This window comes from Listeria grandensis FSL F6-0971 (assembly GCF_000525835.1).
GTDB classification, from domain to species: domain Bacteria; phylum Bacillota; class Bacilli; order Lactobacillales; family Listeriaceae; genus Listeria_A; species Listeria_A grandensis.
Window position 1 is genome coordinate 56,518 of record NZ_AODD01000005.1, and the last position, 57,671, is coordinate 114,188.

52 protein-coding genes and 4 pseudogenes (2 of these 56 only partly in view) are annotated in these 57,671 nt (G+C 42.1%); 41 read left to right on the plus strand and 15 right to left on the minus strand.

The features are described from left to right. Positions 1 to 971, minus strand: the 5' portion of a protein-coding gene (locus PGRAN_RS04645; protein ID WP_036065556.1) for an LPXTG cell wall anchor domain-containing protein. The gene continues 577 nt to the left of window position 1, outside the view; the window shows 971 of its 1,548 coding nt (coding positions 1-971); the start codon lies at positions 969 to 971; the stop codon falls past the left edge of the window. A gap of 560 nt (positions 972 to 1,531) precedes the next feature. Between PGRAN_RS04645 and PGRAN_RS04650 the strand changes: the two genes are divergently transcribed. Together PGRAN_RS04650 and PGRAN_RS04655 are read left to right on the plus strand one after the other, a co-directional pair. Beyond that, positions 1,532 to 2,347, plus strand: a complete 816-nt coding sequence (locus PGRAN_RS04650) for a Cof-type HAD-IIB family hydrolase (protein ID WP_036065559.1) — start codon at positions 1,532 to 1,534, stop codon at positions 2,345 to 2,347. A gap of 49 nt (positions 2,348 to 2,396) precedes the next feature. Continuing rightward, complete coding sequence (locus PGRAN_RS04655) at positions 2,397 to 2,654, plus strand: hypothetical protein (RefSeq protein ID WP_036065561.1); 258 nt, start codon at positions 2,397 to 2,399, stop codon at positions 2,652 to 2,654. Between the two features lie 65 nt (positions 2,655 to 2,719). Here PGRAN_RS04655 and PGRAN_RS04660 read toward each other — a convergent pair whose 3' ends face one another. After that, positions 2,720 to 3,613 (minus strand): tyrosine-protein phosphatase, encoded by an 894-nt coding sequence (locus PGRAN_RS04660; protein WP_036065562.1) that lies wholly within the window; start codon positions 3,611 to 3,613, stop codon positions 2,720 to 2,722. Between the two features lie 118 nt (positions 3,614 to 3,731). Between PGRAN_RS04660 and PGRAN_RS04665 the strand changes: the two genes are divergently transcribed. Next, complete coding sequence (locus tag PGRAN_RS04665; protein WP_036065564.1) at positions 3,732 to 4,565, plus strand: class I SAM-dependent methyltransferase; 834 nt, start codon at positions 3,732 to 3,734, stop codon at positions 4,563 to 4,565. Positions 4,566 to 4,570: 5 nt separating this feature from the next. On the opposite strand, the gene PGRAN_RS04670 is transcribed toward PGRAN_RS04665, so the two are convergent. Further along, on the minus strand, positions 4,571 to 5,329 hold the full coding sequence (locus tag PGRAN_RS04670; RefSeq protein ID WP_036065566.1) for a MurR/RpiR family transcriptional regulator: 759 nt from the start codon (positions 5,327 to 5,329) through the stop codon (positions 4,571 to 4,573). Between the two features lie 182 nt (positions 5,330 to 5,511). On the opposite strand from PGRAN_RS04670, the gene PGRAN_RS04675 reads away from it, so the two are divergent. The 4 genes from PGRAN_RS04675 to PGRAN_RS17715 all read left to right on the plus strand — a co-directional run bounded on the left by PGRAN_RS04675 (position 5,512) and on the right by PGRAN_RS17715 (position 12,412). Further along, a complete protein-coding gene (locus PGRAN_RS04675; RefSeq protein ID WP_036065569.1) occupies positions 5,512 to 7,515 on the plus strand; it encodes a fructose-specific PTS transporter subunit EIIC in 2,004 nt (667 codons plus the stop codon). A 69-nt stretch (positions 7,516 to 7,584) separates the two neighbouring features. Continuing rightward, a complete protein-coding gene (locus tag PGRAN_RS04680) occupies positions 7,585 to 10,161 on the plus strand; it encodes a glycoside hydrolase family 38 N-terminal domain-containing protein (protein ID WP_036065571.1) in 2,577 nt (858 codons plus the stop codon). Between the two features lie 4 nt (positions 10,162 to 10,165). Next, positions 10,166 to 11,824 carry a sugar phosphorylase gene (locus PGRAN_RS04685; RefSeq protein ID WP_036065713.1) on the plus strand — a complete coding sequence of 553 codons (1,659 nt, stop codon included), beginning with the start codon at positions 10,166 to 10,168 and terminating at the stop codon, positions 11,822 to 11,824. A 132-nt stretch (positions 11,825 to 11,956) separates the two neighbouring features. After that, a complete protein-coding gene (locus tag PGRAN_RS17715) occupies positions 11,957 to 12,412 on the plus strand; it encodes a VanZ family protein (protein WP_036065573.1) in 456 nt (151 codons plus the stop codon). Positions 12,413 to 12,516: 104 nt separating this feature from the next. Here PGRAN_RS17715 and PGRAN_RS04695 read toward each other — a convergent pair whose 3' ends face one another. Continuing rightward, positions 12,517 to 13,050 (minus strand): Rgg family transcriptional regulator, encoded by a 534-nt coding sequence (locus PGRAN_RS04695; protein ID WP_036065574.1) that lies wholly within the window; start codon positions 13,048 to 13,050, stop codon positions 12,517 to 12,519. After that, on the minus strand, positions 13,037 to 13,390 hold the full coding sequence (locus PGRAN_RS04700) for a helix-turn-helix domain-containing protein (RefSeq protein WP_036065575.1): 354 nt from the start codon (positions 13,388 to 13,390) through the stop codon (positions 13,037 to 13,039). The genes PGRAN_RS04695 and PGRAN_RS04700 overlap by 14 nt, the downstream gene beginning before the upstream one ends. Positions 13,391 to 14,010: 620 nt before the next feature. Between PGRAN_RS04700 and PGRAN_RS04705 the strand changes: the two genes are divergently transcribed. From PGRAN_RS04705 to msrA, 11 genes and pseudogenes are all read left to right on the plus strand, one after another. Next, a complete protein-coding gene (locus PGRAN_RS04705) occupies positions 14,011 to 14,445 on the plus strand; it encodes a hypothetical protein (RefSeq protein WP_036065576.1) in 435 nt (144 codons plus the stop codon). 210 nt (positions 14,446 to 14,655) lie between these two features. After that, positions 14,656 to 15,768, plus strand: a complete 1,113-nt coding sequence (locus PGRAN_RS04710) for an MDR/zinc-dependent alcohol dehydrogenase-like family protein (RefSeq protein WP_036065577.1) — start codon at positions 14,656 to 14,658, stop codon at positions 15,766 to 15,768. A gap of 18 nt (positions 15,769 to 15,786) precedes the next feature. Next, a complete protein-coding gene (locus PGRAN_RS04715; RefSeq protein WP_036065578.1) occupies positions 15,787 to 17,034 on the plus strand; it encodes an MFS transporter in 1,248 nt (415 codons plus the stop codon). Positions 17,035 to 17,054: 20 nt separating this feature from the next. Continuing rightward, positions 17,055 to 17,468, plus strand: coding sequence for an RpiB/LacA/LacB family sugar-phosphate isomerase (locus PGRAN_RS04720; protein WP_338151702.1), 414 nt, complete (start codon positions 17,055 to 17,057; stop codon positions 17,466 to 17,468). Positions 17,469 to 17,519: 51 nt separating this feature from the next. Then, positions 17,520 to 18,518 (plus strand): dihydroxyacetone kinase subunit DhaK, encoded by a 999-nt coding sequence (locus tag PGRAN_RS04725; RefSeq protein WP_036065579.1) that lies wholly within the window; start codon positions 17,520 to 17,522, stop codon positions 18,516 to 18,518. Between the two features lie 9 nt (positions 18,519 to 18,527). After that, positions 18,528 to 19,175, plus strand: coding sequence for a dihydroxyacetone kinase subunit DhaL (dhaL, locus tag PGRAN_RS04730; RefSeq protein WP_036065580.1), 648 nt, complete (start codon positions 18,528 to 18,530; stop codon positions 19,173 to 19,175). A 24-nt stretch (positions 19,176 to 19,199) separates the two neighbouring features. Then, positions 19,200 to 19,955 carry an SDR family oxidoreductase gene (locus PGRAN_RS04735; RefSeq protein WP_036065581.1) on the plus strand — a complete coding sequence of 252 codons (756 nt, stop codon included), beginning with the start codon at positions 19,200 to 19,202 and terminating at the stop codon, positions 19,953 to 19,955. Positions 19,956 to 19,968: 13 nt separating this feature from the next. Then, positions 19,969 to 21,972 (plus strand): transketolase, encoded by a 2,004-nt coding sequence (gene tkt, locus PGRAN_RS04740; RefSeq protein WP_036065582.1) that lies wholly within the window; start codon positions 19,969 to 19,971, stop codon positions 21,970 to 21,972. Positions 21,973 to 22,158: 186 nt separating this feature from the next. After that, positions 22,159 to 22,905, plus strand: a complete 747-nt coding sequence (locus tag PGRAN_RS04745) for a DeoR/GlpR family DNA-binding transcription regulator (protein WP_241433281.1) — start codon at positions 22,159 to 22,161, stop codon at positions 22,903 to 22,905. Positions 22,906 to 22,985: 80 nt separating this feature from the next. Then, positions 22,986 to 23,204, plus strand: a pseudogene (locus PGRAN_RS17610) (bacteriocin immunity family protein); the annotation flags it as partial. Positions 23,205 to 23,282: 78 nt separating this feature from the next. Continuing rightward, entirely contained in the window at positions 23,283 to 23,822 is a 540-nt protein-coding gene (gene msrA, locus PGRAN_RS17615) for a peptide-methionine (S)-S-oxide reductase MsrA (protein WP_338151706.1), read from the plus strand. 132 nt (positions 23,823 to 23,954) lie between these two features. Here msrA and PGRAN_RS16560 read toward each other — a convergent pair whose 3' ends face one another. Together PGRAN_RS16560 and PGRAN_RS17720 are read right to left on the minus strand one after the other, a co-directional pair. Further along, a complete protein-coding gene (locus tag PGRAN_RS16560) occupies positions 23,955 to 24,983 on the minus strand; it encodes a hypothetical protein (RefSeq protein ID WP_149023985.1) in 1,029 nt (342 codons plus the stop codon). Next, the gene (locus PGRAN_RS17720) at positions 24,883 to 25,308 is read right to left on the minus strand and encodes a helix-turn-helix domain-containing protein (RefSeq protein ID WP_420911968.1); all 426 of its coding nucleotides are present in this window, start codon (positions 25,306 to 25,308) and stop codon (positions 24,883 to 24,885) included. The genes PGRAN_RS16560 and PGRAN_RS17720 overlap by 101 nt, the downstream gene beginning before the upstream one ends. A 419-nt stretch (positions 25,309 to 25,727) precedes the next feature. On the opposite strand from PGRAN_RS17720, the gene PGRAN_RS04760 reads away from it, so the two are divergent. From PGRAN_RS04760 to PGRAN_RS17725, 3 genes and pseudogenes are all read left to right on the plus strand, one after another. Then, positions 25,728 to 27,365 carry a MucBP domain-containing protein gene (locus PGRAN_RS04760; protein WP_077914588.1) on the plus strand — a complete coding sequence of 546 codons (1,638 nt, stop codon included), beginning with the start codon at positions 25,728 to 25,730 and terminating at the stop codon, positions 27,363 to 27,365. A 98-nt stretch (positions 27,366 to 27,463) separates the two neighbouring features. Further along, positions 27,464 to 28,531: pseudogene (locus PGRAN_RS04765) on the plus strand (MucBP domain-containing protein); the annotation flags it as partial. Between the two features lie 180 nt (positions 28,532 to 28,711). Continuing rightward, complete coding sequence (locus PGRAN_RS17725; protein ID WP_420911969.1) at positions 28,712 to 28,861, plus strand: LPXTG cell wall anchor domain-containing protein; 150 nt, start codon at positions 28,712 to 28,714, stop codon at positions 28,859 to 28,861. Between the two features lie 146 nt (positions 28,862 to 29,007). Here PGRAN_RS17725 and PGRAN_RS15520 read toward each other — a convergent pair whose 3' ends face one another. The 4 genes and pseudogenes from PGRAN_RS15520 to PGRAN_RS04780 form a co-directional block, all read right to left on the minus strand. Further along, the gene (locus PGRAN_RS15520) at positions 29,008 to 29,433 is read right to left on the minus strand and encodes an alpha/beta hydrolase (RefSeq protein WP_051998419.1); all 426 of its coding nucleotides are present in this window, start codon (positions 29,431 to 29,433) and stop codon (positions 29,008 to 29,010) included. After that, a complete protein-coding gene (locus PGRAN_RS15525; protein WP_051998420.1) occupies positions 29,430 to 30,062 on the minus strand; it encodes an alpha/beta hydrolase in 633 nt (210 codons plus the stop codon). The genes PGRAN_RS15520 and PGRAN_RS15525 overlap by 4 nt, the downstream gene beginning before the upstream one ends. A 287-nt stretch (positions 30,063 to 30,349) precedes the next feature. Then, positions 30,350 to 32,710, minus strand: coding sequence for an alpha-glucosidase (ygjK, locus tag PGRAN_RS04775; protein WP_036065591.1), 2,361 nt, complete (start codon positions 32,708 to 32,710; stop codon positions 30,350 to 30,352). 217 nt (positions 32,711 to 32,927) lie between these two features. Further along, a pseudogene (locus PGRAN_RS04780) lies at positions 32,928 to 34,400 on the minus strand (aldehyde dehydrogenase family protein). A gap of 387 nt (positions 34,401 to 34,787) precedes the next feature. Here PGRAN_RS04780 and PGRAN_RS04785 point away from each other — a divergent pair. The 7 genes and pseudogenes from PGRAN_RS04785 to PGRAN_RS04815 all read left to right on the plus strand — a co-directional run bounded on the left by PGRAN_RS04785 (position 34,788) and on the right by PGRAN_RS04815 (position 43,355). Further along, positions 34,788 to 35,801, plus strand: a complete 1,014-nt coding sequence (locus PGRAN_RS04785) for a zinc-binding alcohol dehydrogenase family protein (protein WP_036065592.1) — start codon at positions 34,788 to 34,790, stop codon at positions 35,799 to 35,801. 1 nt (position 35,802) lies between these two features. Further along, complete coding sequence (locus PGRAN_RS04790; RefSeq protein WP_036065593.1) at positions 35,803 to 36,321, plus strand: dihydrofolate reductase family protein; 519 nt, start codon at positions 35,803 to 35,805, stop codon at positions 36,319 to 36,321. Positions 36,322 to 36,327: 6 nt separating this feature from the next. Continuing rightward, positions 36,328 to 36,963 (plus strand): isochorismatase family protein, encoded by a 636-nt coding sequence (locus PGRAN_RS04795; RefSeq protein ID WP_036065594.1) that lies wholly within the window; start codon positions 36,328 to 36,330, stop codon positions 36,961 to 36,963. 22 nt (positions 36,964 to 36,985) lie between these two features. Next, positions 36,986 to 37,600, plus strand: coding sequence for a DUF1648 domain-containing protein (locus PGRAN_RS04800; protein ID WP_036065595.1), 615 nt, complete (start codon positions 36,986 to 36,988; stop codon positions 37,598 to 37,600). Between the two features lie 131 nt (positions 37,601 to 37,731). Continuing rightward, positions 37,732 to 39,357 (plus strand): peptide ABC transporter substrate-binding protein, encoded by a 1,626-nt coding sequence (locus tag PGRAN_RS04805; RefSeq protein ID WP_077914593.1) that lies wholly within the window; start codon positions 37,732 to 37,734, stop codon positions 39,355 to 39,357. A 106-nt stretch (positions 39,358 to 39,463) separates the two neighbouring features. Continuing rightward, positions 39,464 to 41,230 carry a right-handed parallel beta-helix repeat-containing protein gene (locus tag PGRAN_RS04810; RefSeq protein ID WP_036065598.1) on the plus strand — a complete coding sequence of 589 codons (1,767 nt, stop codon included), beginning with the start codon at positions 39,464 to 39,466 and terminating at the stop codon, positions 41,228 to 41,230. A gap of 216 nt (positions 41,231 to 41,446) precedes the next feature. Beyond that, a pseudogene (locus PGRAN_RS04815) lies at positions 41,447 to 43,355 on the plus strand (beta-glucoside-specific PTS transporter subunit IIABC). Between the two features lie 42 nt (positions 43,356 to 43,397). Here the strand turns inward: PGRAN_RS04815 and PGRAN_RS15530 are convergent. Together PGRAN_RS15530 and PGRAN_RS04825 are read right to left on the minus strand one after the other, a co-directional pair. After that, complete coding sequence (locus PGRAN_RS15530) at positions 43,398 to 44,066, minus strand: CPBP family intramembrane glutamic endopeptidase (protein ID WP_051998421.1); 669 nt, start codon at positions 44,064 to 44,066, stop codon at positions 43,398 to 43,400. Next, positions 44,063 to 44,464, minus strand: coding sequence for a pyrophosphohydrolase domain-containing protein (locus PGRAN_RS04825; RefSeq protein WP_241433282.1), 402 nt, complete (start codon positions 44,462 to 44,464; stop codon positions 44,063 to 44,065). Before PGRAN_RS04825 ends, PGRAN_RS15530 begins: the two co-directional genes overlap by 4 nt. A 221-nt stretch (positions 44,465 to 44,685) precedes the next feature. Between PGRAN_RS04825 and PGRAN_RS16730 the strand changes: the two genes are divergently transcribed. The 4 genes from PGRAN_RS16730 to PGRAN_RS04840 all read left to right on the plus strand — a co-directional run bounded on the left by PGRAN_RS16730 (position 44,686) and on the right by PGRAN_RS04840 (position 47,851). Continuing rightward, positions 44,686 to 44,844 (plus strand): hypothetical protein, encoded by a 159-nt coding sequence (locus PGRAN_RS16730; RefSeq protein ID WP_159101110.1) that lies wholly within the window; start codon positions 44,686 to 44,688, stop codon positions 44,842 to 44,844. A gap of 87 nt (positions 44,845 to 44,931) precedes the next feature. Then, a complete protein-coding gene (locus PGRAN_RS04830) occupies positions 44,932 to 45,135 on the plus strand; it encodes a hypothetical protein (RefSeq protein WP_036065599.1) in 204 nt (67 codons plus the stop codon). A 516-nt stretch (positions 45,136 to 45,651) separates the two neighbouring features. Continuing rightward, positions 45,652 to 46,494 (plus strand): lipoyl-[GcvH]:protein N-lipoyltransferase, encoded by an 843-nt coding sequence (lipL, locus tag PGRAN_RS04835; RefSeq protein ID WP_036065601.1) that lies wholly within the window; start codon positions 45,652 to 45,654, stop codon positions 46,492 to 46,494. A 28-nt stretch (positions 46,495 to 46,522) separates the two neighbouring features. Then, entirely contained in the window at positions 46,523 to 47,851 is a 1,329-nt protein-coding gene (locus PGRAN_RS04840) for an HD domain-containing protein (RefSeq protein ID WP_036065604.1), read from the plus strand. Between the two features lie 63 nt (positions 47,852 to 47,914). On the opposite strand, the gene PGRAN_RS04845 is transcribed toward PGRAN_RS04840, so the two are convergent. Then, positions 47,915 to 48,100 carry a 2-hydroxymuconate tautomerase gene (locus PGRAN_RS04845; protein ID WP_036065606.1) on the minus strand — a complete coding sequence of 62 codons (186 nt, stop codon included), beginning with the start codon at positions 48,098 to 48,100 and terminating at the stop codon, positions 47,915 to 47,917. Between the two features lie 84 nt (positions 48,101 to 48,184). Here PGRAN_RS04845 and PGRAN_RS04850 point away from each other — a divergent pair, with 84 nt between their 5' ends. The 9 genes from PGRAN_RS04850 to PGRAN_RS04890 all read left to right on the plus strand — a co-directional run bounded on the left by PGRAN_RS04850 (position 48,185) and on the right by PGRAN_RS04890 (position 57,177). Beyond that, positions 48,185 to 48,838 (plus strand): site-2 protease family protein, encoded by a 654-nt coding sequence (locus tag PGRAN_RS04850; RefSeq protein ID WP_036065608.1) that lies wholly within the window; start codon positions 48,185 to 48,187, stop codon positions 48,836 to 48,838. Positions 48,839 to 48,906: 68 nt separating this feature from the next. Continuing rightward, positions 48,907 to 49,356 (plus strand): YwiB family protein, encoded by a 450-nt coding sequence (locus PGRAN_RS04855; protein ID WP_036065610.1) that lies wholly within the window; start codon positions 48,907 to 48,909, stop codon positions 49,354 to 49,356. After that, positions 49,353 to 51,023, plus strand: a complete 1,671-nt coding sequence (argS, locus tag PGRAN_RS04860; protein WP_036065612.1) for an arginine--tRNA ligase — start codon at positions 49,353 to 49,355, stop codon at positions 51,021 to 51,023. The genes PGRAN_RS04855 and argS overlap by 4 nt, the downstream gene beginning before the upstream one ends. Before the next feature lie 351 nt (positions 51,024 to 51,374). Further along, positions 51,375 to 51,905 (plus strand): DNA-directed RNA polymerase subunit delta, encoded by a 531-nt coding sequence (gene rpoE / locus PGRAN_RS04865; protein WP_036065717.1) that lies wholly within the window; start codon positions 51,375 to 51,377, stop codon positions 51,903 to 51,905. Between the two features lie 367 nt (positions 51,906 to 52,272). Continuing rightward, the gene (locus PGRAN_RS04870) at positions 52,273 to 53,868 is read left to right on the plus strand and encodes a CTP synthase (RefSeq protein ID WP_036065614.1); all 1,596 of its coding nucleotides are present in this window, start codon (positions 52,273 to 52,275) and stop codon (positions 53,866 to 53,868) included. A 110-nt stretch (positions 53,869 to 53,978) separates the two neighbouring features. Beyond that, positions 53,979 to 54,170 carry a PLDc N-terminal domain-containing protein gene (locus tag PGRAN_RS04875; protein WP_036065617.1) on the plus strand — a complete coding sequence of 64 codons (192 nt, stop codon included), beginning with the start codon at positions 53,979 to 53,981 and terminating at the stop codon, positions 54,168 to 54,170. Beyond that, complete coding sequence (locus PGRAN_RS04880) at positions 54,167 to 55,081, plus strand: ABC transporter ATP-binding protein (RefSeq protein ID WP_051998422.1); 915 nt, start codon at positions 54,167 to 54,169, stop codon at positions 55,079 to 55,081. Before PGRAN_RS04875 ends, PGRAN_RS04880 begins: the two co-directional genes overlap by 4 nt. Positions 55,082 to 55,102: 21 nt before the next feature. Continuing rightward, positions 55,103 to 55,888: an ABC transporter permease gene (locus PGRAN_RS04885; protein WP_241433283.1), complete on the plus strand. Its 786-nt coding sequence runs from the start codon at positions 55,103 to 55,105 to the stop codon at positions 55,886 to 55,888. 464 nt (positions 55,889 to 56,352) lie between these two features. Further along, positions 56,353 to 57,177: an aldo/keto reductase gene (locus PGRAN_RS04890; protein ID WP_036065619.1), complete on the plus strand. Its 825-nt coding sequence runs from the start codon at positions 56,353 to 56,355 to the stop codon at positions 57,175 to 57,177. Positions 57,178 to 57,229: 52 nt separating this feature from the next. Here the strand turns inward: PGRAN_RS04890 and PGRAN_RS04895 are convergent, their stop codons facing one another. Then, positions 57,230 to 57,671: the 3' portion of a GW domain-containing glycosaminoglycan-binding protein gene (locus PGRAN_RS04895; RefSeq protein ID WP_036065621.1), read on the minus strand. It continues 1,859 nt past the right edge of the window; the window shows 442 of its 2,301 coding nt (coding positions 1,860-2,301); the start codon falls outside the window, past its right edge — the gene reads right to left on this strand; its stop codon occupies positions 57,230 to 57,232.

A 57,671-nucleotide genomic window follows, 5' to 3' on the forward strand; every position in this document is an offset into this window, starting at 1 on the left:
TTATCACCATTTTGGAAATAGACTTTAACGTAGCCAGAGTTATCTGTTGCATTCACTAGCTCTTCAGCTGTCCATTCTTCACCGGGCCATACGTAGAAAACATCGTCATCTTGACTGATGAATGGCTTCGTTGTGTCTACCACTTTGTAATTAACTGTGATAGTGCTTGTAGTGGAACCATTTGATGCTGAAATTTCTACGGATTGTGCGCCAAGTTTGTTTGTTACTGGCTGTGTTTTGAAGGAAAGTGTCACATTCGCGGCACCTTTAGTTACAAAAGTACTTGGTGTAGCTGTCGCATCATTTAGTTCTAATGTGACGTTGTTTTTTGCTGTAGCAAGTACAGTTGTTTCTGGTTTTGGATCTGTCTTACCTGGATCTGGTTTCGTTGGTTGCTCAGGATCTGTTGTTTCAGGATCAGGTTTTACTGGTTTCACAGGATCCGGTTTCGTTGGTGTTTCAGGATCTGGTTTTACAGGTTCCACTGGATCTGGATTCGGCGTTACCGGATTTTCTGTCTCAGGATCAGGAGTCACAGGTGTTTCAGGATCAGGAGTCACAGGTGTTTCAGGATCCGGTGTTACAGGTTCAGGATCTGGCGTCGGTGTTACGTTCGGGTCTGCGTCAACTGTATAGCTGACCGTGATTTCTTCCGATGATCCGTCGTTGTAGGTAACTACAATCGTTGTTTCAAAAGTACCTACTGTGTCGTTCTCAGCGGCTACATCATCCTTGTAAGTTAAGACTGGAGCGCGATCTTGGCTAAAAATTTGCACAAAATCAGCTGGAATAATGTGATAACCTTGTGTTACATGAACATTAGGTTTTGCTGCGACGTCAGTAGTTTCCCAACCAAGTTGTTGCTGTGCGTCCTGTTGGGATGTCATCTCCTCGGCGAATACAGGACTTACAGTTGAAAACGTTAGTCCAAATACTAGCGCGATGCTAATCGTTTTTTCTTTTAAGTACATGAATGTCTCCCCTTTTTAATATGCTTATTTTCTATTGTACAAGGTATCAATTTCTTTGGCTAGCAAAAAAATGTACATTTTAAGGTGAAATTTATTGAGTTCACATTTTGTCCACATTTTCTTTTAATGTAGGAATTGGATTTGAAACTAGAGTTTTGCTATGTTTTGGAGTTTATTATTTGAGATATGCCAACAGTTTTGAGGTTTTTTGCCTGTAATTGAAGTTAGAATATATGCTTATTTACTTTGGAATAGTTGATACAATTGGGAAATATATCAGGATTTTTTGTCGTATATATTATATGTGAAAATTGATTTTGCAGCTTTTTTTGCTATGTATTTTGTAACGTGAAAAGATGAGTGGGGAACAAGGAGATTACATGAGAGACTTGGATGTGGAATACGTTTCTGGTATGGGATATAGAAGAATAATAGATGAAGTATAGCTTTCATAAAATCATCGCAAGCGTGACAACTCACCAAAACTCATTTATAATTCGAGTAGTAATGGCGTCCGCCGATGAGGCGCTTTTAGATAAGTGTGGAAGGGTGATTTTGTAATGGAGACAGTTGTAACGGATATGGACGGAACGCTACTGGCTAAGGGCGGTGCGGTGATTCAGCCGCTTAATAAAGAGGTGTTGCTGGATTGGCAAAAGCGTGGGAAAAAATTGGTGTTGGCGACTGGACGCTTGGATTTGGCGATTATGCCATTTATTCATGAGCTGGGGATCACGATGCCGGTTATTTCTTGTAACGGTGCGCTTGTTCGCGATTTTGGAAAGAACGAAATTTTGATGAAAAGCGATATTTCGTATGATTTGCTGGGTCAGGTGATTGAGTTGGTGCGCGGATTTGGCGTGGATTATCACGTGTACACCACGGAGCGGATTGTTGGGCCGACGGTGACGGGGAAAATTGCTGGGTTTGTCGAGGCGAATAAGACGCTTCCTGAAAATGAGCAGGTGCCGCTTACTGTGACGGCGGATGTTGTCGGGGAAATCGAGCGTTCTGGTGAGTTTGCGCTGAAGGTTCTGGTGCTCTCGGATGAGGCGGATAAGCGTGTGGCAGTGCGCGAAGCTTTGGCGAAATTACCGCTTTCTGTGATGGCTTCTGGCACGACGCTGATTGACATCATGAACGTTGGCATCGATAAATCGCATGGCCTCGCGTATTTGGATGAAGCTGGCTGGCTTGATTTGGAGACGACGATTGCGTTTGGTGATAACGAGAATGATATCGGCATGATCGAACTTGCAAAAATGGGCGTGGCGATGGAGAACAGCATTCCAGAGACGTTGGCGATTGCGGATTACGTCGCGGGTCATCATGATACGGGTGGACTCGGCCAGTTTTTGCTTGATTTTGAGAAGTAACGTGTTATGCTGAAATTGGAAGAAATTTTATCTAGGGAGCTGATTCAACATGGAAGAGGAAGAACGCTTTGATCTAGGACACACGGTGAAGAAAATTTTCGTGATCGGTATCGCGGCTGGGCTGATTTTCATCGGCTTTATCGCACTGATGACACTGATCGGAATCGTGATCGCGATTCCACTACTGAAAAAAGCTTATCGGATGATGACGTCAAACGGAGACGAATCATGTGCACATGAGAAACACAAGATAAAATGCCCAATTTGTAAGGCAAAAGCGAAATTTTACGGGGACAAAATCGAATAACAACGAACGAAAATGTGATCAGCAATTCGCGCTAAATTCGGCGGAGACTGATCACATTTTTATATTTATTGAAGATAGGCTTTTCTGAGTGTTTTGATATCTTTATTCGTTAAGCCGAGTCCTTTTTTGAGGAACGCGTCGGTGCTACCGTATTTGGCTTTGATTTCATCGAACGCAGCGTTCAAATAAGATGGGCGAACGTCGAGAATAGCTTTCATGCCAGCCAGAATTTTTGGATTATCGGTTTGTTTTGCAAGGGCATCAAGGGTTTTCTGATTTTCGGCCGCGCGATATTTATTGGAAAGCAGATAGTCGTTCATAATCGTTTTTTGATCGACACCGAGTGCTGCGAGAACGAGTGCTGTCCCAAAGCCGGTACGATCTTTACCCGCGGTGCAATGCCAAAGTACGGCGCCATCTTTATTGTCTAGCAACTCTTGGAAGAAAAGTTTGTAGCCATCGATCGATTGCTGGTCGGTGACGAAACTTTTATTGGCATCGATTAGAAATTGCTCGGGATTGTCCATTTTCGCGAGGCTGGTCATCATATCTTGTGCGCTTGTCGATGAACCGTTGTCTTTCATAATCGAGTCATGAATGTAATCGACGTTTTTGATGACTGGGTCGGGCTTCGCTTTTACCTCGGAATCGGTACGGAAGTCAATAATTTCAGCTAGACCATATGTAGAAGTCAGCTTTTTAATGTCGCTTTTGGAAAGATTGGCAAGTTCGGCGGCACGGATTAGTTTGTGGGACTTAATCGTTTTGCCATCGGTCGTTTTGTAGCCACCAAGATCACGAATATTTACGGCACCGTCCAGCTTAATTTGACCACCCGGCTTGACCTGTGTTTGGGTTTGTTTGGCGGCGAACGAGTTCACGTCACTAGGACCACACCCGGCGAGCAGTAAAGAGCTTCCAACAACGACAACACCAGTAACAGTTACGAATTTATTCAAATTTTTCCCCTCCTCATACGCCTTATTATAGCGAGTGAAATGCCGATTTGTTTTGAGGTTCTGTAAAGAGGGCGTAAAGAATCGCGCGAAAAATGTAAAGTTGGAAAGGATGTTACATATGAAGGCAAAAACGGAAAAAATTGTGGCGTGCATGCTTCGGGATGCGGCGTCGGACGAGGTTCAAACAGTACAAACAGGACATCGCATCAAGCTTGCGGAATTCTGGGGAATAAAAGAGGGCGACAAGGTGCTTGAGGTCGGCTGTGGGCAAGGCGACACGACGGCAGTATTAGCCTATCATGTTGGCAAAACTGGCTCTGTGTATGCGGTCGACATCGCTTCACCAGATTACGGCGCGCCATTCACACTCGCTCAATCGACGTATTATTTGTTGCAGTCGGAGCTCGGATCGCGTATTGAATTTAAGCTGGAAACGGATATTTTGCGTGGTGATCTGGCGTTTGAAGACCAAGCGTTTGACGTCGCAGTTATCTCGCATGCCTCTTGGTACTTCAGCTCTAGAGCCGAACTTCTTGAAATGCTCCAAGTTGTGAAAAAATGGGCGAAACGGATTTGTTTTGCGGAGTGGAACCCGCAGATTACGGATCCGCGACAGGAATCGCATTTGTTGGCGGTGTTGGTGCAGGCGCAATATGAGGCGTTTAAGTCAGAAACCGAATCGAATGTGCGGACGTTTATCACGCCGGATGATGTCGTGAAAATGGCGCAAAGTCAAGGCTGGCAGGTAACAAGGGAAGCTGATATTTGGACGCCGGAAATGCAAGATGCGGGTTGGGAGGCGTCGTTTGTCGTCAACCATATCGCGGAGGAAATCGCGAAACAAGAGGCGCTACCGGCGAAATTTAAAGAGTTGCTGTTGACGCAGACGAATCTGATTCAGGTGGACACGGTGCTGCCAATGAGTTCGTATTGTTGTGTGATAGAGGGGTAAAAACATCATTTATCGCGCTCTAACATCTTTTTCAAGTATACTTCTAATAAAATATCCGCTTGAATCATCAGTCCAGAACGCGATGTAATATCATATCCAGCGTAAGAAACGGTTGGGATATCGCTGCTCAGATTCATATCCATGAGCTGTGAGAGGGCGCTATCCCCATGATTCGTAATGGCAAACATAAAACAACCGCTATACTCCAGTTTCTGCGCGGCCTGAACCAGCGTTTTCGTGTCGCCACTCATCGATACGAATAAAATCACATCGTTCGGCTTAATAAAACTTGGCAAAAGGTCAATAATATGCGATTCATAGGCGTACATCGTCGGCTTCTGCACTTGAATCAGTCGCTTCCCAATATATTCACCGATCATTTTAGTCAAACCCACAGAAACCACGATAACGGTGCTCGCGTTTAGAATTTTCGTGGCGATATAATCCATTTTGGGTAGGTCAATGGCGTGAATGGTCTGGGTCAGCTGGGCCAAATAATCTTCTTTGAGACTCCCGTTTTCGCGAGTCTTTTTTTGATTGCTGAAGCTGGCTAGAATAAATTTAAATTCTGAAAAGCCTTGCAAACCAAGCTTGTGGCACATCCGGATAATCGTGGTGTTGGAAGTATTTAGTATCTCGGCCAGGTTGGTTAGCGTGATATTTTTCACCTGTTCGATATGATTATCCGCGTAATAAAAAATATATTTCTCCGAGTCGCTCAAATTCGTAATATCTTCGACAAAACGTTCTGCTACTTTTCCCACTTCAAAAAACCTCCAATCGCTTCATTTCCTACTTTATCACGATTTGAAAGAGAATAATAGGGTGCGTCGTACAATTATACGGATTCTGTATGAAAAGGCTTTCGGCTTTATGCTATACTTCGATTATACTTTCGAAAGGTATTCTGTAAGCGAATTCATGAACTTAGAAAAGAGGATTGACGATGAATTTAAAAGAGATGACGACGCAAAATTTAGTTTTCTATGACATCGAAGCTACGTCAAAGGAAGAAGTAATCTCATTTTTAGTGGATCATTTAGACAAGGAAGGCTATATATCTGATAAAGCGGCGTTTCAACAGGCGGTTTTAGAGCGTGAGGCGCATTCGGCAACTGGAATGGAGCGCGGTTTAGCAATTCCACACGGCAAATCGAGTGTCGTGAATAAAGCTGTTTTCACTGTGGCAAAATTGAAAACACCGTTAGCGGCGAACGCTTGGGAGTCTGTTGACCCGACGAATCAGGTGTCGTTAGTGTTTTTGTTAGCGATTCCAGACGAGGAAGCAGGCACGACGCATTTGAAACTGTTGGCGGAACTTAGTGGCCGATTGATGAACGCATCGTATTTGGATGGACTGCTTGCGGCGCCTAGTAAAGAGGCACTTTTTGCAGCGCTTGGTGATGAAGTGGTGACAGAAATCGTGGCTGGCGATTCAGCCTATGCTGGGAAATCGGTGTTGGCAATCACGGCTTGCGCGACGGGTATTGCCCACACGTACATGGCCGCAGAAGCGTTGGAACAGGCCGGGAAAGAGTTAGGAATCGATGTTCGTGTCGAAAAGCAGGGCGCGAACGGGATGGAAGACACGCACGACGCAGCAGCGATTGCAAAAGCAGACGCGATTTTGTTCGCCGTGGATACGAAAGTGAAGGATAAAGAGCGCTTTGTTGGCAAAAATTACGTCGAAGTCAAAGTCGCTGATCCGTTGCGTCACGCGAAGGAAATCCTGATTCGGACGCTATCAGACCCAGATGGTACAGTGGAGGCGAGCGCGGAATCAGAAGGCGTTGTTGCAAGCAAAAATCAAAAAACGGGCTGGAAAAAAGTTGGCGCAGATGTAACGGCAGCTATCATGACTGGGATTTCTTACATGATTCCACTCATCGTTGCAGCAGGCTTGATGCTTGGTATCGCGAAGCTGACATGGGTTTATGCGCTTGGTCTTGATATCGGCATGATTGGCGATCCGACGTACAATAATGTTGGCGGGTTGCAAGAGTTTTTACATTACCTTGATGGTTTTGGCAATATGCTCTTCAAGTTCATTTATCCGGTATTTGGGATGTTCGTTGCGTATGCGATTGCTGACCGCGTTGGCTTGATTGCTGGTTTTGCGGGTGGTTTGTTCGCAGGCGGCTTGCACTATACGTTCTGGGGAATTGAAGGCGGGATTCCGAGTGGTTTCCTAGGCGCGCTTATCCTAGGTCTAACAGCAGGTTACGTTGCAAAATTCTTGAATCAACGCGTCAAATTATCGAAAAATCTGGTGGCGATGAAGCCAATGCTAATCGTGCCGGGAATCAGTGTTTTGGTTATTTTTATCTTGAATTTATACGTTATTGATCCGGTATTCGGACATCTTAATAAATGGATTGCGGACACGATTGCGAGTATGAGTACGTCTGGAACGCTTAGTCTTTCGGCGATGATTGCTGCTGCAACTGCATTTGATCTTGGTGGTCCGGTGAATAAAGCGGCGGGCGCGATTGCGATTGGCTTGTCAGCAGATGGTATTTTCCCGTTGACACCGCGTGTGTTGGCAATCGTTATTCCACCGCTAGGCATCGGTTTGGCGACGATTATTGACCGTTTCGTTGTTGGCCGCCGCGTCTTTTCACAAGATTTGCGTTTGCTCGGAAATACGTCATTCCTGCTCGGTTTTCTAGCGATTTCAGAAGGTGCGATTCCGTTCATGCTTCGCAACCCGCTGATCACGATTCCGTTAAATATTATCGGTGCAATCGCTGGCGCATGTACAGGTGTGGCACTCGGCGCGGTACAATGGCTACCACTTCCAGCAATCTGGGGTTGGCCGCTTGTTGAGAATTTGCCAGCCTATCTCGTTGGCATGCTAGTCGGTGTCGCAATTATCGCGTTTGGTAATATTTTCATTCGATACGCGATTATTAAACGTAAAGAACGCAATGGCGAAAAAATTGATTATTAAATAGACATGTTGGGACTCAGTAATTTGGGGTCCCAATCCGTTTTTATAGAGATTGTGAGGTTTTAAAAAATGACAAACGAAGAAAAAATAGTTCACGTGGTGCCGCATGCGCATTGGGATCGTGAATGGTATTTTACAATAGAGGATTCGAACGTGATGCTGATCGAGAATCTGCGTCATTTGATGGATGTTTTGGAGCGGGATGAGGCGTACAAGTCGTTCGTATTTGACGCGCAGATGTCGGTGGTTGAAGATTTTCTCGCAATTTTGCCGGAGAGAAAGGAACAATTGCAGGAACTTATAACGCAAAAACGGCTTTTTGTCGGGCCTTGGTATACGCAGACGGACACGTTACTCGTGCATAAAGAGTCGATGATTCGGAATCTGTTGTACGGGTCGCGTGCGGCGACGAAGATGGGACATAGTATGAAAATTGGTTATTTGCCAGATATATTTGGACAAAATGCGTATTTGCCGTCTATCTTTCAGTCTTTTGGGATGGAATACGCGATTTTGCAGCGTGGTCTGTACACGGAAGATGTCGCGACGGATTTGAATTTTCGCTGGGTAGCTCCGGATGGCGTGATGGCGAAAACGAATTATATGTATTTTGGCTATGGGCCAGGGAAATTTTTGGCGACGGACGGGGAATATGTAGCAGAGACGTTGACGCCGATTTTGGATACGTTACGTGGAATGAATGTATCGACGTCGCACATGTTGCTTCCGGCGGGCGGCGATCAGGTGTTGGTGCGGGAACATTTTCCGAAGACGGTGGAGGCATTGAATGCACAACAATCGGATTATCGCTTCGTGTTATCGGATTATGAGACGTTTATGGAAGCCGCATGGGAGAACGCGGAATTTGAGACGGTGATTGAGGGGGAACTGCTCGCATCGCAGAAGTCGCGGATTCACAATACGATTCGGTCGCAGCGTGTGGATATTAAACTCGCGAATAGCCGAATCGAGGATAAGATATATCATCAACTGGAACCGCTGGCAGTGATGGCGAATAAGTATGGCGCGCCGTATCCGAAACGCTGGCTGGATAAGGTTTTTAAACTGTTATTTGATGTACACGCGCATGATTCGATTGGTGGTTGCAATTCGGACGAGACGAACCGCGCTATTATACATCGTCTGGAGCAAGCCGAGCGTATTTGTGATAGCCTTATCAACGTTTTGAAAAAGCAAATCGCACGCGGAATTGGGACGGAATATGAGCAGGGAGCCGTTCTTGTTTTTCACTTACTGCCAAAAGCGATGACGAAACAAGTCGAGACGGTCATTTTTACGAAAGGAAAAACGGTGTGTTTGGCGGATGTGTCGGGCGTTGTTGTTCCACAAACGATTCTGTCTCAAGACTACATTTCTGGGGGGAAAAAGGTTGTCGTGACGGCGGACGGGGAGCAGGAAGTCGAAATTCCAGGCTATTATCGCACGGTTGTAAGTGCCGAAATCGCGATGGAACCGCTTAGTTATCAGGTTTTGCAAATTATCGAGGGCGCTGTAAACCTAGTAGCGCCAAAAGACGATGCCAAAATTGCGAACGACTTTTATACCATCGAAGTTGTAGCAGGAAAATTACAAATGACGACCCAATTCGGCGAGCAACTCTCCAATTTCATGCTATTTGAAGACGTAGCCGATGACGGTGATTCGTATGATTTTTCTCCACTTGCAGGGGACATTGCGGAACTGGCGAGCACGGCGGAATGCATCGCGGTGAAGCAATCTGATCTCGTTTCAGAAATGACGATTCGCCATACATTAACGCGCGGCGAAGGCACAGAAATCGAGACCACTTTCACACTCAAAAAAGGCGAAGACACGCTTGGCATCAAGCATCGCCTCACGAATAAAACGAAAAACCATCGCATCCGCGTCAGGTTCGAAGCGCCGAATAGCGAGGCAAGTTACGCCGACCAAGCGTTCACCGCCATCAAGCGCGCCAACCTGAATCCTCATTTTGCGAATTGGCGCGAAAACCGTTTTGCCGAAGCGCCAGTCCCGATTTATCCGCTTGAAAATTTTGCGGTAAGTCTTAGTAGTAAAGGCGCGATTGGCGTTCTGACACAAGGTTTGAAAGAATACGAGGCGACCACGGATTACCTTGCCCTCACGCTTTTCCGGAGTGTCGGACTGCTTGGCAAAGACAATATCGCTTGGCGTCCCGGCCGTGCCTCCGGTATCAACAATAAAGTCGTGGAAACACCGGATGCGCAGATGCTCGGTGACCTAGAATTCAGCTACCATTATCGCTTCACCGCAAGCTTCACGACTGCCGATTGGTTCCGCGCCACCGAACGCGTTCGCACACATCAACTCAGCTATCACCTTCAAACGCTGAATAGTTTTGAAGAACGAGTGGAACGTTTCGAACTACCACAACCCGCAGCGATGCACGATTTACCAACATCCGCGAGCCTACTCACAATCAGCGATGACGCCTTTTTCAGCACATTAAAACAAGCAGAAGACGGCGACGGCATCATATTACGCGCTTTCAACCCAACGGACGAGCCAATCAGCATCGAGGCAAGTCACGCAGGTGTAGTCGTAAATATGGCCGAATTACCAACAAATGGCTCAGCTGAAATCGCACCACAAAGCCATCTAACACTAAAAATGAAGGAGCTCTAAAATGATGAAGCGATCCGATTTAAATAAGCAACTAAACGATCACTTAACCACACTTTTTGACGAACCAAAACGCAGTGATATCAACAATCGTTTAGCAAAACTCATCGATGCGCAAGAACAACAAACGATTTCGCAATCCGCCGCGCTCAATGAAAAAAATATGTACCTAATCACATATGGCGACAGCATTCAGTCATCCAATCAAAAACCACTACAAGCCTTGCGCACGATGCTTGACGAAACCGTTGCCGATATCATTACAGACGTCCATTTACTACCAATGTTTCCTTACACATCCGACGACGGTTTTTCCGTGACAGATTACCTGCAAATCGACCCAGAACTCGGCGACTGGTCTGACATTGATGACCTCGCAGGGAATTACCGACTCATGTACGATTTCGTTGCGAACCACATGTCCGAATCAAGCGACTGGTTCCAACAGTTCCTACAAGGAAACCCAGGATTTGAGCATGCCTTCGTGGAAAAAGAGCCAGGTTTTGACGCTACAAAAGTTGTCCGCCCAAGAACAAGCCCACTTTTTCACACATATGGCATGTCCGAAAAACAAGTCTGGTCCACGTTCAGTAAAGACCAAGTTGACGTTAATATCCAAGACCCAACGATGTTCACCCGCCTAACCGAAACGCTACTTACGTACATCACGCGCGGCGCCACATCCATTCGACTAGACGCCATCGGTTTTCTCTGGAAAGAATCTGGCACGACTTGCATTCATTTACCGCAAACCCATACCGTTATCCAAATTTGGCGCCTGCTCACAGACTATTTCGCACCCAACACACAAATCATTACAGAAACCAATGTGCCGCATAAAGAAAATATCAGTTATTTTGGCGATGGTAACAACGAAGCTCATCAAGTCTACCAATTCCCGTTGCCACCACTAACTTTGCATGCCTTCACGACCCATGACGCGACCCACCTTACCAACTGGGCAAAAAACATCATGAGGGTGGGAGAAAACGCCACCTATTTCAACTTCCTAGCGTCTCATGATGGTATCGGCATGCGCCCAACAGAAGGTATTCTAACCGACAACGACCGCGAAAAGCTCACCGAAAAAATCCTACAAAACGGCGGTCAAATTTCCTATAAAAACAATCCAGATGGTAGCAAATCCATCTACGAACTCAATATCAATTACAGCGAGGCGCTACGCAACAACGGCGAATCCGACGAACTAGCGATTCAAAAAATGCTCGCCGCCCATCACATCCTATTCTCCGTCATGGGTGTTCCAGCTGTTTATTACCATTCCTTATTCGGCTCAAGAAACGACAAAAAAGCTGCCGAAACATCCGGAATCCCAAGACGAATCAACCGCGAAAAACTCGATTTAGCGACATTACAAAACGAACTCGAAACGAATCCATACCGCCAAGCCATTTTTACAGGATTAAAGAAACTGGCGCAAGTTCGTCAAGGAGAAACCGCGTTCAATCCGTACCAACCGCAAGAAGTGCTTTCGAGTGATAGCCGTATTTTCGCGCTGAAAAGAGGCGATGTTTACTGCTATACAAACGTTAGCGATCAGGCGATTACGATTGAAACTGCGGGCACGAAAAATATACTCACAGGTGAACAAATCAGCGATGGTAAATGTGAATTGCCGCCGTATGGTTATGTTTGGGTGAAATAGCAACACTAGAAATAGAAGCTAGGACTCTTAAAAAAATCATGAGTTCGAGCTTCTGTTTTTTGCGTGGATATTTAAGTTAATCATCTATGTGCTATTGCATTCAAGTTCTTTTTGAATAAAAATTGGGTGTTTATGATATACTTTACTGTTTTTTATATCTATCTCGCAGGGGTGGTTAATTTAACACAATTCCCTATTTATGCAACAGAAGGTATGACCGGTCAAGGGAACTCTATAAGGGAGGGACTGTCACTTCTTCCTTTCGCTACTATAGATATTAAGACATATATTTTGAACATATGCATGACGATTCCCTTTGGGTGTGGCCTTTCATTTCTAACAAAAGCATCATGGTCAAAAATGGTCATAGTAAGCTTGTTGTTTACGTTATTAATCGAATCTAGCCAGTTTATTATTGGTGCATCGGTTGGGTATATGTGCAGAATTTTTGATGTAGATGATATGCTATTCAACTTTGTAGGGTGCATGATAGGGTATGTATTATTTCTATTGTTTAGAAAAGTCCTTAGTTTTATAGTGGAGAAGCATTCCGAATTCCAATACTATTTAGACACATTGTGTAGATGATTTGATTAGGAAGTATGTAAATAGAAACGATAATTGCTAGCATGAAAAAGCTTAGCGATTATCGTTTTTAATTTGTGGCTAAGAAGGGCATAAGGGTAGCCAGTCTAAATTTCCACTTCAATTTTAAACTTCTCCAGAAACTTTGAAAAATGTGAATGTAAGCTATTAAAATCTAAATAATTGATGATAAGCATGTTTTTCCTTATGGTTTCATATGCTTGTAAATCTTGCCCAAGTTTGATACAGGCAATCGCGTGATTCATTTCTGAACAAACTTTCTCGTAGACAAGAGTATACTTCTTTGCTTTTTCAATTGCTGTTTCCGCAAAATTCTTAGCAGCATCAAAATCTTCATATTCCATGCATAGTGTAGATAAATTCAAATAAATGTGCTGTTCTGTATGTTGGAATTCCATAAAATATTGAAAGTTATCCAAGCGTTTCAAGGAAGTACGAGAAAATAACAAAGCTTCTTCTACCGTTAAGGAGTAGATAATATTATTAAATAATTTTAATTCATACAAATACCAGTTATCCATCTTGAATAAATATTCCTTGATAGGATTCACAAATTGGATCATCTCATCGTTAACCGTGTGGGTCATATTATATGAAATCAATGCTTTACAAATTAACATATAATGATAATACGTAATATCTTCTGTTTTTTCGTGCAAATCTTTTAGCTGTAATAGCTAAATTTTTAAGTTTTTCTGTGTCATTCAAGTTTGCAGCTTCACTAATCTTTGAGCGTATTTGCTGTTTGAAATGCATCTTTTGATCGTTTTGAATAAAAAGGAATTCTTCAAAAACAACATTCAATCTATCAAGGAGTAAGAAAAATTTATCATAGGATGGAAAATAATTATTAGTTTCAATTTGAGAAAGATGTGAGCGTGTAAGTATGCCATCTGATAACTCTTTCTGTGTGAGGTTTTTATCTTTTCTAATTTTCTTAATGGTTGCTCCAAAATTCATGATAACGCCTCCAATTTTTATTGTGAATTGATGGAAATAAGGAACAAAAACAACAATACTATATAGAATAGCTATATTATTAACCTGTAATGGTTAAACAACAGAGGGGTGAATACACATGATAGATCCACTGATTTGGGTAATTGATCAATGATTTAGCTGGAAATTAGTTTATGTGGAATTAAATTAGCTTAAATAAAAATTTGAGTGCAAAATAAGACTTAAATCCATTATATAACATACACACTTACTTCGGCTAGCACTTAAGTAAATAAAAATGATATATTTGGGTCTTATTTGTTAAATAAAGATAAAATCACTAATTTTTGAGATGAATGTGATAGGTTTTCATAAAAAGGGTTCAGGTAGTTTTCTATGTTATATAGTGAACTTACTTCGGACTTTTTTGTTATAGAAAGCACTAAAAATAAAGAGAGGTAATGCTTATGTGGGGGAGTTTATGTGGAGCCTTGCGGGAGTTATTCGTAACAGCTATCGTGCTATGTCGGGAAGTTATGTCTTGGTTGGGATTATTCATTCGATATCAAATGAGGTGTCCGCATCATGGTGGCAAATCTTACGAGAATAAAAAAGGGTAAACTATTGAAGGGGTTGAAGGCATGTCTAATTTGACGCATTTGTTTACTGGGTCGGCCGTTGCTCATGAGATAAAAATAGAAAATAAGACAAGGCATACGCTTTTCGATACATATTTGGTAAGTGGGGATCAGCGTGAGCAGGGAAATGATTTTCAAGTTGGAGAGAAGCGGAGTTTGTATCTTTCTGCCTCGAATTCAACGGCGTGCGAGCTGAATTTCACGATTCGTGGTGAGGAATATCACTTTCCTTTGCGTGAAAAAATAGATACGCGTAATCAAGCGCCGATTGTCGTTAATATTGTGACGGCCGGGACGGCTAGCTTAGATGTAGAGACGTATCGGGAACAGCAGCAGGGCTCAAATGGACAATTGGTTTGGAAGTATCTTAAGATTGTTTGGGGAACAGCAACATTTTCCATTGTGTTCTTTATTATTTGGCTGATGAATGTGCTTTAAAAATAGAAAATTTAGATAGCTGAAACATGATATCGACTTGAAAATCGATAATTGTTTCGGCTTTTTTTGTCTGTATTTTTTATTAGTATCTTCAAAAATTGACAATAAACGAAAGTAAACGAAAATAAATGATTGACAAAGTTAGTAAATAAAAATATAATGGGGAGGTAATCAAGAAAGCGCTTTACTAAAAAAGAAGGAGATGTTCTTATGTGTCAAGAGAGTACAGGTAATGTTGTGTTAGGCAAAGATATCCCTCAAAAAATGAAAGCTATTGTTGCGTATGCCCCGGGTGATTATCGTTTGGAGGAAGTCGCTGTTCCTGAGATTGGGCCTCACGAAATTTTGGTGAAGGTGGAATCGTGCGGAATTTGTGCAGGGGATTTGAAGGCTTTTGATGGGGCTCCTAGTTTTTGGGGTGACGAGAAGCAACCTGCATACATAAAGGCGCCGATGATTCCAGGGCATGAGTTTATTGGGCACGTCGTTGGTTATGGGGACCAAGTGACGCAGTTTGAGCTCGGTAATCGTGTTATTTCAGAGCAGATTGTGCCGTGTTGGGATTGTCGTTTTTGTAAGCGCGGTCAGTATTGGATGTGTGAAAAGCATGATTTATATGGTTTCCAGAAGAATGTAAACGGTGGTATGGCGGAATATATGAAATTTACGAAAGAAGCGATAAATTATTTGGTTCCGGAGGATTTACCGATTGAAAAAGCGATTCTGATTGAGCCTTATGCGTGTTCGTTCCATGCGGTGCAACGCGCGAATATTAAGTTGGGTGATGTTGTGGTGCTGGCTGGGGCGGGGACGCTTGGGCTTGGCATGATCGGTGCAATTAAGAAATCTGGTCCGCAGAAATTGATTGTGCTGGATTTGTTTGAGGATCGGTTGGAGCTTGCGAAGAAGTTTGGTGCGGATATGGTGCTAAACCCGGCGAAGGATGATGTCATCACGATTATTAAGGATTTGACGGATGGCTATGGTTGCGATATTTACATTGAGGCGACGGGTGCGCAGAAGTCGGTGGAACAAGGCTTGACGCTGATTCGTAAGCTTGGGACTTTTGTGGAGTTTTCAGTATTTAAGGAACCGGTGACGGTAGATTGGAGTATTATTAGTGATAGGAAGGAGCTTGATGTTCTTGGTTCGCATTTGGGTCCGTATTGCTATCCGCTTGTGATTGAAGGCATTCAAAATGGGGATTTACCTACAGAAGGTGTCGTTACCCATACATTGCCGCTCGAGGATTTTAAGGCTGGTTTTGACTTGGTGAGAAGTGGGGCGGAGTCGCTGAAGGTCGTATTAAATCCAAACCTATAATCGAAAGGGGAACGTGACATGAAAAGTTTAACAAACAGAATCGGTTTGCCGCCGAAATTAATGATGGGGTACGCGGGGCTTGTCGTCTTCATGATGGGTGAAGGCTTAGAGCAGGGCTGGTTGTCGCCGTTCTTAATCAGTGGTGGACTTTCGATTCAGCAGTCGGCATTATTGTTTAGCGTTTATGGGATTGCGGCGGCGCTTGCGGCTTGGCTTTCCGGTGTGTTATCGGAAATGTTTGGGGCGCAGCGAGTAATGACGGCTGGTGTGATTATTTTTATTATCGGTTCGGTGTTTTTTATCTCTGTTGGGTTACCAAGTCATAATTTATACGTCATGATACCGACGTATGCTCTTCGTGGGTTTGGTTATCCGTTATTTGCCTATTCGTTCCTCGTTTGGGTGGCGTATGAGGCGCCTACGGAAAAACTAGGTTCAGCGGTCGGAATTTTCTGGTTTTGCTATAGCGGTGGGCTGAATGTGTTGGGGGCGCTCTACTCAAGCATTGCGCTACCTTACTTGGGCGAAATGGTAACGTTATGGAGTGCGCTAGTCTTCGTTGTTGTCGGTGCGACAATCGCGATTTTCTTGAACCGTGAAAAAGCAGCGAAAAAAGGGACTGGCGAACGGCCAACGATGGCTTATTTATTGAAAGGAATCACGATTGCTTTTGAAAAACCGAAAATCGGGATGGGCGGTATTGTTCGGACGATTAATACATCGGCAGCGTACGGTTTCACGGTGTTTATGCCATTATTCTTCATGGAAATTGGTTTTACACGTGGGGAATGGCTACAAATCTATGCGTGCCTTTGGTCGGTGAATATTATTTTCAACTTATTGTTTGGTGTGATTAGTGATCGGCTCGGCTGGCGGAATACAGTGATGTGGTTCGGCGGCATGGGTTGCGCGACGTTTACGGTGTTGTTTTATTACGTACCGCTTTGGTCTGGCGCGAACTTCTTGCTGACGATGCTGATCGCGGGTTGCTTCGGTGCTTGCTTGGCGGCTTACGTGCCACTTTCGGCGATTATGCCAACGCTTGCCCCTGAAAATAAGGGTGCGGCGATGTCGATTTTGAATTTAGGCGCAGGGCTGAGCACATTTTTAGGGCCTGCTGTCGTGGGGATTTTTATCGGGAGTTTGGGCACGGTTGGTGTCATTTGGGTGTTCGCGGGACTTTACGTTTTTAGCGCCTTCTTGATGAAATTTGTGACCTTGCCGAAAAATCAGAATTTAGTAGTGCCGGCTGGTTCGGTGGATTAAATGCATTGGAGTGTTGGAAAATGAAAATTGGAATTGGTGCGGATCATAATGCTTTTGAAATGAAGGAGGCGCTGCGACGGCACATCGAGGATTCGGGGAATGAGGTCGTTGATTTTGGCTGTTTCTCGGAGGACGAAGTGGATTATCCGGATATCGCGTTTCAAGTGGGGACGGCGATTCAGGCGAGTACAGTTGAGCGTGGCATCTTGGTTTGTGGGACGGGAATCGGTATGTCGATTGCGGCGAATAAGGTACCGGGCATCCGTTCGGCGCAGTGCCACGATGTCTATTCGGCGGAGCGCGCCCAGCTGAGTAATGACGCGCAAATTATAACGCTCGGCGCAAAAGTAATCGGGCTGGAATTGGCGAAAAAAAATTGTGGACGCGTATCTGGATGTAGCGTTTGCAGGCGGCCAGTCAAAACGGAAAATTGATCAAATTTCAGATCAGGAGAGAGCCTATTTGAAGACGGGGAGTGTGGAAGGATGAAGAAGTTAATCAATGACGCGGATCATGTGGTAGAGGAAATGATCGATGGCTACGTGAAGGCGTTTCCGCAATATGTGAAGCAACTGGGAAATCCGCGTGCGCTAGTGCGTCAGACGCTGGATGCGGATAAGGTCGGCGTTTTGATTGGCGGTGGTTCGGGACATGAGCCAGCTTTCATGGGTTACGTTGGCGCGGGAATGGCGGATGGTGTGGCGGTCGGGAACATTTTCGCATCGCCGCCGCCGGGTCCGATTGTGGCCGTGACAGAGGCGATTGATCAAGGCAAGGGAGTGGTGTACGTTTACGGGAACTATGCTGGGGATATTATGAACTTTGGGATGGCCGCGGAGATGGCTGATTTGGAGCATGATATTGAGGTGGCGTCTGTGGTCGTGACGGATGACGTCGCTTCGGCTCCTAAAACGGAGATGGCAAAACGGCGCGGCATCGCGGGTGAATTTTTCGTGACAAAAGTGGCGAGTGTGGCGTCGGCGCTGGGCCATGATTTGGCTGGTGTGACGCGGCTTGCGAACCATGCGAATGACGTGACGCGGACGATGGGCGTGGGCTTGTCACCGTGTTCGTTACCGCAAACTGGGAAGCCGAGTTTCACGCTCGCAGAAGATGAAATGGAAATCGGATTGGGCCATCACGGCGAACCCGGCATCGAAAAAGGTAAATTGGAGACAGCGGACAAAGTGGTAGACCGTCTCGTTGCAGCGATTTTGGGAGATATGCCGATCGAGACGGGAGAAGAGGTTGCGGTGCTAATCAATGGATTGGGCTCAACGACGCGAATGGAACTGCTGATTATGTTCCGGCGTGTGGAGCAACTTTTGAGCGAGCGTGGTATTCGTATTTACCGGTCATTTATTGGAGATTACAGCACGTCACTTGAGATGGGCGGCAGTTCGGTGACGCTGATAAAATTGGATGCGGAGCTAAAGGAATGCATCGATTACCCAGCTGATTGCCCGATGTATGTGCAGAAATAAGGAGGCGTGATGAGTATGTATAGTGCGAAGAATTTTCGCGATTTTTTGAATATCGTAACAGAAACGATGGAACGGGAAAAAGATTATTTATGCGAACTCGATCGAAAATTAGGCGACGGGGATCATGGCGTGACGATGTCGATTGGTTGGCAGGCGATCAAAAAAGAGTTGGCACAACAGGACGAATTAGATTGTTCCAAATTAGCGGTTCTGGCGGGGAAAACCTTCCTAGAAGCCGTCGGGTCTTCGGTTGGTCCGCTTTACGCCACGGGGTTTTTGCGCGGGGCGAAGGCGATTAAGGGCAAAGAAATACTTAGCGACGCAGATTTGACGGCTTTTTGGCTGGCATTTATGGGCGGTGTGAAAGAACGCGGTCAGGCCGAAGTTGGCGATAAAACGATGATTGACACGCTGGAACCAGCGCGAATCGCATTAGAAGGCGCATTTGCCGAATCTGGCAACTTTGAAGAAGCATTCCGCGTGGCAGTGGTTGCGGCAGAAACAGGCATGATTTCGACTATCGATTTGCTATCTAAACGAGGCCGCTCTAGCAGACTTGGAGACAGGTCCCTCGGCAATCAAGATCCAGGCGCGACATCAGCCTATCTTATTTTGACGAATTTTCTCGTAAGTTTGCCAGAAAGCGTATTGGAGTAAAAATCAAATCGAGGAGTGACGAACATGTTCGATAAAAATTTTGCATTAACAGATCAAGTGGCTGTCGTAACTGGCGGTGCAAGTGGGATTGGCCGGGCGATCGTGGAGCTGTTTTTCGAAAAAGGTGCGCGGGTCGTGCTCGTGGATATTAAGGCAGATGTAGCCGAAATCGCGCAACACATTGGCGGTGCACGAACGCTCGGCATCCAAGCCGACATTACGAAAAAAGAAAACGTAGAACGCGTGATGGCAACCGTCTTAGAGAAATTCGGTCGTGTCGATATCGTGGTGAATTCAGCAGGTATTGCTCTTCTCGAAAAAGCAGCGGATCTTCCTGAATCCTACTGGGACAAGACGATGGAGCTGAATCTAAAAGCATCATTCCTTATCGCGCAAGCAGCGGGAAATGTGATGATCAAACAAGGCCACGGCGGGAAAATCGTCAATATTGCTTCCCAAGCTTCGGTCGTCGCGCTGGATAAACATGTGGCGTACTGTGCAAGTAAAGCCGCGATCGTCTCGATGACGCAAGTTTTGGCGATGGAATGGGCGCCGCATAAAATCAATGTGAACGCTATCTCGCCAACCGTTATCCTGACAGAACTCGGCAAAAAAGCATGGGCCGGAGAAGTCGGCGAAGCGATGAAAAAACAGATTCCGATTGGCCGTTTTGGCTATCCAGAAGAGGTCGCGGCCTCGGCATTATTCTTAGCAAGCGACGCTGCGAATTTAATCACTGGTGAAAATCTAGTGATCGACGGCGGCTACACCATTCAATAGAAGGAGGACGCATATGTCACTCATGGATCAACAAATGATAAAAACGTTACGCGTACTATCAATGGACATGGTCGAACAAGCGAACTCAGGACACCCAGGCCTACCGATGGGCGCGGCACCAATGGCCTTTACATTATGGAAAAATCATTTAAAATTTAATCCGGCACATCCGAGCTGGTTCAACCGGGACCGCTTCATTTTGTCCGCCGGTCACGGCTCCGCGCTACTGTACAGCCTGCTTCACGTTTTTGGCTATGATGTTAGCAAAGAAGACCTGCGCAACTTCCGTCAAAAAGACAGTGCCACGCCAGGTCATCCGGAATTCGGCCACACGCCCGGCGTCGATGCCACAACAGGTCCACTAGGTCAAGGCATCGCGATGGGCGTCGGAATGGCGATGGCAGAAGCGCATCTTGCCGCGATGTTCAATAAGGAGTCCCATGACGTCATCGATCACCACACGTACGTCTTGTGCGGTGACGGTTGCTTGATGGAGGGCATTTCCTACGAAGCAAGCTCACTCGCCGGCCATCTGCAACTCGGCAAACTCATCGTGCTCTACGATTCCAACGATATTTCCCTAGACGGCAATCTTGCGCAGAGTTTTTCCGAAGACATCGATTTGCGTTTTCGCTCGGCAGGCTGGCAAACCTTGCGCGTACCCGATGGAAATGACGTCGAGGCCATCAACAGCGCCATTTTTCTAGCAAAAGCCGAGACCAACAAACCGACTTTGATTGAGATTAAAACTATAATCGGTGATGGAAGCCCGAGCAAAGCAGGCACAGCCGCAGCACATGGTGCACCACTTGGCAAAGCAGAAATCGCCCAAATCAAGAAAAACTATGGCTGGGAACTAGACCCATTTGAATTACCAAAAACAGTCGGCTATCAAAAAGACTACTATTTATCCAAAGGAAACCACCGCGAATCGAAGTGGCTCCAGGCGTTCAACAAATACAGAACCGACTACCCAGAAGAAGCTGAGAAACTGCAACGCCTTATCGACAATCAAGAAACCGCGGATCAAGCACTCGTTTTACCAACATACACGACAAACGATGCCCCGGTGGCGACAAGAGATGTTTCCGGTACGCTTTTAAACGAGCTAGTGCCCCAATTATCAGGCCTGTTTGGCGGTTCGGCAGACCTGTCATCTTCCAACAAAACGATGATTAAAAACAGCGATGACTTCCTCGCCAATCACTATGAAGGCAAAAATATCTGGTTTGGCGTCCGCGAATTTGCGATGGGTGGCATTTTGAATGGAATGGCTTTACACGGTGGAATCAAGCCATATGGCGCAACTTTTTTCGTATTCTCAGACTACTTACGGAGCGCGATTCGTTCGGCTGCTCTCATGAATCTTCCAGTAACATACGTGATGACGCACGATTCGATCATGGTTGGAGAAGATGGTCCAACACACGAGCCAATCGAGCACTTAGCCTCATTCCGGGCGATGCCAAACCTCGTCGTTTTAAGGCCGGCAGATGCGAATGAAACGGTTGCCAGCTACAAATACGCGCTAACACAACAAGAAAACCCAGTGATGCTCGTGCTCAGCCGTCAAGCGTTACCAATACTGCCAACGACCGACACAAGAGCTGCGACAGACGTCGAAAAAGGAGCCTACATCCTTGCCGAATCACCAACCGATACGACAGACATGCTCCTAATTGCAACCGGTTCGGAGGTTTCCCTAGCAATGGAAGTTCGCGAACGCTTAGCGACAGAACATATCGGCGCCCGTGTTATTAGTATGCCGAGTTGGGAACTATTTGAACGCCAATCCGCAGACTACCAAGAGGCCATACTCCCAATCGAAATCACACACCGGATAGCGATCGAAATGGCCTCATCCCAAGGCTGGCACAAATACGTTGGTGATCAAGGCAAGATCATCGCCATCGACACATTCGGAAAATCTGGCCCAGGCATAGAACTCGCCGAAGACTTCGGTTTCTCCGCTGAAAAAATAGCGAATCAAATTTTGGCAACACTACAAAACAATTGAGGAACGAGAGTCTGAGTGTGGCGCATGCTTGCTTAGACTCTCTTTTATTTGCCAGATACTACAATTATTGGTAGGCATGTGGTAAAATGAAAATGTGATTTATTGAAAGCAAATAGAAAAAAACGATGAATTACACCATTATATGAAAAAGTAGGTGAAAATCCATGTTCGCAAATCAACGTCGAAGTGAGATTTTACATAGGGTTCAAGAACAAAAAAACAGTAACCGTCAACGAACTGAGCGAGAAATTAAACGTCTCAGCAGCAACTGTTCGGGCCGATTTAAATGCCATGGAGAAGCAAGGATTACTCACACGGACACACGGTGGCGCCATGATGAAAGAAAAAGACGACATCGACAAAAAATACGCCGTCCGCGAAAAGAAACATCGATCCGAGAAACAACGCATTGCAGCAGCGGCTTTTGAATATATCGAAGACGACCAATGCATCATTCTTGATGCTAGCACGACTTGTTTTGAACTTGCGAAATTTATCAAAGAATCAACAAAACGCCTAACCATCGTGACGAGTGGCTTAACAACTGCCGCGATGCTAAAAGAAAATCCGAATTTGACGGTCATCATCATCGGAGGTATCGTTCGTAGCGGTTCCAATTCGATTGAAGGCCTAATCGGTCATGAACTTTTGAAGAAAGTAAATGTGGATATTCTATTCACGTCCGCGTATGCGCTAAACGCCTCTGATGGTCTGACCGATTTTAGCCTATATGAAGTCGAACTCAAACGCGAAATGGTTGCGACAGCTCGAAAAACAATCGCACTCATCGATAACAGCAAACTTGGCAAAAGCTCCATCGCAACATTTGCCAAGATAGAAGACATCGAGGGGTTAGTGACGGATCAAGCGCTCTCCCGAGAACTGGCCGCGCGTTTTCATGATGCGAAAGTTCCGGTTAATATTGCGAATTGATGGACATTAGAAGGTTATAACTTCATGTGATGAGATTCACTATGATTTATTTATTCCATTTCACGAGGGTGGTCCTAAAAATGAAAAACAACCAATCCGAAATTATCGGTGATCTCTATAATTTACTGCTAAATCCAGCCACGCGCGATTGGGAACGTTCATTGTTGCGGATTGCAAAGGCTGGCATCGACAACGGAGCGAAATTTGAAGATCAGATTGCGAAGCTTGAGGCCGAATTACGTCCGCTTGCCTTAAGAAATAACTTAACGCCTGATGTGACGGACTTTTATTTGAAAATCACGAATGACCCTCTTGCTGGCAGTTCCTTCGATTTATCCGCGCATTATCAAGGAGATGGCCCACATCAAGCACGCGCTATCTTTGCTGGTGGCTGTTTCTGGTGCATGGTAGAACCGTTCGAGACTAGGTCTGGAATCATCTCAGTGGTATCTGGCTATACTGGTGGGCATATGGATAACCCGACATACGAGCAAGTGGTCGGCGGTTATACAGGTCATGTTGAAGCAGTGGAGATTATTTTCGATACACAAATTTGGAGTTACAAAGAGCTAGTCGAGCTTTACTGGCAGTTAACGGATCCCACCGATGCGTTTGGTCAAATGGCCGATCGTGGCAGTAGTTATAGGCCTGTTATTTTTGTGACAAATGAGGAACAACGCCAAATTGCGGAGCGGTCGAAACAAGATCTAGCAGAGTCAGGGAGATATAATCACCCAATCGTGACAGCAATTGAACCAGCCTCTACTTTTTGGCTAGCCGAAAATTTTCATCAGCAGTTTTATCAGAAAAATCCGAGAAGATACAAGAAACTCAAACGTTCGCGTCAGCAGTTCTTAGTGTTTCAGCGTATGCAAACTAAATTGGGACATGGCTGGAATCGATTACGGAAAAAATAATCTAGTGGACGTTCGATTTCTCTGCTAAAGGTATTTACGATGCACATGCGCTCAATGAAACTCATCTTAGTCTGTGTATGTTCATTTTGTGTATCAAAATTTTGACGTCGTCACTTACTAGCACGGAACTAATTACAGTTCTTCTCCCAAGTTTATTTTCTCGCGGAATTTATCTTGAATAATAGTTGTTAATTCCGTCCACCTTTCCATGTTTCTAGTAGAATCCAGATAGAATACATGTTTATTCGGTGTGGCTTTTTCAAGTGTATCTGTCACGATAATATCTGCTTTTGAATAGTCGCTAGTGACAGAAATATTATTATTGTTATACAGCGAAGACAAACGATTTTTGATAACATAAATAGCTGTAAAATCCTTCGTCATTTGTAAATAAATATAGATCTTAGGGTTTTTCTCGGAATGCAGCAAAGAATGCAAAAGGTTACATATCATTTCCAGATGATGTTCATCATCAATGATGGGAGCAAGTTTTTCCTTTATAGCATCAGCTAGATTATCTTTCTTTGGCAAATAAATGGTGAGTTTTGGGATATATAGGTCAACAAAACTAAGAAATGCATCACCAATTAAATTATACAAGGAGATTATAAGCGACAAATAATAGATATAAATATATTCTTGCTCTTCTGATAGAGCGAAGGATGTTAGCGTGGAAAAGCGAGTATAGATATCTTTCGAAAGTACACAATAAGGATGTTTTTGGGCAGAAAAAGTTTTTCCGAGTCGAATTTTTTGTTCTCTAGGAATAATATCTGAAATAAATATTCTAGAAAGAAAATTAAAAACAAGTATTTCATTTTTTTTGTTAATTCGATTGAGATGACCAAACCTATTTTTGTGAAAAATTAGCGCAACGTCAAAATTATTTTTGATGAGTTCAAAGAATGACGAAAGTTCAGTAGAATCAGGATTTTTAATAAAGTTTTGTTCATTTATTCTCGTATAAAGAATGGCATAAAAAATATAGAGAGACCTTTCTTTCGTGTTGGATATTTGATGAGCGTTTTGTAGCCCTGCTGGAGGAACTGTTGATTTAATTTCATCTATGCTTATATTGGTAAAAGGCCATTCTAAATCCTGAAAAGAATCCTGATAAAAATATGTAGGAAAAGAGTCTGATAAATACTTCGTTACCTTCAAGGGAAACTTTGTTATCAGAAATTATTATTTTAATATGATACGGTTTCAAAAATGTGTTTAATTTGTATGTTAATTTGGTGAAGTAGCTCTCTGAAATAAATAATAAATCGAGTACCTCTTGTTTCGTAATTACGGATCTAGTTGTAAGTAACACGGCATAATTGAATATGACTACAAGTTTCAGCAATTTTAATTTCAAAATATAAGAACATTCTACAGCTTTTTTCTCATACTGCTGGTTCACACGAATAGTGCCCGTATTGTCTGATGTAATGAAGTCTTTCATTGTTAGATATTGATCAAATGATTGATTGATTCTGACCATGTTCGATTTTACAGTTTGTTTAGAAATGCCTAAAGATGTGGAGATATCTCGTAGCGAAGTTTTGTCTTTTTTGATGATAAAGAATAAAATATTTAGTTCTTTTTGCAAATAGTCTGGAATCAAAATGATACCCCCTTCGTTGTTATTCACAATTAATGTCTAGCGCTAAACACTAATTGTACATACAAAGTCTCAATTAATAATGTTACTATAGCAGAGTAGGATAAAGTTGTAAAATAAACACTGGTTTTAAAACATTACAAAAAAACTATTGGTGACAAGTATATCTTGCGTTGGCCTAATGTTTAACTACATAAGAATTGATGATCAAAATAAATAATGATACTAAAAAAATAATCATTATTCATAATTTTGAAACGAAATTATAATCTAGTTACAAAAATAATCGGAGGTTCGAGATGAAGAGGTTTTTAAAAATATTTGTAGTAATGATTTTGATTTTTCCATTTTTTACGTTTGTGCTGGAGCCTAAGGTAGTCTATGCTGCTCTGGAGCAAAGAGTCGAGGCGGCGAAAAATGAATCGAAAGCAGAGTTAACAGAAAATGTAAAGCGAATAATTCAAAGCAATTCAGAACAGCGTATTAATACAGTAACCACTCCGTTAACTAATAAATTTTCCTATAAGACAGGAGAGTCAACAAAGTATAGCGAGGGAGGCCCTACCTGGAAAAAAGAAGCGTATGTCATTAGCATGAATCCTATTTATACTACCGTCGGCGTGGATAATAATTTACTATCCATCGACTACAAGCGCCCCGGTAACGGCACAACTAAAACTGATCCGAGTTCCATATCGATTACTGCCAAAACAAATAAAAAAATCGATACAAGCTTTTTATTAGAAGTTCGCAGTGTTTACACAGTATTCCACACGCTAGAACGAGAAGTTTTTTGGGGAAGCTCGGAACAAACGTTATATTCCCAAGATGTATTAGATAAACCGATATCCATCAGAGTACACGTCACGAAAGCTAATGAAGAAGGCGCAGTAAAAGTTTCCTATACAGACGTTGACACGGGAAAATCTATTATGAATGAAAGTGTGATACACGGAAAAATTGGCAACTCCTACAACCAAGACGTACAAAAAGACTACACAGCCAAAAAAGAATATATTAAAAACCAACATTACAAATACGTTGGCGAAAAAAATACGACCGGAAGCTATCGAGATGGGGAAATTAATGCGGAATATCAATTTGAACGAGAGCAAGGCGGAAATGTATCGGTCAACCATGTGAACGCAGAATCCACTCTAAATGATAAGCAACGAGAAGCTTTCGGAAGTCCCACACCTGATATTCTGACAGGTAAATATGGCGATACAGTAACAGCGAAGGCAAAAAAGATGGCGCATTATGAAACGATAGATGGCAAAGAGGAAATGGGAATAAAGCTAGATGAGAAACCGCAACAACAATCATTTAAATACAAACTAAAGCAAGCGAAGCCGCTGACTGTAAAATATGTAGATGAAGATGGGAACACCATCCCAGGCGTCGACCATAAAATAATATCTGGAAAGTGGGGAGATAAATATACAGTTACACCTCGAGAAGAAATTCCTTTTTATACACTTGTAGATAGCAGTGAAAAGAAAGAAGGATATTTAACAGATGACAACCAAGAAATTGTCTATCACTATAAAGTATCTGAAGGAGCTCCGATAGTTATTCATTACGTTGATGAAAAAGGCAAGACCATTCATCCAGACAAGAAATTAACAGGACTAAATTATGGCTCTAAATTTAAAGAGCAGGCAATTAATATAGATCATTATCGACAGAAAAAGGACGAGATTAGTGGTCAAGTAACAGATAAACAACAAGAAATTACGTTTGTTTACGAAAAAAATGATGGCAAACCGGTCATTGTGCGTTTCAAAGATGATAAAGGCAGGCTAATAGATGAAAGCTATCTAATGTACGGGAAACATGATGAATCTTTTGACGGATCTGAAAAAAACAAAGCGATTCAAGATATTTTAAAAACAGTTGAAAACCGATCACTATACACTACAAGAAATTCAAGGTAATCCACATGGGAAATTTACGGATGATAATGACGTGAAATATTCAAGCGAACTCACTTACTCTTTAAAAAAAAGATGACGCTCCTGGTCAAGTAAAAGTACGCTATATTAACAAAAATGATCAAAAAGAAATTGCAACAGAAGAAATCTTAACGGGGAAATATGAGGAGCGATACGTAACAACACCCAAATTCATAAAAGGTTACCATCTGGTTGATATACCAGACAATACATCCGGAACTTTTAGCGATACGAATAGCGAAGTAACCTACCTTTATGAGCCTAATATTGGTGGTACAGTCGAACTACACTACATTGACAAAGATACAAAAGAGGAGATAAGCCCTGTAGATGTTAAGAGCGGAGGCGTGAATCAAGCCTACAATTTTGCGCCTAAAAATATAAATCGCTATGCATTATCACACATACCCGACAATGCAGCAGGAACCTATCCAGATCCTAATCAGACAATCAAAGTCTATTATTCCTACACCAAAAACAAAGCGAAACCAGTGCATGTTATCTACCAAGATAAAGAGGGTAAGGAGCTAGCAAAAGAAGAGTTGGACGGGAATGAGAAAAAATGGGGCGATTCTTTTGAAACAGAATTAAAATCATTTACAGGATACGAACTGAAAGAAATTACGCTAAATGGAGTCCAAGTTTCCGAGGGAATTGGCGTCTTCGATGATACAAATGAACAGACAGTTGTCTATAGCTATGACTTGAAGAAAGCCGCCCCTGTGAAAGTGCAATATATCGATGATGATACACAAAAAGAAATAAGCCAACAAGAAGAGATATTAGATAAGAACGCGATTTTTGGAGACCTTTTTGAAAGTCATACGAAAGATATACCAGGATATATTTTCGGGTCAGGAGATTTAAACGGCCAGACACAGGAGGGAAATAGCATTGTTGGAAACTATACAGATCAGGCACAAATAATTACGTATCATTATAAGAAAGATAAAACGAAAATAGCGGTTAAAGATTCTATAGTTCACATTGGCGAGAGTTGGAGTGCTTCTGACAATTTCGAAAGTGCGTCGGATAAAAATGGCGATCCAATCAAGTTTCAAAGCATTCAAGCCATCGGAACGGTGGATGTCACGAAAGAAGGAATCTACCCGATCGAGTATTCTTATGGAGGCGTAAAAAGTACTGCTTATGTAACAGTCAAAGAGAATAAGAAAAGCCTTCCAGCACCAGCTCTGGATAAGGATGAAGAAGCGTTCAAAGATAATAAGTTCACGAAGAAAGTTACAAACATAGATGATAATAAAAGTGCGGTAACTAGTACTAAAAATAAGCTGAACTTGGCTGAACATAGTATCTTTGATGTAAAAATGCAATCTAAATATAACCAATCAACAGTAAAAAAGACTAAACTTCCAAAAACAGGAGAAGAAATGAATAAAGTAGCTATAGTATTCGGTTTACTGTTGGTAATTATAAGTTTGATTTCTCTATATGTTCGCAAGTGTAGTAAATCATAGAAAATAGGTATAGTGAAAGCGCGTTTCCAGACCAAGGAGGCGCGCTTATCTTGCTAAAAAGAGAGCTCATTCATGATGCCGACTTGGCATGCTTGAATAAGCTCAGCTTCAATCGCTTAACATTTGTCTGTTTTTTTATGATTTTATTACCATACTTTTTCTAAAAAGCTGGCGACTTTTTGCTGGTATTGCGGTAGGTCGAATAGGATGGCTTCTGGATGGCTTGCCGATGGTACTAATAATATCTCTTTTTGAGGCGCGGGTGAGGCTTCATAAATTGCTTTTGCCATACTCGTTGGGACAGCTGTATCACTGTCACCATGGATAACTAATAAAGGAATTTTGGATTGCTTAATTTGGTTGATCGCAGAACCCTCTTCCATTTTGAAGCCCTGACGCTCCAATAATAAATCATTTAATTTATGATAAACCAACGCTCTTGTCTCATCATTTAGAAAGCCCAATTTATCGTTAATAAGAAACTTCACTTGTTCTGCAATAGACGTGTAGCCACAGTCTTCAATAATTGCTTTCACATTTTGGGGTAATTCTGTCGCTGTTGAACTCATCATTGCGATAGATGCCCCATAGATAGGCCAGATAAAATAATCTCAGAATCGGCGCCTGTTTTCTCGTTTAGCAATTTTGCCCATTGGGCGATGTCATCTTTGTCTTTCCAACCAAGCGATCGTTGTTTGTCGGGGCTAGTACCATGGCCTCTCATTTCTGGTGTTAAAATATTGTAACCTAAATCATAGTATACTTTTGCCCATGCCCCCATAAAATTTGGCTGGCTACTGAAACCATGAATTAAAATCACAGTTTTGTTAGATTTTTTGATATTTGGTAGATAGGTGGCTTTGAGTTGTACATCGGATTCTATTTTCCAAGTCTCTTTGTCTACGGTTTTATACCAATCCAAATGCTCATTAAATTCTTTTTCGAAAGGATAGGGACCACCATTCATATGGCCTGAGGAATCATTGATTTTATTCGTAAAAGCCGCTTCATAGATTAAATTTGCAAAAATACCTGTTATGTCCAGTTTTTTTTGCGGTAATGTAGTGGAAATAGGAGGTTGTTGAAGGTTAAAAATATTCTTAGCGCTAGCATCAACGCTCGTCCTACTTAATAGACCTCCTGTGTTCATCAATGTTATTGCGGCTATTATCCCAATTTTTAGTAATTTATTTTTTTTCATGTTCATCCTCCAATTATATTTAAATATTATCAATCCTATTTTGCATTTAATGCTCTCTCGTATCAGCTCCTTCGTGATTCCCTAGATAAATGATAGACCTTCCTATAATAGAAATCACATCAACCACTGCATAAAGCCATGTATTTTTTGAAACAGATTCGATGCTATTGCGCGCTGTAAAGCATAGAAAATCGCTCAGCCAAAATGATAGGCTGGGCGATTTTGTATTTTATCAGGGAAATGGTTGATACTATTTATAAACATTGAAATTGTAGGCACAGAAGATATTATTTTTCTATCCCAGTCTGACTGGTTGTTTTGTTGCCTACAATTGTATTTTGGTACATTAAATAGTAGGCGGCAGAAGACCAGCTAAAGTTTTTTGTGCTTAAGCCATCTCCGGTAAGCGGATCGTAATTTTCATGAATTGGACCGTTGCCCATCAAGCCTTCTGCATGGTTAAACAAGTTTTTGGATAAGAAGGTTGCGTCTGACTTATAGCCATAATTTTGTAGGGCTTCTATACCGAACAATGCTTGATCGAGCCAAACTGGTCCGCGCCAATATTCTGTGGCACTGAATCGCGGATTGTCTTTGGACGCAGTGGGAAATGGCACGTATGTGTTGAATTTATTTGAGGATAGCATGTTTTCGCGTACTTTTTCTGCCTTATCTGAATCTGACAGCTTTGCCCAAAGCGGAATCCAGCCTTCTGTTCCTTTTCCTCGGTTTACGAGCAGTTTTGTTTTGGAAGCATCGTCCGTTATTTGCAGGTCATAATAAAAATCTGTATCTTTGTCATACATATTTTTTTCGATGTAGTCTTGTACTTTTGTGCCTTCTTTTTTGTATTTACTAGCATCGTTATCTTTACCTAGCTCATTTGCCATCGAGAGTAGGAAACCTTTTTCTGCATAAAGGTAGGCATTTAGATCAACAGACTCTTGATTGATAGAGTAACCGATCACTTTGTTATCGCTGTTTTTATTTTCAAAAACTAACACACCGGGATCGTTTTTTCCAACGCCATCTTTGTCAAAACGAACGGCATTATCCATACCGCTTTCCCAAGCAGCCGCTTCGATAACTGCTTCATCATTGAGTTCATAATTTCCGTTGGCATCTTTGATATTATTGTCGTTCGCATCTTTTTTCCAGTTTGCGTCGCTAATCATGCTACCGTACTCTGCGATGCCGTTTTTGTCATGGTCTCGGTTAGAATACCACCATTCGTGATAGTTAACTAGTTTTGGATACATTTCCTTTAAGAATGCTTTATCTTTTGTAGCCGTATAAATATTCCACACTGCCCAAGCGGAAAGAGGTGGCTTCGAATTACGCTCATTCCAGTTTCCGCCGTCTCCGCCGCGTTCGGGTGTTTTATTATAGAAAATGGCATCGATTATAGCACCGGAATCTTGCGGCATAATCGGATCATCTTTTTGAATTTGGTAATCGAACAAGGCACGCACGCTATTTTTCGCTAGTTCTGGGTTGAAATTCACCGTCGCGACGGCTTCTTTCCATGAATCCCAAGACCAAAGCCCGATAAACCATTTATAGGACATAGACGGGACAATACCGTCGTGCTTTATTGCACCAGCTGGACTACGCCAGTTTGTTGTCAGTGTTTGAATGGTTTTCACGGCAGCATTTTTATATTCTGGATAATGGTTATATTTTTTTTCTGCAAATGTTTTGTCTAAATAGCCTTGCCAGCGCTTGTTATTACTTTGGAACAACTTATCTTGGTCTGCTATATAAGCATCCCAATTTGCTTTTTCAGTCTGCAACTCTTGATCGGTGAATGTATAACTTTCCACGGCATAGGTTGCAAAATTTTTCTGTGGATCAATCGTAATCGGGCTCTTTGCTTTTGATGTATATGTATTCTTATCAATAGCGTTTGTAACAGGCATATCATGATAAATAGAATATTTTGTTTGTGTCGTGGAGAAGAACGCCCACATTTCTCTTATATTAGGAAAATTAACTTGGACGCCATTGGTTGTTGATTCAAGCGTTTGCTTCAAGTCGATGTCATTGCTACAGTCATGGAGTTTGTTAAGCAAAGTTCCCTGCCATGAAAGTGATAAGTGAAGCGGCTTTTCTGTTTTATTTGTGATATTTGTTTTAATAAGGGCTGTACGATTGCTAGTAAAAATCAGGTCTAATTGCAATGTTACATCATCCAGTTCATATTTTTGTACTAACTTCCCTGGATAATATGCGAAATCTGTACTCGCTTTGCTTAAATCATACGTTGTTTTTGTATCATCATTTGCAATTCGAATTTTATTAAACGTTTTCGCTAAATTAGCGGGATACTCCTCAGCAAGGATGACAGGACCGGCAAAGCCGCCCAGTATATCAGGTACATTACCATCCGGTAAATAATAACCGTGCCAAGCGCCTAAATCAGAAAAATTATTAAATCTATTTGTATCATAATTTCCGTACATATTTTCTGTAGGGTTTGCAGAGATATCGATCACATTTTTAAAGTTTGAAACCTTTGATTGCGGAGCGTTCTTTGTTAAGTCTGATGTTTGTTCCTTGTCTTTACTTAGCAAATTAAAACTGATAATCCCAGCTATAATAAGCAGAATAGTACCCAATCCGATGAACCAATAACTTTTCTTTTTCATTTCATACCTCCCGAGTATTCCGATATATTTGAAATCGCTTTCAGCTAACGAAGCAAGTATAACTTATTTTTCGTGTAAATGCTAGTTCATAGGACCTTTCATGGTTCGTTGGCGTTTCGTTCATCTTGAGATATTTTGAAAAAAATGCGTGAAAAATATTGTGTAGCCTCCATTTATATACAAATGAGTTTTACCCAGCTTGGTAGTCAGTAAGTCATTATTGGAGGTTAACCCAAACACTTTTTACTTCTGTATAGTTATCTAATGCATAGGATCCCATTTCTCGACCAATTCCTGATTCTTTGTACCCACCAAATGGTGATGCCGCATCAAATACGTTGTAGCAGTTAATCCAGACGGTTCCTGCTTCGAGTTTTTCCGCAACACGATGGGCTGTTCGTATATTTTCTGTCCAAATACCTGCAGCAAGACCGTAGTTAGTCGCATTGGAACGCTCAATAACTTCATCTATTGTATCAAAGGGAAGTATCGCAACGACTGGACCAAAAATTTCTTCTTTGGCAATGACCATATCGTCTGTTACATTAGTGAATATGGTTGGTTCTACGAAGAAACCTTTTTCAGATGGCGCGGTTCCTCCAATTAGTATCTCGGCTCCTTCTTTTTTGCCGGATTCAATATAATTCAGTACGCGTTCCTGTTGCTTTTTAGATATTAGTGGTCCCATGGTCGTTTCGCCGTCCAGACCAGGACCTTGCTGTATTTTTTTTGCTTGGGCAACTAGTTCAGGAACCACCGTATCCAAAGTGTCTCTGTGGACAAACAATCGTGAGCCCGCGCAACACACTTGCCCTTGATTAAACATGATACCACTTAATGCGCCAGGAATAGCCCGCGATAAATCAGCATCAGGGAAGATAATATTTGGAGATTTCCCCCCCTAGTTCAAGCGTTACACGTTTGTGGTCTTCTGAAACCTGACTCATAATATGTTTCCCAACTTTAGTAGAACCAGTAAAAGCGATTTTAACGACATTTGGGTGGTCAACAAGTGCTTCGCCTGTCTTTGCAGCGCCTGTGACAATGTTTAGAATGCCATCTGGAAATCCTGCTTCTGCCAGATAAAGTGCAGATAGTGGTGTTTGCTCAGCAGGCTTCAGTACAACTGTACACTCTGTTGCGAGGGCTGCTCCAAGTTTCCAAGCCGCCATTAGAAGTGGGAAGTTCCACGGGATGATTTGCCCAATAACACCAATGGCTCATGCCGTGTGTAATTCAGGAAATCTCCTGTTACGGGAATGCTTTGACCAAAAATTTTACTTGCCCAACCAGCATAGTAACGGAAATGTTCAATAGATAAAGGCACATCCGCATTTCTTGTTTCTTGGATAGGTTTTCCATTATCCAATGAGTCAAGCTGCGCGAGTTCTTCTTTATTTTCTTCCATCAAGTCTGCTAGTTTATTGATCAAGTTGCCTCTTTCTATGCCACTCAGTTTTGACCATTCTCCAATTTCAAAAGCGTGGCGAGCAGCTTTTACCGCTAAATCAATATCTGCTTCGCCGGCTTCTGCTGCTAAAGTGATAGTTTCACCTGTTGCTGGGTCTAGCGTTTCGAAATTTTTTCCTGAAATCGAGTCCACCCATGTACCATTGATAAATAGTTTTTGGGGTACGCTTAAAAATTTTTCGACTTTTGGTAGTAACATAATATCAGCTGTTTTTTCCATAATAACCTCCTAATTTAAGCTAGTTGAAAATAATCATAATTCGAGTGAAAGTAAATACGTGCAATTAATAATACATCCCGTCAAACTTCTTTCTTGGTTTCGACTCCTTTCTTTGTTTTAGGAAACTATTCCCAATGTAGTAATAATACCAATTTTTCCAGATAATAGCTGTGACTAAAAAAAGAAATATAGCGAGCAATACGGACGAGAGGAGGCGCTTTCTTTTACTTTGCGTTAAAATATTTATACCTCATTTGCGTGACTTATTCTGAACTAGTTTTTATGCGAACATTTCCGTTCGAATTTTTTAATCTCCCAAAAAAAATTCCGAATCTATGCATTATTTGTGAAGAGACGGGGAATAATAAAAAAACGAGGTGTTGTAAAATGAAAGCAGTAGGATTATACAAATATTTGCCAATCGAAGCCAAAGAAAGTTTTCTAGATGTCACGGTAGAAACACCAAAAGCGAGTGGGCATGATATACTTGTCCAAATCGGAGCCATCTCGGTGAACCCTGTAGACACAAAGTTGCGTGCGCCAAAAAATGAGGTGGAAGAGAAAGCGCGAATTCTAGGGTGGGATGCCGTCGGGATTGTGACGGAAATTGGTGATGCCGTCGAATTATTCCAAGTGGGGGATGCCGTTTATTACGCTGGGGACGTCACGCGATCAGGAAGTTATGCGGAGTTCCAACTCGTGGATGAACATTTAGTTGGCGCCAAACCGGCGAATTTGACTATGGAAGAAGCCGCCGCGATGCCACTTACGCTAATAACGGCATGGGAAGCGCTGTTTGATCGGATACGAATCAATCCGGACGCTGATGCTGGGAAATCACTTCTGATCATCAATGGTTCCGGTGGTGTGGGCTCCATCGCAACACAACTCGCCGTATGGGCAGGTCTTGAAGTCATCACGACGGCTTCACGCCATGAGACGGTTACTTGGTCCAAATCGCAGGGTGCAACGCATGTCATCAGTCATCGCCATCCCCTTTTGCCGCAATTAAAGACGCTCGGTTTTGACGGTGTAGATTATATTTTATGCCTACATAACACGGACGCTTATTGGGACGCGATGCAGGAAATCATTTTGCCACAAGGTCATATTTGTTCCATTGTAGAACTTCAAAATCCAGTATCCATGAGCCTCATCAAAGATAAAAGCGTGACGGTGAGCTATGAATTCATGTTTACTCGTTCCAAATACAACACGCCTGATAAAGTGCGCCAACATGACATATTGACGAAGTCCGCGCAATTATTTGAAACAGGAGCTCTAAAATCTACCTTAAATCAGACATTAACACCAATAAATGCAACCACGATAAAAGAAGCACACCGAATTTTAGAATCAGGCAAGTCGATCGGAAAACTAGTAGTGAAGGGATTTGATTAGCATGACAGAAAAGCGAATTGAATTATTTATAGCGATGAGTTTAGATGGATATATAGCGGATAAAGCGGGTAGTGTTGCATGGTTAGAAGAAATCGAAGGAGAAGGAGATAACGGCTATACAACCTTCTTGGACGAAATTGATACTGTCGTGATGGGGCATACAACCTATAAGCAATTATTCACGCTCACCGACACGTTTCCATATAGCAAGAAGCATGTTTATGTTTTTTCTAACGAAAAAGCGGGTACAAAAGACGAATACGCCGCATTTGTAAATGGCTCCGTTAAAAATTGGTTGGAAAACACGTCTGGAAAAAGTATCTGGCTTGTTGGTGGCGCTCAGTTAGTAAAGAAATTCCTCGAAGAACAACAAATTGATCGCTTCATTATCACTGTTGCTCCGATAATTCTTGGAGACGGCACCCCACTTTTTGAAAAAGGGACAAAAGAGCAACTGGAATTAGAAGAAGTCGTTAAATACGGCCAATTCACACAGATGACATATCGCAAAAAGGAGTAATAAATCATGAAAATAGCCACTTTTGATGTGGATGTTCAAAAAGGTTTTACGCCGCTTTGCCCCGATGAACTACCGGTTCCAGAAGGCCACCTTATCGTACCAGAATTACAATTTATGGCACAGCTAGGAAGCCTTCGAATCGGTAGTAAAGACGCGCATCCCGAACAAGCCGTTTGGACGGTTACAAATCCAGAAGAAATGTTAGCCCCGCTTGGTTTTCCTGATGCAGATCTCACGTGGGTAAAGCACTGCGTTCCAGGAACACCAGGCTTCGAATTACTAGATGGCATGCCACATCCATCCGAGTACGATCTTTTTATTTGGAAAGGAATGGAGCCAGACTTGCATCCATATGGCGCTTGCTATCATGATATTCGTGAGAACTTGTCGACCGGTGTGATCGAATTTTTACGAGAGCGAGATGTGGATCTTGTTATTGTTGGAGGATTAGCCTTTGATTTTTGTGTAAAAACGACGGTGGAACAGCTTTCACGAGCCGGTTTTGCGGTTGTTGTATATTTGCCTGCGACGCGTGCTTTGACAGAGCGCGGTTATCACGACACAGCAGCGCATCTAGGAACTTTGAAAAATGTCAGGATAGCCAAGGATCGAGCTGAATTAGCCACGTATCGCCAAATTTAATTTTAGGAAAGAGGCGAGACGAATGAAAAGAATTGGAATGTTTCCAAGCATGGTTATTTTTTCGACACTAGTTTTAACCTTAGCAACGTATCCACTACTCCCAAGCGAGGTAGCGGTACATTTTGGAACGGATTTTTCACCCGACATGTTCGTCCAAAAATGGCTTGGCTTAATTTTAATTCCTTTTCTCATGGTGATGTTTACCGGGACAGAATACTACGGGAAAGAGAAGGTGAAACCAGATAATCGCTTGGAGTTTGAGTACATGTTTTATGCGTTACTAATCTTACTTGCAATCATTCAACTGACGATCATCTTGTTTAGTTTAGGTTACGAAATCCCAACAGGACGTTACAGTTTGCTACTTGTCGGGGCACTCCTAGTTCTGGTGGCGCTGTACCTTTCTAATTCCAAAAAAATATTCTTATGGCTTACAATGATCGGCTTTAAAAAAATAGATGCAAGATCACGAAATAGTTTGCGAAAGATAACTGTTATAACGTTATCAGTAGTCGGATTTACCTTCCTACTTCTCGGCATCTTTATGTTCAATGACCCGTCTATTTTCATGCTTGCAGCGCTGTTATCAATGACCATTATAATCGTCGGATCTGGTGTCTATTTAAACAAAAAATAGTACAGTTCTGGTTTACAATGAATACAGATTATGGTTTAATAAAGACCACAGAGATGTCTTGAAAAGGAGACATGTCTTTGGTCTTTTTTTGAGGCCAAAAATAAAAGGGGGACATGATTTTGCGCAAAAAAATGTTAGGCATCCTAATGCTTTTAGGACTCGTATTACTTGCCGCTTGTCAGTCAAAAGATACAGAGAAAAAAGAAACCAGCACGATTAACATCATGGAAACAGGCGAAATACCCGGCGTGAATCCAACGACCGCGGACAATAGCGTCAGTTTTAAAGCAATCAATCAAATATATGAAGGATTATACCGTTTAGATAAAGAGGGCAAGCCAGCACTAGCTATGGCTGCCGCAGAACCAGAAGAAAAGGACGGCGGTAAAACGCTGATTTTCAAAATTCGTGAAGACGCCGAGTGGTCGAATGGAACACCAGTAACCGCTGCCGATTTCGAATACGCATGGAAAAAAGTTGTTGATCCGAAATCAGCCGCTGCATATGGCCCGCAGATGGAGGAAATCGTGAAGAACGCGACGCAAATTTTAAAAGGTGACATGGATCCAGACCAGCTTGGCGTCAAGGCGCTAGACGATAAAACGCTACAAGTCGAGCTCGAAAATCCAGTACCAATTTTCAAAGACTTGCTCACAACCGGCACGTTCTTCCCACAAAACCAAGCGTACATCGAGAGCCAAGGCGACCGCTACGCCTTATCTAGCGAAAACTTGATTTCCAATGGCCCGTTCAAACTAGAAAACTGGGACGGCACGAAAAAGACATGGGATTACGTTAAAAATAATAAATACTGGGACAAAAAGAACGTGAAAGCGAATAAAATCCACGTTCAAGTTGTAAAAGACACGAATCAGGCGTTGAACCTATACACAACTGATAAACTAGATCGCATCGAACTTGACGGTGAATTCGTTTCCAAATACAAAGACGATCCCGATTTCAACAAAACCTTCACAGGACGCTCCGTCTACCTCAAGATGAACCAAGGTAAAGATGACCAGAAAACCGACCTAGCAAACGTTAATATCCGCCGTGCACTAGCGATGGCAATCGATAAACAATCCATGGTAGACCGCTTACTTGCCAATGGCTCAGCCGTACTAAACGGAAATGTACCAGCTAAAATCATGTTTGATCCCAAAACAAAAGAAGATTTCCGCGAACAAAATGGCAATCTCTTAAGCTACAATCCAACAGAAGCTAAGAAATACTGGGAATCGGGGCTAAAAGAAATCGGCAAATCAGGCCTAACCATTGCCTTAACAGCCGGCGATTCATCCTTGCAAAAACAACAAACAGAGTTCATGCAAGATCAACTCAAAAAAAATCTACCAGGATTGATCGTCAACATCAAAACAGTCACACAAAAAGCAAGCTTTGTAGCCGATATTAGCCAAGACTATGAAATGCTACTCGGCGGATGGGGCGGAGACTACTCAGACCCACTAACATATCTCAATCTCTTCCTAACAGACAGCCCAGGAAATCACACCGGCTTTTCTAACACAGAATATGACAAATTAGTACTAGGCGCAAAAGGATCACTATCCACCGATCCAGAAAAACGCTGGGATGCCCTTCTAAAAGCAGAACAAATTTTGCTCAAAGATAACGCAACATTAGTGCCACTATACCAAGGCGGACGCGCTTATCTCCAAAAAGCAGCACTACAAGATTACATCGCATATCCAATCGGTTCTGAGAATTACAAATGGATGTCAAAAGAAAATAAATAAGAAAAGTACATTCCAAACGTAGTAATTTGCGTTTGGAATGTACTTTTTTGCGGTATATTAAGAAAAAGTCACAATTTCGACACATTCATAGAAAGCGGTGGTTCGCATGAAGAAAACCATCACGTTGATCACAGGAATTATTTTTAGCCTCCTCGTATTTTTCCTCATTCCTCAAGAAGCCAATGCAGAAATCGTTCCACTAGAGAAAGGGACAACACCAGAAATAGCAACAAAAAACGGTAAATTATTGCAAGATGCAATTAACCAAGTATCTGCATCGAAAGCAAAGCAGATAACATTGCCCTCCGGATTATTTTATATAAACGGTAAAATAATTCTGAAATCGCATATTATTTTAACTGGCCCAACTGCTTCTCCCACAGCGACAACGCTAACCATGAATAACGCCCCCATGACCACAGATTCAACACAAACAAGTCAAGAATCTGCCACAGATATAACACTACAAAACTTTACCCTACAATTTAACCCTGCGATATCAAAATTCAACTACCTATCGAATCCAACTAATTTTTATCAAGATAATCTCTTAAATATCGGGATGACGACAAAAGAAGAGACCGCTGCAGGTTACAAAGCCACCACCAAGAAAGCGCTGAAAACAAATATCAAAATTTCCAACATGATCTTCAATGCGAATAATGTCGGTACGAGCATCATCAACATCGCTAAAGCAAAAAATATCACAATCCAGAATAGTCAACTATTAAATTCAGGTTTACAAAACGGAATTTCACTAACGTACTCAGATAACACTACTATTACAAAAAATAGAATAAAAAATCTTGGCAGAACCGGTATTGTTCTATACTACGGGAATAGTGGCGTTAACATTTCCAACAACCAAGTCATCGATTGGATGCAGCGTTACGGCAGTTACCACTATGATGCAGTCAAAAAAAGCGGAGTAGCCTTAGATGGCATGCAAGATGCCGCGATTGACAGTTATGGCCCAGCCAATCAACATATCATCGTTAAAAATAACCAAATAAATCTATCAGCTGGTGCCAACAAGGTCAACCCAAATAATCCGCTAATCGCAAAAAAATGGCGTCTCAAAACGGTTCCAAACTATACGAAATATACTGCCTTCAGAGCAAGCGGCGCTCAATATGTTTTATATCAAGGAAACACGGTCAATATCGACAGTCCAGACACATTCGCGTTTTTCACAACCAATATGCGCAAAAACAATACCTTAACCAGACCAAAAGGCATCGTCCTCACTGGTAATAACTTCACATCAAGAAATATTGATTATCCCGTTCGAATTTTTGCAGGCATAAGTGATACAGCGCTTCTAAACGGTATCACAATCCAATCCAACAACTTCCGAATCATCGGTAAAATTAACAATTACTACCGATCGCTCATCAATGTTCGCGAAGTCCCAGTAACAGAAAACAAGCGCACAGCCTACTATCCAACGGCACTACTAAGCGTTTTTAATAACACCATTCGCAGTACAAACCTAGGAAACATTGTCGACGGTTCCTCCACCAGTAAAAAAGACGCCTTGCAGCTCCTATTGCTAAATAACAACAAAAACAACGGTAAAATCCATCAAACCGCTAGAAATTACATTGGAACAACCTTAAAATCCATTACTTATTCGAATAAGGCATTAAGAGGAACGATCATTTGGAACGCTGATGAAACGAAAACGAAATACATCCGAATCACAAATCTAGCAGGCAAACCAATAACTCCCGAACAAAAACTAATCAAAAGCACTACCAAAAACTTCAGCATTCCAATCAAACTTGTTCGCGGTAATCAAATTAAAGTTCAAATATCAGAATCAAAAGGAAACTATACAAATAATTCCACAATTCTCTACCAAGTTAAATAAACATACAAATTTTAAAGCCGAAATAAAAATAAAAAAATTTTTTAAAAAACTACTTGTAATCGTTTTCAACCTGTGATATATTATAGACATCGCAAAGGATTGTTACCAATCTACGGGCATTACCTAAGCTGATTCGTGGGATACGCATGTATTCTCCCATGAAACGGTTTGGGTTTTTCTTTGTGCAAAAATAAGGCAAGAAGGAAGGTCTATATTATGAAATATGAACAACTCGCTAAAGACATTCTCGAAAAAGTCGGCGGAACAGACAACATCAATAGTGTATTCCATTGTATCACGCGATTGCGTTTTAAACTGAAAGATGAGAGTATTGCGAAAACAGAAGAGCTAGAAAAAATGGATGGCGTCATCTCTGTACTTAGAAGTGGCGGTCAGTATCAAGTCGTTATCGGAAACCACGTACCAGACGTATACGCAGCAGTACTATCTGTTGGTGGCATCTCTGCTGAAGGCGCAGAAGGATCATCAAACGAAAGTGGCGGAAACCTTTTCAATAAATTTATCGACATGATTTCTGGTGTATTTACCCCAGTTCTCGGCGTATTAGCAGCAACGGGTATGATTAAAGGTTTTGCATCGATGTTCCTAGCATTCGGCTGGGTTACAGCAACATCAGGAACCTACCAAATCCTATACGCGATTGGGGACGCACTATTCTACTTCTTCCCAATCTTCCTTGGTTATACAGCCATCAAGAAATTCGGCGGCAACATATTCGTCGGGATGGCCATCGGTGGCGCACTCGTCTATCCAGCAATATCAGGATTAACAGCCGGAAAACCCTTGTACACACTATTTTCAGGAACACTTTTTGAATCACCAATTCACGTTACATTCTTAGGGATACCAGTCATTTTAATGAGCTATGCCTCATCGGTTATTCCAATTATTTTAGCAACATTCTTCGCCTCAAAAGTTGAAAAAGGACTTAAAAAAATAATTCCAGACGTTGTAAAAACATTCTTAGTGCCATTCTTTACATTACTAATTGTTGTACCATTAACATTTATCGTCATCGGTCCAATCGCAGTATGGGCAGGCGACTTATTAGGTCAAGGAACACTATGGGTTTACAATTTAAGTCCAGTTATCGCAGGTCTATTCCTAGGTGGGTTCTGGCAAGTATTCGTTATCTTCGGGCTTCACTGGGGGCTTATCCCGGTGGCACTCAACAACATTGCGACACTACACGCAGATCCAATTTTAGCAATGACGTTCGGCGCATCTTTTGCACAAATCGGTGCCGTTCTAGCAGTTATTCTAAAAACAAAGAACAAAAAAAATCAAAACGCTCGGATTCCCAGCATTCATCTCCGGAATTTTTGGCGTAACAGAGCCAGCAATATACGGGGTTACGTTACCACTTAAAAAACCATTTATTATGAGTTGTATCGCTGGTGCAGTTGGGGGCGGAATTATCGGTTTTGCTGGCTCACAAGGGTATATCCTTGGTGGACTTGGCGTCTTCGGTATTCCGAACTTCATCGAACCAGGTAGCCCAATCGGAACACAATTCTGGATGGTTATGCTTGCAATGGTTGTCAGCTTTGTATTAGGTCTGATTTTAACACTTGTATTTGGCTTCAAAGATCCAGTAGAAACAGCGGCATCCGTAACACCAGTTGTGACACAAAGCGAAACACTAATTGAGCAAGAAGTTTTAGTATCTCCACTTGAAGGCGAACTTATCCCACTTGTAAACGTTAAGGACGAAGCATTCTCATCCGGCGCACTTGGCAAAGGTTTGGGAATTGTACCAACAGAAGGCAAGCTATACTCACCAGCAAACGGAACCGTAACGATGGTGTTCCCAACAGGCCACGCAGTAGGAATTACAACCGATTCAGGCGCTGAAATCCTCATGCACATCGGAATGGATACCGTTCAACTAGAAGGGAAATACTTCACTGTCCACGTAAAACAAGGCGATAAAATTACAGCAGGTCAATTGTTGACAGAATTCGACATTGAAGGTATCAGAAGCGAAGGCTATGATATTACAACACCAATTATCGTAACGAATACAAATCAGTATCTAGATGTTATGGTTGTCGATGAAGAAGAAGTAAAACCAGGCGACCGTGTTATCACATTGGTTATATAAAATAGAAGAAGCAGCGATCCGAATTAAAGAATCGCTGCTTTTTCATGTCCAAATGAAAGCAATAAAATTATTCAAAAAGTGGGCAAAAATAGTGAGTTCGAGCCGCCTTGTTTTGTATAAAACCCCCCCAAGAGCAATACCTGGAATCAAATAAAGCAGAAAACTGACCCAATCTGTTGGAACATGTGCAGCGCAAAAAAGCAAACTACTAACAATCCAGCCCAGCCATAACCGATTTCGGAAAAGTTGTTGCATCAAAAATCCCCGGAAAATAATTTCCTCTACAAATGGCGCAATAATAACGATTGACAGAAAACTGAGTAACCAAGAAGCCTGTGAATAAACATCATCTAGCAATATTTCGTTTTGCGTATTGGTGTAAGAAGTGAAATTTTGCCCAAGGTAGTCGATAACAGAACTAATCCCGATCGCCGCAATCATCACGATGAAAGCAAAAACAAAACCCTTCCAGCTAATCCGTTCCCAACGAAAGAACCGGATCCTTTGCCATTTTGCGAAAATAAGTGCAATAAGCATGGCGGTGAGTCCGAACAGTTCACTGTGCCATGTAACGGTCATATCGAGGAAATCATTCCCTGTCGTGACATCCCAAACGATACTAACAATTTGGAACAGAAGAGACAATAGAAGATAAACGCCAAAAACCCAAATAATTGTCCAAATACGAGGCTGATTTTGTTCTGCTATCATATGTGCTTGCTAGCCTTTGTCTGACGTTCAATTTCTTTTTCTAATTGAGGTTCTGGTGCGATCCAACCAGCAGGCTTCATGATCTTGTTGTCTGATTCGCGAAAATGCGCTTTTCCATCAGGCCAAAGTTTGGCCATATTAGCATCTTGTACGATTTGGAATAGTTTCTCAGGCTCTACACCCATTTCGACCAATGTCCCAATCAAGAAATACAACCCATCGATGACGGCATCTGCTTGATCTACTACAGTCTTTGCATCACGCAATTCCTGAAGCTCTTCTTCCACCCAGCTAATCCGAGTTTCCAAACGCTCTTTATCTAGCATTGTAGGCGTTGTTGCAATAGGTGCATTAAATTTTTCATGGAAATCACGTACCTGAATATACGCATTGTTCATCTCTAATCCCTCCAAACACTTCATATTGTAACTCATCATATCATTAAATGAAGCAAGGTTCCATGGATAAATGCGCGTATTGGGGATGTAGCTCGTATGCATTCGAACACCGCTAACAAATCCGACTTAGGGCGTACAGATTTTCAGCCCACAGCCTATCGTTTAAAAAAATAAATCCAGCTATAATAAACTTATCAACCAAATAAAAGGGCGTGAACGACGTGAAAAAAGGGATTTTCGGTCTACTATCGGCACTAGGCATTATGTTACTAGTTGGAACACAGACACAGCAAATCATTGTACCACTGAAAACCACAGAGCTACATACAATCATCCAGAAAGAACCACGGGCAGCTCAAATTCTAGACGTCACAAACTAATCGTTGCTAGAACATAGGGCGATTTCACATAGATTTGAATCATGCTAACTTTAAACTGTTGATATAAAAAATTTGGAGGTCGTTAAAATGAATAATTTTTTCAAGTACTTATTTACCATCATCCTTGTTATTATCGGACTTAATATCCTATTTAAAATCATCGGTATCACATTCCACTTCCTGTTCCCACTTATAGGAATTGCGATTGTAGCATACCTCCTTTACCGCATATGGGGTAACCCACGTAATTGCAGACGCAACACGAATAAAACAGACCATTACGATTGGTAAACCGTGCCAAAACTATATACTCATTTAAAACTCCCTAGGTTTTAAATTTTGCCCAAGCCCTCAGCTTGGGCGTTTTTGTTGGTGCTGTTCGAAATGAAATGAGTTACAGCACCAATATGCATGGGAGCGAAAGCGAGCATGTAAACCATCAGTTGCGTTCGAAATGAAATGAGTTACAGCACCAATATGCATGGGAGCGAGCATGCAAACCATCAACATCAGGGAATCTATAGATACTAAGCCGCCTTGTTTGTGAATTGGTGCAAAAAAACTTACACTAGTATGGAGGAGGCGATTACCATGAACAAGAAAAACTGGAACCGCTTAGGGAAACTGGCTACTGTTGCACTTATAGCAAAATTGATTTTGACGAGTAAAAAAAGAAGCGTAAAATAACAAAATCAGGCATAAAAATGTACGGTTTCATTTAAAAAACGAATTTGTCAAAAGTGCTCCAAATCGTTGCGGGACTGTGCTATAATAACGTTAACGATTAGTAGAAATGGAGCAAATGGGATGATAGAAGGACTTGATTTATTAAAGCAAGAAAATTGGCGATTTATCGATCAGACGACAGTGCAGATTGCATTTGATGCATTGCAGTCATTTGCGACAGACGATACGCTGTGTCGATCTGTTGGTAGCCATCTTTCGCCACCGACGACAAGGGCTTGGGTGCATCACGATACCATCTCAATGGGGATTCAAGATACGAAATTACCGGATTTAGCAAAAGGCATCGCATTTTTTAGAGAGCAAGGATATCGAGCTGTTGTTCGGAATTCTGGCGGTTTGGCTGTGGTACTCGATTCAGGCATACTCAACTTGTCACTTGTTTTTCCTGATGTGGATCGTGGAATCGCAATTGATCGTGGCTATGAGACCATGTTTGCGCTGATTAAGCATATGTTTCCAGCGTTTGCCTACAAGATGGAAGCAAGAGAAATAGTTGGTTCCTATTGCCCTGGAAGCTATGATTTAAGTGTGGACGGTAAGAAGTTTGCTGGGATATCACAGCGAAGAATGGCGAAGGGAGTCGCTGTACAAATATATTTAGCGGTGAACGGAGACCAGAAGAAACGGGCAGAGTTAATTCGGGAATTTTACCAGATCAGTGGTAAAGATAAGCAAGATAAGTATGTATTTCCAAATGTGGATCCAACGGTGATGACGACTTTATCGGAGCTATCGGAATCATCACTTGAAGTGAACGATGTGATGGTGAAATTGCTGAACGCATTATATCATTTTGCGGGGCGCCTGGAATCAAGTCGTTTAATGGGCGAAGAATTAACTTGGTATCCAGCTTACTATGAGCGGTTGATATTACGAAATGAGAAAATTTTGGCGAATTTATAAGCTACTATTGAGAGAGGGAAGATGACATGTGACATATTTAGAGACGAAATTACCAGAAGTAAAAGTATTCAAAGATCCTGTGCATCGATATGTACATGTCTCGGATCAAATTATTTGGGATTTAATTGCAACAAAAGAATTTCAACGTTTGCGCCGAATTCATCAACTCGGAACCACATCACTTACTTTTCATGGGGCAGAGCATAGTCGATTCAATCATTCGTTAGGTGTGTATGAAATAACGCGTCATATTGTAGAAGGCACGTTTGCGCAGGAGATTCAATGGGATAATGAGGAGCGCCTCGTTGCTCTATGTGCGGCGTTGCTTCATGACCTAGGACATGGACCGTTCTCACATGCGTTTGAGAAGGTATTTAGTACGGATCACGAGCACTATACGATGGCGATTATAACGGGGAATACAGAGGTACGAGCAGTATTAGAACGCGCCGGAACCTTATTTCCGGAAAAAGTGGCGGCAGTCATTAATAAAACGTACCAGAACCAGACGCTCGTGAAGTTGATTTCGAGCCAGATTGATGCGGATCGTATGGACTATTTATTACGAGATGCATACTATACAGGTGTGAGCTATGGGAATTTTGATATGGAGCGGATTATGCGTGTATTGCGACCGAGTCCAGACGGTAATGGTGTTATTGTTAAGTCTTCGGGAATGCATGCAGTGGAGGATTATATTGTAAGCAGATATCAGATGTACCAGCAAGTGTATTTTCATCCGGTCAGCAGGAGTGCGGAGGTGCTTTTGTGGAAAATATTAGATCGTGCACGGAATTTGCATGAGAGAGGCTATCATTTCGCACAGGCGCCGGTGCAATTATTGCCATTTTTAGATCAAGATGTTTCATTAGATGAGTATATTACGTTGGATGACACGGTATTGATGTATTTCTTTTCGGTTTGGCAGTACGAAGAAGATGCTATTTTAAGTGATTTATGTAGTCGTTTTTTGAATCGGAGGTTATTGCAGTACATTAATTATGATTCGAAAGTGGATGCCGAGCTTTATTTGAAGTTGAAGGGATTATTGGAGAAGGCGGATATTGATCCAGAGTATTATTTAGTTATTGATTCAACATCGGATTTACCGTACGATTTGTATGAGCTGGGAGACGTTGCTGGGAGGTCGCCTATTCAATTATTGATGCCTAATGGGGAATTGCATGAATTATCAACGGAGTCGCCTATAGTGGAAGCTATTGCTGGTAAACGACGTGTGGATGTGAAGCTTTATTATCCGTTAGATTTCATTGAGAGTGGTCGGATTAGTGCTCCGATTGCAGAGGAGATTATTAGCCTGATACATGCCCATTCACTGAAAGAATATAAAAAATAGGAAAAGCACCGTGATTCCAGCTCGTGAATGGGCTGAAAAGCATAGTGCTTCTGGATAGAACGGTTACATGTCAGATTTTCGAACGCCGGCTACACCATAATCTGTTTTTTTCATTTCTTCTAGGATGACATGAATATTTTCTTTTGGTGCACCGAGATTTTTAGAAACAGCGTCTGTTACATCCTTTATAACAGCCTTCTTTTGGTCATCGGTGCGACCTTCTAGAAATTTTATTGTGACGAATGGCATGAAATTCACTCCTAAGTATTGATTTAATGAGTATAGTATAACATAATTAAGACTAGGAGATTACAGTTTAGAAGGAGATTACGAATGGAGAATTTTTTGGCCTATTCATTGCAGGATTTACCTTATGTAATAGTGACATTGCTGATTGCCTTTACGATACATGAGCTTGCACATGCGTGGGTTGCATTGTTATTTGGAGACGATACGGCAAAGAATGAAGGAAGGATCACGTTCAATCCATTGAAGCATATCGATCCGATTGGCTTTATTTTCGTTATTATTGCAGGATTCGGTTGGGCGAAACCGACACCGGTAAATACGTATAAGATGAAACATCGACGTGTAGGTAGTGTAGTGGTGAGCTTAGCTGGACCGGTTAGTAATTTGTTACTGGCGTTTGTTGGGATGGGTTTTTATTTCTTATTCTTGCAAATGGATATAGGGTATTCGCAAATTATATTACATTTTTTAAATTTGTTTGTATCGCTGAATTTGATTTTATTTATATTTAATTTGTTGCCGTTGCCGCCGCTGGATGGTTATCAGATTCTATCGGAGTTTTTACCATTGAAATGGCGATTGAAAGTACAAGCCTATGAGAATTATGCATTGCTGTTCTTTTTGATTCTAGTTATTACGCCGCTGTCGAGGTACACGATATCTCCTATTTTTAATACATTGATTCCATGGATAACGAGTGAGATGGCAGGCTTTTATTATTATATTTTTCAGATCTGAGGTTGCATTTTAGCCAGTTTTTAACTATAATGTAGTGCATTCTAAATTATATGGGGGGACTTTAAAGCGTGAGTAATAAAGAAAAAACACCTGTGCAGTTGCGTTTAAGGACGATTTCTAAACAGGAAATGGAAGAAGAATGTACGGAAATGGCTGCGTCGGGCGTGTTTTATTTAGACCACACAACGGGAAGTCGTTACCTTCATTATGAAGAAGAACAAGAGGCAGGCGTAATTAGAACGGTTTTGAAAATCACAGATCAAGAGGTTTTACTGATGCGAAGTGGCGCAGTCAATATGCGTATGCATTTCTTCAGAGAGCGTAAGCGGAGCACGATTAGTGTGGATTACGGCGCTGGTAAGTTGATGATGGAATCGGAGCTTTTAAATATAGAGGAAGCCTATGTACAGGATGAGGTTTTTTCTGGAAAGATAGAGTTTCAGTATGAGTTGTTAGACAGAGGTGTGAACATTGGACTTTTCGATGTCTCGATGATTTTAGAGGAGGATAAGGAATGAATGTTAGTCAAAAAAGTCAACAAGATTTGATTGCAATTATTAATGATGCAGTTGTAAAGAGCTTGAAGTTAGAGAAGGCGGAAGTGCCAGCGATTTTACTGGAAGTTCCAAAGGATAAGCAACATGGGGACTATTCTACTAATATCGCTATGCAGTTGGCGCGTGTGGCCAAAAAAGCACCGAGAGCGATTGCTGAAACGATTGTGGTAGCTATCGGAGACGGACATTCCTTGATCAATAAAATTGAGATTGCTGGACCAGGTTTTATTAACTTTTACTTAGATAATGCGTATTTGACGGCATTAGTGCCTGTTATTATGGACGCAGATGATACTTATGGTTCGAGTGATACAGGAAAGGGAAAGAAATTCCAGATTGAGTTTGTATCGGCGAATCCAACTGGGGACTTGCATTTAGGACATGCACGTGGTGCTGCGATCGGTGATTCGTTAGCGAACATTTTAACAATGGCGGGTTATAGCGTATCGCGTGAGTATTATATCAATGACGCTGGGAATCAGATTAATAATTTGATTTTGTCGACGGAAGCGCGTTATTTTGAAGCGCTAGATATCGATGCGACGTTTCCTGAGGATGGGTACCGAGGTGCGGATATTATTAATCTAGGTAAACAGTTGGCGGATAAGTATGGCGATAAGTATGTCCATGAGGACGTTGATGTAAGGCGTAGTGTATTTCGGACAGAGGCGCTTGCTTTTGAAACGGCAAAATTGCGTGATGACTTGGCGGAGTTCCGCGTGCATTTCGATAGCTGGTTCTCTGAGACGACGCTTTATGAGAATGATAAGATTATGCCGGCATTGGCGAAGCTTCGTGCGAATGGTTATATTTTTGAAGAGGAAGGTGCGACTTGGCTTCGGACAACGGAATTTGGCGATGACAAGGATCGTGTTTTAATCAAATCTGATGGTAGTTATACGTACTTCCTACCGGATATTGCTTACCATTTGGATAAGCTAGAGCGGGGATTTGATGTATTGATTGATGTTTGGGGAGCTGATCATCATGGGTACATTCCTCGGATGCGTGCGGCGATTGAGAGCCTTGGGTATAGCCCGGATCATCTCGAGGTTGAAATCATTCAACTGGTTCATCTTTATGAGGACGGGAAACAGGTCAAAATGAGTAAACGTACTGGGAAATCAGTGACAATGCGTGATTTGATCGAAGAAGTTGGGTTGGATGCCACGCGTTATTTCTTTGCAATGAGAAGCTCGGATACGCATATGAATTTTGATATGGGGCTTGCGAAGTCGACATCAACGGAAAACCCAGTGTATTATGTGCAATATGCGCATGCGCGGATTTCAAGTATTCTACGTTCAGGCGTGGAGCAGGGCTTTGCTTTGAGTAAGGATGCGAATGTGGCGTTGCTGAATTCAGAAGTGGATTTTGACTTATTGAAAGTACTAGGAGAGTTTCCGGACGTTGTTGCAGAATCGGCAGAAAAGAGAATTCCGCATCGGATTGTTCGTTATTTGAACGATTTGGCATCGGCGTTTCACCGTTTCTATAATGCTAATAAAGTATTGGATCCGGAGAATAAAGAGGTATCGGAAGCGCGATTGGCATTGATTAAAGCGACCCAGATTACGCTTCGTAATGGCCTTACACTACTCGGCGTTTCTGCACCTGAAAAAATGTAGGTGGAGACACGTGTGTTTCGCACAATAGATAATTAGTAGAAAAATTTAGATCGGGGTTTTGCGAATTATGCGATATATAATTTTCATATGTATTATTTTTCTACTACTTGTTGTTGCGACAGCGATGCTATATAGTATGCAATTAGGTTCTATCCCGATACTATTGCTTGCGATACTGCTTTTTTATATTGGATATTGTGTTATTAAGAAGTTATAAACAGGTGGCTTGTATTCAGATTATGAAAGAGTATGTTATAATTTTATTGTGTTCGACGTCATTTACATGTAGAATAGATAGAGTCAGAAAAAATGCAGGAAATAATTTTTTATTATAGAAGGGGCGTGCCAGCTTTGGATTTGAGCCAATTGACAAAAGAAGAACGTGAAGAGTTATCTTTGATTGAAGTGGCGCACTATGTTCTTGAAACGAGAAGAGAAGTAATGCCATTCCAAACGATTGTGGATGAAATTACGAAGTTTCTTGATTTAAGTGAAGGCGAAGTAAGAGAGAGACTTGTTCAATTTTATACAGATATGAATATTGAGGGGAATTTTATTTCTCTTGGTAATAATACTTGGGGACTGCGTGCATGGTATCCTATTGATGCGATTGATGAAGAAGTTCAAACGCAAACGAAGCCGAAGAAGAAACGTAAATCAGATGACGATGATGACGACGATGAAGATATTCTAGATGATGATATCGATTATGAAGAAGACGATGTGGTAGAAGAACTTGGTGAAGAGGAAGTAATTCTAACAGATGGTCTCGTTAGTGATGACGACGATCCAACAGAAGATCATTTACCTGACGGGATTGAAGGCGATTTGACGACTGTCATTGAAGATGATGATGAGTTTGAGGATGAATTCGAGAAGTAAAAAATGGATACCTGCTTCGAAACAATGAGGCAGGTTTTTCTGTGAAAATATTTTTATTCCCTACTTGCAATGCTTGGGGACGGTTTCATGAAATAAAGGGTTGACTTATTTGCGCTATCTATGTAATATTTTATTTGGGCTCCTTTTTATAAGGACGGATATAAATATTGCGCTCCCTTACTTAGAAATGATGAGTAAGTGGGGCGTTTTCTTTTTGTGTTATGAGGGTTATGACGCACAAAAGTATGAGCCAAGGGCATGAATGAGCTATTGGCGATTTTCTTTTTTTAGCAATGAAAGTTTGCAAGTAAAGGTTCTCCACCCCGAAATAATTTTCGATAAGGCGAAAGGAGTAGATTTTAGAACAATGACAAAGTATATTTTTGTGACAGGTGGCGTCGTTTCGTCGATTGGTAAAGGGATTACGGCTGCTTCACTTGGTAGACTACTTAAAAACCGAGGACTTAGTGTAACGATTCAAAAATTTGATCCTTATATTAACGTCGATCCTGGGACGATGAGCCCGTATCAACATGGAGAGGTTTTTGTAACGGATGATGGTGCAGAAACTGACTTGGATTTAGGTCATTATGAGCGTTTTATCGATATTAATTTGAACAAGTACAGCAATGTAACGACGGGGAAAGTGTATTCCGAGGTTATTAAGAAAGAGCGTCGCGGTGATTACCTTGGTGGGACAGTGCAAGTTATTCCGCATATTACGAATGAACTGAAAGATCGTGTTTTTCGTGCTGCTCGTATGACGGATTCGGATATAATTATTACGGAAATCGGTGGAACGGTTGGTGATATTGAATCCTTGCCATTTATCGAAGCGATTCGCCAAATTAAGAGCGATGTTGGTGCTGAAAACGTGCTTTACATTCATACGACATTAATTCCTTACATCAAGGCTGCCGGAGAAATGAAAACGAAACCGACGCAACACAGTGTGAAGGAATTACGTAGTTACGGGATTCAGCCTAATATCATTGTTGTTCGTACGGAGCAACCAGTTTCTCAAGAGATGAAAGAGAAAATCGCGCTATTTTGTGATGTGAAGGCTTCGGAAGTAATCGAGGCGCGTGACGAGGAAACGTTATACAATGTGCCACTTTCTTTACAAGCGCAAAAAATGGATCAGATTGTATTGGATCATCTGCAGTTGGAAGCACCAGTTGCTGACATGTCTGAGTGGGAAGAACTTGTGCATAAAGTGAAGAATTTGACAAAAAAAGTTCGTATCGCGTTGGTTGGTAAATACGTTGCCTTGCCAGATGCGTATCTGTCTGTAGCGGAAGCGTTGCGTCATGCGGGTTACGCGAACGATGCTGAGCTACAAATTGACTGGGTTGATTCTGAAGAAATTACACCTGAGAATGTCCAAGAAAAAATTGGTCATGCGGATGGTATTCTAGTTCCTGGTGGTTTCGGGGACCGTGGTATCGAAGGCAAAATTACCGCGATTAAATTTGCACGTGAAAATAAAGTGCCATATTTCGGTATTTGTTTAGGCATGCAGTTGGCGACGATCGAATATGCGCGCAATGTGATGGGCTTGGAAGGTGCGAATTCTGCGGAAATCGATCCGAAAACACCACATGCGATTATTGATTTATTGCCAGAGCAAAAACATGTGGAAGATATGGGCGGAACATTGCGTCTAGGTCTTTATCCAGCACGAATTAAAGAAGGTACAAGAACGGCGGAAGCGTATGGGATGACATTGGTTGAAGAGCGCCACCGCCACCGTTATGAGTTTAACAATGAGTACCGCGAGCAGTTAGAAAATGCGGGGATGACAGTATCGGCAACGAGTCCTGATGGTCGTCTTGTCGAGGTCGTGGAGATTACGGATCATCCGTGGTTTGTGGCATGTCAATATCATCCAGAGTTTATTTCACGCCCGACTCGCCCGCAACGTCTATTCCATGATTTTATTGCGGCATCTTTGAAGGAATAATTTTTGAAGCCGAGTGATATACGTTATGTGTATGCTCGGTTTTTTTGTATTGACTTTTATATGCATCTGTTATATTGTTTGTATAACAGTTGAAAGGGAGGATGAACAGGATGTCAAACACATTAGCATTATTAGCGCCAGTTTTTATTTTATACTTAATATTATTAGTGACGGCTTTGGTGGATTTGATTCGTCACTGGAGTAATCGGCAAAATCCGGTTATTTGGTTGCTCGTTATTTTGCTCGTTAGTACAATTGGATCGATTATTTACTTTATTTTTGGTAGGAAGGACTATCGATGATGGAGAAAATATTGGAGGTCAGGAATTTATCGAAGCGGTTTGATGCGTATCAGGCTGTGAAGGATGTCGGTTTTCAGCTAGTGGCTGGGGAATGTGTGGCTTTGCTTGGACCTAATGGTGCTGGGAAAACGACGATTTTGAAGATGATTGTAGATATGATCAACCTGGATAATGGGACGATTCAGATTTGTGGCGGAGAGCATACGAAGATGAAACAGCAAATTGGTTTTTTGCCGCAGTATCCTAATTTTTATGGTTGGATGACGGCGACGGATGCTTTGCAGTTCATGGGAAAACTTTCTGGTATGGATAAGGTGGCATTGGCTGAGCGAATTCCTGAGGTTTTGGCGCAAGTTGGACTTGAGGCGACTCCGAAACAGAAAATTGCTACTTTTTCAGGTGGCATGAGACAGCGTTTGGGGATTGCTCAGGCGATTTTGCATCGGCCGGCGTTATTGATTATGGATGAACCGGTTTCCGCGCTGGATCCGATTGGGCGCCGTGAAATTATCGAGTTGATTCACTCGTTGAAAGGAGAGACGACGCTACTTTTTTCCACGCATATATTGGCGGATGTTGAAGAAGTATGTGAACGTGTTTGCATTATTCGGGATGGCGAGATTGTGGCGGATGACCGGATTGTGAGGTTGGTTAAAGCGAATGCTACACCTGTTTTTGTGTTGAGGGGTGGGGCAGACGTGTCGGAGTTCGAGCGTTTGATTGTAAAAGAGGTGGCAATTAGCCAGGTGGAGCACAAGCATGGCGCATTATATGTATATTATCAGGAGAATGTGGACGCTGCGCGTGAAGCTATTTTACGCGTGTTAACGGTGACTGGAATGGCTTGGACGAGTGTGAGTCAGGCCGAGGAGACGCTTGAGGATGTCTTTTTAAGGATGGTGGGTAAATGAACAATGTGACGACGCTTTTTTTTGAAAGAGCAGATGGAGCATTGGCGGAGCTTGAAATGGATTTGGTTGCCGATTGTGTTTGCTATTCTTGGGATGATGCAGCCGTTGATGATGTATTATTTACCTGAAATTATGGGGGCAATGGGCGGTGATGGTAGCGAGCAGGGATCTGCAATTGCTGAGTTGATGGGCAACGTGAACGCACAACAAGTGATGGCTGGGACGCTTTCTTCGCAGTTTGATCAACTTGGAATTATTATTTTAGTTGTAGCATTGATGGGTGCAATTATTTCTGAAAAAAACAACGGGATGTTGGCGTTTATTTTAACAAGACCTGTAAAAGCGTGGCAGTACATTTTAGCAAAATGGTTTTCTCAAGCCTTATTAGTGTTTATTTCGTTAGGGTTAGGATATTTTGCGGCGTATTATTATGTTTACTTATTGTATGGTGGCATTCAAACAGCGAGTATTTTTGCTGGATTTGGGATTTATCTTGTGTGGGTTTTGTTTTTAGTCTCGGCGGTGCTTATCCTTGGAATCGTATTTCGGAGTACAGCGGTTGTTGCTATGATAGGAGCTGGTGGCGCGATTATTTTGGAGCTGGTGAGTGGAGCGTCGGGTTGGGGACAAATTTTTAATCCCGCCTATTTAAGTGCGAATGCGACTAATATGATTGTGACTGGAGATGTGAAGGCTTATTTTGTAGGCAATTTGTTGATTTCGCTGTTCTTTATTGTCGTGTTGCTTGTGCTATCGATTGTACTGTTGACGAAGAAAAAATTTCATATCGGCAGTTCACATGAATAAGTCGGTAAAGTTTAATGGAAATCTCATGTGATTTTCCTCGCAATGTTAGGTAGTTCATGTAATATAGTAAATGTAAACAAGATAACCTTTACTTTTCCCCCCTTTTTAGTAATAGGATATCTAAACTCCTTTTTCCCAAGTTGGTTCCCCTGCCAGCTTGGTTTTTTTGTGCGAAACAGGATTTATAAACGATAAAATCTATTTTTCATGAATTTCTCATCTGATTCTCGATTGGTTATCATGTGCGACCTGTATTATAGAAAATGTAAAGAGGATAGCAATTACTTTTTCCCCCTTTTTAGTAGTTGTTCATCCGATAAAACTCCCTTTTTGATCATCGCGGTTTCCCCCTTTTTTCCGCGGTGGTTTTTTTGTGCCTAGAATTAAGAAGGCTTACGGCTTGCATAGACAGGGGGCACTAGGTGTATAGTAGAGAGGTAAATAGAAATCGGGAGGCTGGTAAAATGAACATTAACGATACGGTAACACTTGCAAATGGCGTGGAGATGCCACAGTTTGGTTTTGGCGTTTGGCGTGTGAATGATGGAGAAGAGGCAGTGAATTCCGTGAAATGGGCGATTGAAACGGGATATAAGAGCATCGATACAGCGGCTGCTTACAAAAATGAGGAAGGTGTGGGACGCGCAATCAAGGCATCTGGTGTGGCGCGCGACAGCCTTTTTGTAACGACGAAGTTATGGAATGCGGATCAAGGATATGAATCGACGTTAGCCGCGTTTGATACCAGTTTAGAAAAATTAGGGCTTGATTATATTGACCTATACTTAATTCATTGGCCAGTGAAAGGCAAGTTCGTCGACACATGGCGCGCCTTTGAAAAATTATATGCGGACAAAAAAGTACGTGCTATTGGTGTTTGTAATTTCCATGAGCATCATTTGGATGAATTACTAAAAGAAGCAAAAATCGTACCGATGGTGAATCAAATTGAGTTACATCCTTTGCTATCGCAAGAACCGTTACGCAAATATTGTGCGGATAAAAATATCGTGGTGGAGGCGTGGAGCCCGCTTGGAAGTGGTAAAGTCCTAGATAATAGTGTGATTAATTCCATCGCCAAAATCTATGAGAAGTCAGTCGCGCAAGTCATCTTACGCTGGGATTTGCAACACGGTATCGTGACGATTCCAAAATCAGTGCATCAAAATCGTATTATCGAAAATGCGAATATCTTTGATTTTGAGCTGAAAGATTCGGAGATGGCGTTGATCGATAGTTTGAATCAGAATGAGCGCACAGGTCCTGATCCTGACAATTTTAATTTCTAGGTGAGAAAAAAGCAGTAAATCCTTTTTTACGTGGATTTACTGCTTTTTCATGTTATTTAAGGTTTGCCATTAACGTCCAACCGATAACGACATTGCCATTTTTGAGGCGGTACCATACTTTTCCTTCGATGTTTGCTTGACGATCTGCGGTTAGTGTTTTACCAGCAAAATTAGCAAGTGTTCCAACTTTAATGGGAGGATCATCGACAGGGAATGAATAGAGTACGCCGGCTGTATTGGCTACTTTTTTCGTTAAATTCACTGGCTTTTCAGCAATTGCACCATCGTAAAATTTCGTCAGGGCGCTTGCGTCAACCCAACCAAGAAGTTGACCGTTGGAACTGATTTGGTAGTATAAACCGCCAGTTGTCTTCGCTTCACGTAAGATGCGGAGCTTTTTACCGCTGTAATTAGAAAGCGGTGCAATCTTAGAATTAATACCATACGTGTTCGGAACTAGCTTCCAAATATATTGATTCGCTGTTGTTTTGGTC

Coding starts and splice junctions, on each gene's coding strand:
- PGRAN_RS04650 (WP_036065559.1), top strand. CDS start 1,532: ATGGAGACAGTTGTAACGGATATGGACGGAACGCTACTGGCTAAGGGC.
- PGRAN_RS04800 (WP_036065595.1), top strand. CDS start 36,986: ATGAAAAGAATTGGAATGTTTCCAAGCATGGTTATTTTTTCGACACTA.
- ygjK (WP_036065591.1), bottom strand. CDS start 32,710: ATGAAAAAGAAAAGTTATTGGTTCATCGGATTGGGTACTATTCTGCTT.
- PGRAN_RS04795 (WP_036065594.1), top strand. CDS start 36,328: ATGAAAATAGCCACTTTTGATGTGGATGTTCAAAAAGGTTTTACGCCG.
- PGRAN_RS04880 (WP_051998422.1), top strand. CDS start 54,167: ATGATGGAGAAAATATTGGAGGTCAGGAATTTATCGAAGCGGTTTGAT.
- PGRAN_RS04655 (WP_036065561.1), top strand. CDS start 2,397: ATGGAAGAGGAAGAACGCTTTGATCTAGGACACACGGTGAAGAAAATT.
- PGRAN_RS15525 (WP_051998420.1), bottom strand. CDS start 30,062: ATGAAAAAAAATAAATTACTAAAAATTGGGATAATAGCCGCAATAACA.
- PGRAN_RS17715 (WP_036065573.1), top strand. CDS start 11,957: ATGATATACTTTACTGTTTTTTATATCTATCTCGCAGGGGTGGTTAAT.
- PGRAN_RS04665 (WP_036065564.1), top strand. CDS start 3,732: ATGAAGGCAAAAACGGAAAAAATTGTGGCGTGCATGCTTCGGGATGCG.
- PGRAN_RS04710 (WP_036065577.1), top strand. CDS start 14,656: ATGTGTCAAGAGAGTACAGGTAATGTTGTGTTAGGCAAAGATATCCCT.
- PGRAN_RS04850 (WP_036065608.1), top strand. CDS start 48,185: ATGGAGAATTTTTTGGCCTATTCATTGCAGGATTTACCTTATGTAATA.
- PGRAN_RS04680 (WP_036065571.1), top strand. CDS start 7,585: ATGACAAACGAAGAAAAAATAGTTCACGTGGTGCCGCATGCGCATTGG.
- PGRAN_RS04685 (WP_036065713.1), top strand. CDS start 10,166: ATGAAGCGATCCGATTTAAATAAGCAACTAAACGATCACTTAACCACA.
- lipL (WP_036065601.1), top strand. CDS start 45,652: ATGATAGAAGGACTTGATTTATTAAAGCAAGAAAATTGGCGATTTATC.
- PGRAN_RS04735 (WP_036065581.1), top strand. CDS start 19,200: ATGTTCGATAAAAATTTTGCATTAACAGATCAAGTGGCTGTCGTAACT.
- PGRAN_RS04720 (WP_338151702.1), top strand. CDS start 17,055: ATGAAAATTGGAATTGGTGCGGATCATAATGCTTTTGAAATGAAGGAG.
- PGRAN_RS04805 (WP_077914593.1), top strand. CDS start 37,732: ATGTTAGGCATCCTAATGCTTTTAGGACTCGTATTACTTGCCGCTTGT.
- dhaL (WP_036065580.1), top strand. CDS start 18,528: ATGAGTATGTATAGTGCGAAGAATTTTCGCGATTTTTTGAATATCGTA.
- PGRAN_RS04890 (WP_036065619.1), top strand. CDS start 56,353: ATGAACATTAACGATACGGTAACACTTGCAAATGGCGTGGAGATGCCA.
- PGRAN_RS04725 (WP_036065579.1), top strand. CDS start 17,520: ATGAAGAAGTTAATCAATGACGCGGATCATGTGGTAGAGGAAATGATC.
- PGRAN_RS04825 (WP_241433282.1), bottom strand. CDS start 44,464: ATGAACAATGCGTATATTCAGGTACGTGATTTCCATGAAAAATTTAAT.
- PGRAN_RS04830 (WP_036065599.1), top strand. CDS start 44,932: ATGAATAATTTTTTCAAGTACTTATTTACCATCATCCTTGTTATTATC.
- PGRAN_RS17725 (WP_420911969.1), top strand. CDS start 28,712: ATGCAATCTAAATATAACCAATCAACAGTAAAAAAGACTAAACTTCCA.
- tkt (WP_036065582.1), top strand. CDS start 19,969: ATGTCACTCATGGATCAACAAATGATAAAAACGTTACGCGTACTATCA.
- PGRAN_RS04715 (WP_036065578.1), top strand. CDS start 15,787: ATGAAAAGTTTAACAAACAGAATCGGTTTGCCGCCGAAATTAATGATG.
- PGRAN_RS15530 (WP_051998421.1), bottom strand. CDS start 44,066: ATGATAGCAGAACAAAATCAGCCTCGTATTTGGACAATTATTTGGGTT.
- PGRAN_RS04810 (WP_036065598.1), top strand. CDS start 39,464: ATGAAGAAAACCATCACGTTGATCACAGGAATTATTTTTAGCCTCCTC.
- PGRAN_RS04870 (WP_036065614.1), top strand. CDS start 52,273: ATGACAAAGTATATTTTTGTGACAGGTGGCGTCGTTTCGTCGATTGGT.
- PGRAN_RS04760 (WP_077914588.1), top strand. CDS start 25,728: ATGAAGAGGTTTTTAAAAATATTTGTAGTAATGATTTTGATTTTTCCA.
- PGRAN_RS04700 (WP_036065575.1), bottom strand. CDS start 13,390: ATGAATTTTGGAGCAACCATTAAGAAAATTAGAAAAGATAAAAACCTC.
- PGRAN_RS04695 (WP_036065574.1), bottom strand. CDS start 13,050: ATGTTAATTTGTAAAGCATTGATTTCATATAATATGACCCACACGGTT.
- PGRAN_RS04785 (WP_036065592.1), top strand. CDS start 34,788: ATGAAAGCAGTAGGATTATACAAATATTTGCCAATCGAAGCCAAAGAA.
- PGRAN_RS04875 (WP_036065617.1), top strand. CDS start 53,979: ATGTCAAACACATTAGCATTATTAGCGCCAGTTTTTATTTTATACTTA.
- argS (WP_036065612.1), top strand. CDS start 49,353: ATGAATGTTAGTCAAAAAAGTCAACAAGATTTGATTGCAATTATTAAT.
- PGRAN_RS04790 (WP_036065593.1), top strand. CDS start 35,803: ATGACAGAAAAGCGAATTGAATTATTTATAGCGATGAGTTTAGATGGA.
- PGRAN_RS15520 (WP_051998419.1), bottom strand. CDS start 29,433: ATGATGAGTTCAACAGCGACAGAATTACCCCAAAATGTGAAAGCAATT.
- PGRAN_RS04705 (WP_036065576.1), top strand. CDS start 14,011: ATGTCTAATTTGACGCATTTGTTTACTGGGTCGGCCGTTGCTCATGAG.
- PGRAN_RS04845 (WP_036065606.1), bottom strand. CDS start 48,100: ATGCCATTCGTCACAATAAAATTTCTAGAAGGTCGCACCGATGACCAA.
- PGRAN_RS04675 (WP_036065569.1), top strand. CDS start 5,512: ATGAATTTAAAAGAGATGACGACGCAAAATTTAGTTTTCTATGACATC.
- PGRAN_RS17720 (WP_420911968.1), bottom strand. CDS start 25,308: ATGGTCAGAATCAATCAATCATTTGATCAATATCTAACAATGAAAGAC.